This window comes from Bradyrhizobium sp. MI1.7, assembly GCF_055811795.1.
In genome coordinates this window covers 1-54900 of record NZ_JBVVPO010000043.1, presented here as the reverse complement: position 1 = coordinate 54900, position 54900 = coordinate 1, and the positions used below count along the sequence as shown (strand labels likewise).

At 65.4% G+C, this 54900-nt stretch carries 55 protein-coding genes and 1 tRNA gene (1 of these 56 only partly in view); 27 read left to right on the top strand and 29 right to left on the bottom strand.

Annotation, left to right across the window (positions count from 1 at the left end; genetic code table 11):
- The 6 genes from AC0L3X_RS31090 to AC0L3X_RS31065 all read left to right on the top strand — a co-directional run.
- Nucleotides 1-172, top strand: the 3' portion of a protein-coding gene (locus AC0L3X_RS31090; protein WP_028147356.1) for a hypothetical protein. It extends 77 nt beyond the left edge of the window; 172 of the gene's 249 nt are visible here — the last part of the coding sequence; the start codon falls outside the window, past its left edge; the stop codon is at nucleotides 170-172.
- A gap of 130 nt (nucleotides 173-302) precedes the next feature.
- Nucleotides 303-1010 carry a hypothetical protein gene (locus tag AC0L3X_RS31085; protein ID WP_063986734.1) on the top strand — a complete coding sequence of 236 codons (708 nt, stop codon included), beginning with the start codon at nucleotides 303-305 and terminating at the stop codon, nucleotides 1008-1010.
- An 87-nt stretch (nucleotides 1011-1097) separates the two neighbouring features.
- Complete coding sequence (locus AC0L3X_RS31080) at nucleotides 1098-1781, top strand: hypothetical protein (RefSeq protein ID WP_231143671.1); 684 nt, start codon at nucleotides 1098-1100, stop codon at nucleotides 1779-1781.
- Between the two features lie 130 nt (nucleotides 1782-1911).
- Nucleotides 1912-2133, top strand: coding sequence for a hypothetical protein (locus tag AC0L3X_RS31075; protein WP_063985836.1), 222 nt, complete (start codon nucleotides 1912-1914; stop codon nucleotides 2131-2133).
- An 8-nt stretch (nucleotides 2134-2141) separates the two neighbouring features.
- Nucleotides 2142-2609 (top strand): hypothetical protein, encoded by a 468-nt coding sequence (locus AC0L3X_RS31070; RefSeq protein WP_063985835.1) that lies wholly within the window; start codon nucleotides 2142-2144, stop codon nucleotides 2607-2609.
- Between the two features lie 2 nt (nucleotides 2610-2611).
- Nucleotides 2612-4501 carry a PQQ-binding-like beta-propeller repeat protein gene (locus tag AC0L3X_RS31065; protein WP_063985834.1) on the top strand — a complete coding sequence of 630 codons (1890 nt, stop codon included), beginning with the start codon at nucleotides 2612-2614 and terminating at the stop codon, nucleotides 4499-4501.
- Nucleotides 4502-4629: 128 nt separating this feature from the next.
- On the opposite strand, the gene AC0L3X_RS31060 is transcribed toward AC0L3X_RS31065, so the two are convergent.
- Nucleotides 4630-4854, bottom strand: a complete 225-nt coding sequence (locus AC0L3X_RS31060) for a cysteine rich repeat-containing protein (protein WP_063985833.1) — start codon at nucleotides 4852-4854, stop codon at nucleotides 4630-4632.
- 225 nt (nucleotides 4855-5079) lie between these two features.
- On the opposite strand from AC0L3X_RS31060, the gene AC0L3X_RS31055 reads away from it, so the two are divergent.
- On the top strand, nucleotides 5080-5361 hold the full coding sequence (locus AC0L3X_RS31055; protein WP_014491556.1) for a hypothetical protein: 282 nt from the start codon (nucleotides 5080-5082) through the stop codon (nucleotides 5359-5361).
- 137 nt (nucleotides 5362-5498) lie between these two features.
- Here AC0L3X_RS31055 and AC0L3X_RS31050 read toward each other — a convergent pair whose 3' ends face one another.
- The 5 genes from AC0L3X_RS31050 to AC0L3X_RS31030 form a co-directional block, all read right to left on the bottom strand.
- Nucleotides 5499-7436, bottom strand: a complete 1938-nt coding sequence (locus AC0L3X_RS31050) for a sensor histidine kinase (protein ID WP_063985832.1) — start codon at nucleotides 7434-7436, stop codon at nucleotides 5499-5501.
- On the bottom strand, nucleotides 7433-8116 hold the full coding sequence (locus AC0L3X_RS31045) for a response regulator (RefSeq protein WP_063986733.1): 684 nt from the start codon (nucleotides 8114-8116) through the stop codon (nucleotides 7433-7435). Before AC0L3X_RS31045 ends, AC0L3X_RS31050 begins: the two co-directional genes overlap by 4 nt.
- Nucleotides 8117-8237: 121 nt before the next feature.
- Nucleotides 8238-10985, bottom strand: a complete 2748-nt coding sequence (locus AC0L3X_RS31040; protein ID WP_283017753.1) for a DUF2235 domain-containing protein — start codon at nucleotides 10983-10985, stop codon at nucleotides 8238-8240.
- Between the two features lie 272 nt (nucleotides 10986-11257).
- Nucleotides 11258-11509 (bottom strand): GCG_CRPN prefix-to-repeats domain-containing protein, encoded by a 252-nt coding sequence (locus AC0L3X_RS31035; RefSeq protein WP_063985830.1) that lies wholly within the window; start codon nucleotides 11507-11509, stop codon nucleotides 11258-11260.
- Nucleotides 11510-11533: 24 nt separating this feature from the next.
- Nucleotides 11534-11776 (bottom strand): hypothetical protein, encoded by a 243-nt coding sequence (locus AC0L3X_RS31030; RefSeq protein WP_063985829.1) that lies wholly within the window; start codon nucleotides 11774-11776, stop codon nucleotides 11534-11536.
- Between the two features lie 302 nt (nucleotides 11777-12078).
- Between AC0L3X_RS31030 and AC0L3X_RS31025 the strand changes: the two genes are divergently transcribed.
- The gene (locus AC0L3X_RS31025; protein WP_063985828.1) at nucleotides 12079-13038 is read left to right on the top strand and encodes an AraC family transcriptional regulator; all 960 of its coding nucleotides are present in this window, start codon (nucleotides 12079-12081) and stop codon (nucleotides 13036-13038) included.
- Nucleotides 13039-13045: 7 nt separating this feature from the next.
- Here AC0L3X_RS31025 and AC0L3X_RS31020 read toward each other — a convergent pair whose 3' ends face one another.
- On the bottom strand, nucleotides 13046-13276 hold the full coding sequence (locus tag AC0L3X_RS31020; protein ID WP_063985827.1) for a hypothetical protein: 231 nt from the start codon (nucleotides 13274-13276) through the stop codon (nucleotides 13046-13048).
- Nucleotides 13277-13412: 136 nt separating this feature from the next.
- Here AC0L3X_RS31020 and AC0L3X_RS31015 point away from each other — a divergent pair, with 136 nt between their 5' ends.
- Complete coding sequence (locus AC0L3X_RS31015; RefSeq protein WP_231143670.1) at nucleotides 13413-13862, top strand: DUF6314 family protein; 450 nt, start codon at nucleotides 13413-13415, stop codon at nucleotides 13860-13862.
- 35 nt (nucleotides 13863-13897) lie between these two features.
- Here AC0L3X_RS31015 and AC0L3X_RS31010 read toward each other — a convergent pair whose 3' ends face one another.
- Both AC0L3X_RS31010 and AC0L3X_RS31005 read right to left on the bottom strand, forming a co-directional pair.
- A complete protein-coding gene (locus AC0L3X_RS31010; protein WP_028147344.1) occupies nucleotides 13898-14200 on the bottom strand; it encodes a hypothetical protein in 303 nt (100 codons plus the stop codon).
- A 192-nt stretch (nucleotides 14201-14392) separates the two neighbouring features.
- Nucleotides 14393-14477 (bottom strand) — tRNA-Leu (locus AC0L3X_RS31005).
- A gap of 156 nt (nucleotides 14478-14633) precedes the next feature.
- Between AC0L3X_RS31005 and AC0L3X_RS31000 the strand changes: the two genes are divergently transcribed.
- Complete coding sequence (locus tag AC0L3X_RS31000; protein ID WP_063985825.1) at nucleotides 14634-15173, top strand: disulfide bond formation protein B; 540 nt, start codon at nucleotides 14634-14636, stop codon at nucleotides 15171-15173.
- A gap of 168 nt (nucleotides 15174-15341) precedes the next feature.
- Here the strand turns inward: AC0L3X_RS31000 and AC0L3X_RS30995 are convergent, their stop codons facing one another.
- Entirely contained in the window at nucleotides 15342-16427 is a 1086-nt protein-coding gene (locus AC0L3X_RS30995; RefSeq protein ID WP_063985824.1) for an AbrB family transcriptional regulator, read from the bottom strand.
- Between the two features lie 101 nt (nucleotides 16428-16528).
- Complete coding sequence (locus AC0L3X_RS30990; protein ID WP_063985823.1) at nucleotides 16529-16825, bottom strand: PsiF family protein; 297 nt, start codon at nucleotides 16823-16825, stop codon at nucleotides 16529-16531.
- A gap of 198 nt (nucleotides 16826-17023) precedes the next feature.
- Here AC0L3X_RS30990 and AC0L3X_RS30985 point away from each other — a divergent pair, with 198 nt between their 5' ends.
- Nucleotides 17024-17515: a hypothetical protein gene (locus tag AC0L3X_RS30985; RefSeq protein ID WP_063985822.1), complete on the top strand. Its 492-nt coding sequence runs from the start codon at nucleotides 17024-17026 to the stop codon at nucleotides 17513-17515.
- Nucleotides 17516-17560: 45 nt separating this feature from the next.
- Here AC0L3X_RS30985 and AC0L3X_RS30980 read toward each other — a convergent pair whose 3' ends face one another.
- The gene (locus AC0L3X_RS30980; RefSeq protein ID WP_028159202.1) at nucleotides 17561-18109 is read right to left on the bottom strand and encodes a TetR/AcrR family transcriptional regulator; all 549 of its coding nucleotides are present in this window, start codon (nucleotides 18107-18109) and stop codon (nucleotides 17561-17563) included.
- Between the two features lie 111 nt (nucleotides 18110-18220).
- Here AC0L3X_RS30980 and AC0L3X_RS30975 point away from each other — a divergent pair, with 111 nt between their 5' ends.
- The 3 genes from AC0L3X_RS30975 (at nucleotide 18221) to AC0L3X_RS30965 (ending at nucleotide 19884) form a co-directional block, all read left to right on the top strand.
- Nucleotides 18221-18646: an acyl-CoA thioesterase gene (locus AC0L3X_RS30975; RefSeq protein ID WP_014491606.1), complete on the top strand. Its 426-nt coding sequence runs from the start codon at nucleotides 18221-18223 to the stop codon at nucleotides 18644-18646.
- 3 nt (nucleotides 18647-18649) lie between these two features.
- The gene (locus AC0L3X_RS30970) at nucleotides 18650-19126 is read left to right on the top strand and encodes a PaaI family thioesterase (RefSeq protein WP_063985821.1); all 477 of its coding nucleotides are present in this window, start codon (nucleotides 18650-18652) and stop codon (nucleotides 19124-19126) included.
- A gap of 98 nt (nucleotides 19127-19224) precedes the next feature.
- Nucleotides 19225-19884 carry a DsbA family protein gene (locus AC0L3X_RS30965; RefSeq protein WP_063985820.1) on the top strand — a complete coding sequence of 220 codons (660 nt, stop codon included), beginning with the start codon at nucleotides 19225-19227 and terminating at the stop codon, nucleotides 19882-19884.
- Between the two features lie 78 nt (nucleotides 19885-19962).
- Here the strand turns inward: AC0L3X_RS30965 and AC0L3X_RS30960 are convergent, their stop codons facing one another.
- The 3 genes from AC0L3X_RS30960 to AC0L3X_RS30950 all read right to left on the bottom strand — a co-directional run bounded on the left by AC0L3X_RS30960 (nucleotide 19963) and on the right by AC0L3X_RS30950 (nucleotide 22328).
- Nucleotides 19963-20169, bottom strand: a complete 207-nt coding sequence (locus AC0L3X_RS30960) for a hypothetical protein (RefSeq protein ID WP_028159206.1) — start codon at nucleotides 20167-20169, stop codon at nucleotides 19963-19965.
- Between the two features lie 82 nt (nucleotides 20170-20251).
- Nucleotides 20252-21322, bottom strand: coding sequence for a carboxylesterase family protein (locus tag AC0L3X_RS30955; RefSeq protein ID WP_063985819.1), 1071 nt, complete (start codon nucleotides 21320-21322; stop codon nucleotides 20252-20254).
- Between the two features lie 34 nt (nucleotides 21323-21356).
- Nucleotides 21357-22328, bottom strand: coding sequence for a S1C family serine protease (locus AC0L3X_RS30950; RefSeq protein ID WP_473317087.1), 972 nt, complete (start codon nucleotides 22326-22328; stop codon nucleotides 21357-21359).
- Between the two features lie 284 nt (nucleotides 22329-22612).
- Here AC0L3X_RS30950 and AC0L3X_RS30945 point away from each other — a divergent pair, with 284 nt between their 5' ends.
- The 6 genes from AC0L3X_RS30945 (at nucleotide 22613) to AC0L3X_RS30920 (ending at nucleotide 29914) form a co-directional block, all read left to right on the top strand.
- Entirely contained in the window at nucleotides 22613-24031 is a 1419-nt protein-coding gene (locus AC0L3X_RS30945) for a M20 family metallopeptidase (protein ID WP_063986732.1), read from the top strand.
- A gap of 260 nt (nucleotides 24032-24291) precedes the next feature.
- Nucleotides 24292-26082 (top strand): peptide ABC transporter substrate-binding protein, encoded by a 1791-nt coding sequence (locus tag AC0L3X_RS30940; protein WP_063985817.1) that lies wholly within the window; start codon nucleotides 24292-24294, stop codon nucleotides 26080-26082.
- 29 nt (nucleotides 26083-26111) lie between these two features.
- Nucleotides 26112-27071 (top strand): ABC transporter permease, encoded by a 960-nt coding sequence (locus tag AC0L3X_RS30935; RefSeq protein ID WP_063985816.1) that lies wholly within the window; start codon nucleotides 26112-26114, stop codon nucleotides 27069-27071.
- Nucleotides 27037-27954 carry an ABC transporter permease gene (locus AC0L3X_RS30930; RefSeq protein ID WP_014491615.1) on the top strand — a complete coding sequence of 306 codons (918 nt, stop codon included), beginning with the start codon at nucleotides 27037-27039 and terminating at the stop codon, nucleotides 27952-27954. The genes AC0L3X_RS30935 and AC0L3X_RS30930 overlap by 35 nt, the downstream gene beginning before the upstream one ends.
- The gene (locus AC0L3X_RS30925; RefSeq protein WP_014491616.1) at nucleotides 27954-28949 is read left to right on the top strand and encodes an ABC transporter ATP-binding protein; all 996 of its coding nucleotides are present in this window, start codon (nucleotides 27954-27956) and stop codon (nucleotides 28947-28949) included. Before AC0L3X_RS30930 ends, AC0L3X_RS30925 begins: the two co-directional genes overlap by 1 nt.
- On the top strand, nucleotides 28946-29914 hold the full coding sequence (locus tag AC0L3X_RS30920; protein ID WP_063985815.1) for an ABC transporter ATP-binding protein: 969 nt from the start codon (nucleotides 28946-28948) through the stop codon (nucleotides 29912-29914). The genes AC0L3X_RS30925 and AC0L3X_RS30920 overlap by 4 nt, the downstream gene beginning before the upstream one ends.
- 24 nt (nucleotides 29915-29938) lie before the next feature.
- Here the strand turns inward: AC0L3X_RS30920 and AC0L3X_RS30915 are convergent, their stop codons facing one another.
- From AC0L3X_RS30915 to AC0L3X_RS30900, 4 genes are all read right to left on the bottom strand, one after another.
- Nucleotides 29939-30562 carry an HAD family hydrolase gene (locus AC0L3X_RS30915; RefSeq protein ID WP_231143669.1) on the bottom strand — a complete coding sequence of 208 codons (624 nt, stop codon included), beginning with the start codon at nucleotides 30560-30562 and terminating at the stop codon, nucleotides 29939-29941.
- A 129-nt stretch (nucleotides 30563-30691) separates the two neighbouring features.
- Nucleotides 30692-31717, bottom strand: a complete 1026-nt coding sequence (locus AC0L3X_RS30910; protein ID WP_063985813.1) for a helix-turn-helix domain-containing protein — start codon at nucleotides 31715-31717, stop codon at nucleotides 30692-30694.
- 229 nt (nucleotides 31718-31946) lie between these two features.
- On the bottom strand, nucleotides 31947-33851 hold the full coding sequence (locus AC0L3X_RS30905; protein WP_354096121.1) for a sensor domain-containing diguanylate cyclase: 1905 nt from the start codon (nucleotides 33849-33851) through the stop codon (nucleotides 31947-31949).
- Nucleotides 33852-34030: 179 nt separating this feature from the next.
- On the bottom strand, nucleotides 34031-34252 hold the full coding sequence (locus tag AC0L3X_RS30900; RefSeq protein WP_063985811.1) for a dodecin: 222 nt from the start codon (nucleotides 34250-34252) through the stop codon (nucleotides 34031-34033).
- 146 nt (nucleotides 34253-34398) lie between these two features.
- Here AC0L3X_RS30900 and AC0L3X_RS30895 point away from each other — a divergent pair, with 146 nt between their 5' ends.
- Nucleotides 34399-35280 carry a DMT family transporter gene (locus AC0L3X_RS30895; protein WP_354132141.1) on the top strand — a complete coding sequence of 294 codons (882 nt, stop codon included), beginning with the start codon at nucleotides 34399-34401 and terminating at the stop codon, nucleotides 35278-35280.
- Between the two features lie 5 nt (nucleotides 35281-35285).
- Here AC0L3X_RS30895 and AC0L3X_RS30890 read toward each other — a convergent pair whose 3' ends face one another.
- Complete coding sequence (locus AC0L3X_RS30890) at nucleotides 35286-36533, bottom strand: glycosyltransferase family 87 protein (RefSeq protein ID WP_063985809.1); 1248 nt, start codon at nucleotides 36531-36533, stop codon at nucleotides 35286-35288.
- A 334-nt stretch (nucleotides 36534-36867) separates the two neighbouring features.
- Between AC0L3X_RS30890 and AC0L3X_RS30885 the strand changes: the two genes are divergently transcribed.
- The 3 genes from AC0L3X_RS30885 to AC0L3X_RS30875 all read left to right on the top strand — a co-directional run bounded on the left by AC0L3X_RS30885 (nucleotide 36868) and on the right by AC0L3X_RS30875 (nucleotide 40896).
- On the top strand, nucleotides 36868-37869 hold the full coding sequence (locus AC0L3X_RS30885) for a glycoside hydrolase family 16 protein (RefSeq protein ID WP_063985808.1): 1002 nt from the start codon (nucleotides 36868-36870) through the stop codon (nucleotides 37867-37869).
- 2 nt (nucleotides 37870-37871) lie between these two features.
- Nucleotides 37872-39365 (top strand): GH1 family beta-glucosidase, encoded by a 1494-nt coding sequence (locus AC0L3X_RS30880; RefSeq protein ID WP_063985807.1) that lies wholly within the window; start codon nucleotides 37872-37874, stop codon nucleotides 39363-39365.
- Nucleotides 39366-39552: 187 nt separating this feature from the next.
- Entirely contained in the window at nucleotides 39553-40896 is a 1344-nt protein-coding gene (locus AC0L3X_RS30875) for an FAD-dependent oxidoreductase (protein ID WP_084795311.1), read from the top strand.
- 90 nt (nucleotides 40897-40986) lie between these two features.
- Here the strand turns inward: AC0L3X_RS30875 and AC0L3X_RS30870 are convergent, their stop codons facing one another.
- From AC0L3X_RS30870 to AC0L3X_RS30840, 7 genes are all read right to left on the bottom strand, one after another.
- Nucleotides 40987-41544, bottom strand: coding sequence for an HNH endonuclease (locus AC0L3X_RS30870; RefSeq protein WP_063985805.1), 558 nt, complete (start codon nucleotides 41542-41544; stop codon nucleotides 40987-40989).
- A gap of 221 nt (nucleotides 41545-41765) precedes the next feature.
- Nucleotides 41766-42743, bottom strand: coding sequence for a peptidyl-alpha-hydroxyglycine alpha-amidating lyase family protein (locus AC0L3X_RS30865; RefSeq protein WP_063985804.1), 978 nt, complete (start codon nucleotides 42741-42743; stop codon nucleotides 41766-41768).
- Between the two features lie 129 nt (nucleotides 42744-42872).
- Nucleotides 42873-44648, bottom strand: a complete 1776-nt coding sequence (locus AC0L3X_RS30860) for a flavin-containing monooxygenase (protein WP_063985803.1) — start codon at nucleotides 44646-44648, stop codon at nucleotides 42873-42875.
- A gap of 77 nt (nucleotides 44649-44725) precedes the next feature.
- Entirely contained in the window at nucleotides 44726-45811 is a 1086-nt protein-coding gene (locus tag AC0L3X_RS30855) for a DUF2855 family protein (protein WP_231143668.1), read from the bottom strand.
- 98 nt (nucleotides 45812-45909) lie between these two features.
- Nucleotides 45910-47436, bottom strand: coding sequence for an acyl-CoA synthetase (locus AC0L3X_RS30850; RefSeq protein WP_063985801.1), 1527 nt, complete (start codon nucleotides 47434-47436; stop codon nucleotides 45910-45912).
- Between the two features lie 10 nt (nucleotides 47437-47446).
- Entirely contained in the window at nucleotides 47447-48622 is a 1176-nt protein-coding gene (locus AC0L3X_RS30845) for an ABC transporter substrate-binding protein (protein WP_231143667.1), read from the bottom strand.
- 51 nt (nucleotides 48623-48673) lie between these two features.
- Entirely contained in the window at nucleotides 48674-49648 is a 975-nt protein-coding gene (locus AC0L3X_RS30840; RefSeq protein ID WP_063985799.1) for an NAD(P)H-dependent flavin oxidoreductase, read from the bottom strand.
- 178 nt (nucleotides 49649-49826) lie between these two features.
- Here AC0L3X_RS30840 and AC0L3X_RS30835 point away from each other — a divergent pair, with 178 nt between their 5' ends.
- On the top strand, nucleotides 49827-50714 hold the full coding sequence (locus AC0L3X_RS30835; RefSeq protein WP_063985798.1) for a LysR family transcriptional regulator: 888 nt from the start codon (nucleotides 49827-49829) through the stop codon (nucleotides 50712-50714).
- Here AC0L3X_RS30835 and AC0L3X_RS30830 read toward each other — a convergent pair.
- The gene (locus tag AC0L3X_RS30830; protein WP_063985797.1) at nucleotides 50711-51364 is read right to left on the bottom strand and encodes a DNA-3-methyladenine glycosylase family protein; all 654 of its coding nucleotides are present in this window, start codon (nucleotides 51362-51364) and stop codon (nucleotides 50711-50713) included. The two genes, AC0L3X_RS30835 and AC0L3X_RS30830, sit on opposite strands and share 4 nt — an antisense overlap.
- 224 nt (nucleotides 51365-51588) lie before the next feature.
- Between AC0L3X_RS30830 and gluQRS the strand changes: the two genes are divergently transcribed.
- Both gluQRS and AC0L3X_RS30820 read left to right on the top strand, forming a co-directional pair.
- Nucleotides 51589-52461: a tRNA glutamyl-Q(34) synthetase GluQRS gene (gene gluQRS / locus AC0L3X_RS30825; RefSeq protein WP_063986731.1), complete on the top strand. Its 873-nt coding sequence runs from the start codon at nucleotides 51589-51591 to the stop codon at nucleotides 52459-52461.
- A 103-nt stretch (nucleotides 52462-52564) separates the two neighbouring features.
- Nucleotides 52565-53839, top strand: a complete 1275-nt coding sequence (locus tag AC0L3X_RS30820; protein ID WP_063985796.1) for an ATP-binding protein — start codon at nucleotides 52565-52567, stop codon at nucleotides 53837-53839.
- Here the strand turns inward: AC0L3X_RS30820 and AC0L3X_RS30815 are convergent.
- A complete protein-coding gene (locus AC0L3X_RS30815; RefSeq protein ID WP_063985795.1) occupies nucleotides 53766-54659 on the bottom strand; it encodes a YihY/virulence factor BrkB family protein in 894 nt (297 codons plus the stop codon). The genes AC0L3X_RS30820 and AC0L3X_RS30815 overlap by 74 nt on opposite strands.
- Between the last annotated feature and the right edge of the window lie 241 nt (nucleotides 54660-54900).

The following is a 54900-nucleotide window of genomic DNA, read 5'->3' as shown; positions in this document are numbered from 1 at the left end:
CCGTCATCCGCTGTGCCGCAACGTGCGCTTCGACATCCTCAGCGTCCCCCGCACCCGCCGGGGCGGCAACTGGACGGTGACGCTGCAATCGGTCGAGCCGCGCGCGGTCTGGGAGGCCTCCGAGATCGTCGCCGACATCCAGGATGCCTACGACCTGGCGCTAGCTGCCTGATTTTCTTGAGATTTCGGGCATGTCGCCGCAGTCCGCGCGATTGCCGTTACGATGGCACGGTTAAGCCTTATTTACCGCCCAGTTTCCGGGCACCCATCACGTGGACTTGAAGCTGGGCCTGGAGAGACGTTTGTCCAAAGCCATCACCATCGTCGTGCTGACCTGTTTCCTCGTCCTCGGCGCCGCCACCACCGCCATCCTTGGCCGTGACAGCGTGCCCAGCGTCAGCGCAGAGATGATCACGCAGGCTCCGCCGCCCAAGCAGCTTTCGACAAATCGCGCCGCCAAGGCCGACCGCCTGGTCCCGACGCTGGCATTGGCCTCGGCCGCGATCGATCCGGTCCAGGTCCCCGCCGACAAGCTTTCGCAGGCGCCGGTGCTGACCGAGCCGCTGCGCCAGGCGTTTGCCGCCGCAACGCCCGCCGATTTCCCGATGCCCAAGGCGAGTGTGCATGAAGCGCCTGCTGCCGCAGAGGCTCCGGTCGAAGCTCCGGCCAAGCCGAAGGTCGCCGCCAAGCCGCAGCCGCAGAAAAGCTATTCGCTGCTGTCCGACGTACAGATCGCGGGCATCAGGGATCGCCTGAAACTGTCGTCGTCGCAGGAATATTACTGGCCCTCGGTCGAGACCGCGCTGCGCAATGTCGTCCGCAAGATCTCTGCGAACAAGCTCTCCAATCCGAACGCGCCGGGCGTGCCGATCGATCCGAACTGCGACGAGGTCCAGCAGTTGAAGTCGGCCGCAATGCCGCTGCTGTTCCAGTTGCGCGAGGATCAGAAGGAAGAAGTGCGCAAGCTCGCCCGCATCATCGGGCTTGAAAAAGTCGCGCAGCAGATCTGACGCGCAAGTTCCTCCGGGAACTGCGCCCCGCATCGGGAACATCCGGCAATCGGCAAGCGTTGCCCGCTCCAAAGAGGGAGTGGATCAATGCGCGCCTCGACAGCTTATTTCGTCGGTGCCGGAACGATCGTTGCCGCCATCGCCATTGGTCTCGGTGGCGGCATCGTCGCCGGCAATATCATGAATCCGGTCGCGCCCAAGCAGGGGCCGGACACGAGCAAGATGTCGCAGCGCGCTGAAGCCGCCAAACCAGCGACGACGGACGCTCCGTCCGAGCGCTTGCAATATCTCACCGGCTCGCAAGCCTTCGGCGCCATGATCGCCGCGCCGGCACAGGCCGAAGCCAAATCCGAACCCGCAAAGCCCGACAGGCAGGCAAGTCAAGCGAACGCCGAGCCGCCAGCGCCGCAGCCTTCCCAGGCGGCCGCGGCCGAGCCGCCCAAGCCGGCACCGGCATCGCCTCCGCAAGTCGCAAAGCCTGCCGAGCAGCAGGCATCGACAGAGCAGCCATCCTCACCCGACAACGCCTATGCCAAGGCCAGGGATTCCGATGTGAAGCGCGCCGCGTCCGAACGGCGCCGCACGGAGCGCCGCGAGCGCTGGGCCGAGCGCCGGCACTACGATCCCCGCGAGCCGCGCGGCATGCGCGACCGCACCGATTGGGATGACGTCGCGCGCAACATCCGCGAAGATTCCGACGCGCGCGATGTCGCGAGCCGGCCGCGCGGCGGCTTGCCGCAGATCAGGCTGTTCGGGTCTGACGACGATTAGCGCCCATCCTCGCCGTCGTGCACGCGATCGTGAGCGACGGTTCGTTCTGCGGACGTGCTTGTCTCGAATTTCAACTTCCAGACGATCTCCGTTCAATGCATGATTGGCGTCGCTAGCCAAAGGCCGCGTCATGGGCGTAGCGCTGTTAGCTTGGGGTCGCTTCTTCGCGCCGTACCGCGAAGGCGTCACCGTGCCGACGCCGGTTGATAGAGCCGGCATTGCCTGGCTGCTCCACTTTCTCGCGCGACACGCGCGGAATCGCGGCTTCACCGCGCTGCAATGGCCCTCGAAGGCGGACGACGGGGCGGCCTTCTCGACTGACCTCACTTATTTCGCATTGCAAACCTTTTAGAGGTTTCCATGTCGATACATCTGTTGTGGACGTCCGCGGACAGTCTCATCGTGGCCTTTGCGCTCGCACTCATCGTTCCGCAACCGCATGTGCTGCCGCTCATTCTGATGTTCGGCGCTTGCGATGCGCTGGGTTCCGCGCTCGGCGTCACGATGCCGGTCGCGGGCGGGCTCGCAGCGATCCTGTTGATCGCGTGCGGCGCATCGCTGGTCGTGCGCCACCCCATCGCGCAACGTCTTTTGAATGCGCCGGGCTGGTTCTATGTGCTGCCACCGCTGCTGGCGATCGACAATCTCGTGTCGCGCACGCCTGATGCGCCGGCCGTTGCCGCACTGTCGAGCGCGATCATGGCCGGGCTCGGCTTTGCCTGCGGAGCCGCCGTGTCGAGCGGGTGGCGCGCAGGCTTGCGCGACGTACGACCGCTTGCGGCGGCTTGCCTGATTGCGGCCGGAAGCCTCCTCGCCTACGGAGCCTGACCATGGTCGCCTCCGTCACGACCCGCAGCTACGACCGTGCCCGTACCGGTGCGAACAATTCCGAGACGGTGCTGACGGCGACCGCCGTCCGCAGCAGGGGCATCGTCAAACTCTTCAGCCTTCCGATTCCCGACGATCCCAGGCTCGAGGCGCAGCCGCTGGCGGTCGGCGGCGTGCACACGGCCGACGGCAAGACCCGCGACCTGATCTTGCAGGCCAGCATGGGCAATTGGGTTTATGCATTCGACGCTGTGACCGGTGAGAAGATCTGGGCGACCAACTTGGGGCGTCCCATCGTCGGAACGAGGGTGATCGACGGCCACATGACCAACGTCCATTGGGGCATTCTCTCGACCCCGGTGATCGACGAGGGGGCGAGCATTCTCTATGCCTGCGCCTGGATCAGCGACGACGGCAGCGTCGCCAAGGGGCAGCATTTCCTCGCGGCGCTGCGGATCCGCGACGGCTCGAAGGTGCACGGGCTGCTGAACCTGGAGGGCGCGGTCTACACGCCGCCGAACGGCCTGCCGGTGCAGAAATTCGTCTCGGCCCAGCGCAAGCAGCGCAGCGCCCTGACGCTGACGCGGAACCACGTGCTGATTCCCTTCGGCACGATCGCCGAGACGTCGAAGACGGCGCGCGGCTGGCTGCTCGCGGTCGACGTCCATGCCTGGCGGCTCGCTGCGTCGTGGTGCTCCACCGTCACCGGCTCCGGCGGCGGGCTGTGGCAGAGCGGGGCCGGCCCGGCCCTCGCTCCCGACGGTTCAATCTACGTCATCACCGGCAACGGAGCGTTCTCGCCGCAGCATGGCGATTTCGGCGAGAGCATCGTGCGGCTCGCCTTGCACACCGGAAGCCATGCGCATTTCGAGGTCATGTCGTGGTGGGCGCCATGGACCGACGCCAACCGGGTCGGCGCGGCCGCGGACGCAGCAGCCGCCGACGACGACAATGACGAACTGGCGTTGCCGTCGAATGTTTCCCTGCCCTCTGTGATCGCGCATGCAAGGCGCATGGGAATGACGCTGAAGCCTCGGTATGCGCGCGAGATGCCGCATGTCGCGGTCACCTCGGGTCGCAGTGCAACCGATGCGCAGATCGCGCCGGTCGTGGCGCATCACATGGAGGCGATGAACGAGTCGATGTGGGGCGACCAGGATTTCGGTTCCGGCGGTCCGGTCTACGTCGCCTCCGCCCATGCCATTCTGGCCGCGGGCAAGGACGGCATCCTCTACACCGGCAATGCCAATGCGCTCGGCAAGACGCAGCCGGGCGAACTTGCGGCCGGCCATTTCGCGGCGAACTACAACAGGCTTCTCATGCCACCGATCCTGTACACGTATTTCGATCCCGCCGTGCCGCCGGCACCGGCGTCACCGATGGAGCTGAACGTGTTTCCCGGCGGCGCGACGCGGCATCTGCATGGCACGCCGCTGCTGTTCCAGTCCGCCACCCACGGCACCATGCATTTCGTCGGCGGCGAGAACAGCGCCTTGCGGGCCTGGTCGATTGCGGCCGACGGGAGAACGACCTATCTCGCCGGGGGCAACGAGATCGCCTCGCCGCAATCGCCGCGTCCGCCGGGCGGCATGCCTGGCTGGAGCATCACGCTTGCCGCCAACAACGGCACCGATGGCATCATCGTGGCGATGGTGCCCTATCAGGACAGCAACATGATTCTCAGTCCGGGCCGCTTCCTGGTCTACGACGCGCAGAATTTCGCCACCAATCCGGATGGCTCCAAACGGCTCCAGGTGATCTGGGACAGCGAGGACTGGGGCCCGGAGCACGCCTTCATGCATCCCAAGTTCAACCGTCCGATCGTCTGGAAAGGCCGCATCTATCGCCCGACCTATGACGGCCGCATCGACGTCTATGGCCTGACGAATTAGCTGCTGTCCCCCTCCCTTCTTCGCGGGAGAGGGTGGCTCGCGGTAGAGAGTCTCTGCTCTGGGTGCGTCGAGGCAGCTCTCATCCGCCTTGCCATTGGCAAGGCACCTTCTCCACAGGGGGAAGAAGATCACCCGCCGTGCGACTCCACCACCTTGCGGCAGGCGTCCGAGAGCTTTGTCTTGTTCTCGCGCAGGCAGGCATTCATCTGCGGCGGCTTGCCGACATGTTCGGCGCAGAATTTGCCGGCGTCGCCGCGGCAGGCCATCTGCTCCTGCGGCGTCGGACCGGATTGCGCAGCGGCGGGCAGGATGGCGGCAGCGAGCAGCAGCGCGGCAAGAACTGAAGTCTTCATGAAACACCTCTTTGGGATTGTGACGGGTCCCGCTGGGATCGGGTGAGCCGGACCATCTCGCGGAGGGCGTTGCCGGTCCATGCCATGTTCATGGCATCGGCTCGCCCGCCACACCCCCATCTTCATGGCATGTATCCGCGCGCCGTCTTTTGCCATTCAGGCTGCACGTCGGCTGCGAAACCCGGTGATTGCATCGGGGCGCCGAACGGGAAGCAGGAGAGCAAGATGTCGAAAAACGTGGGAGCGCTGAGCGCCGGCCTGACGGTCATGATGCTCGCGGGTGCGGCGATGGTGTCGCTGGGCACGAGCCCGGCGCAGGCGGTGGTCTATTGCAAGACGGTCGGCGTGCCCAAGGGCTGCGTGGTGCGGCCGACCGGGGCGGTGGTGGTTGCGCCGGCCGCCGCGGTCGCGGTGGCGACGCCCGGGGTCGGCGCGCCCGGCGTCGGCGTTCGTGCGGGAACGCCGATGAATCGCGGAGGCCCGGTCAATCGCGTCGGCGTGCGCTGACGATCTCGTTTGATTGAGTTGATTGCATCGCTTCGGGCGAAAGGATGACTTGCGGACGAACCCCCCGTCCTCCGCATGACGATAATCCGGCCCGTTCCCTCTCTCCGTGCGTCCCACACGTTCGGGGAGGGGGCTTTTCAGCCCGTGGCGGCGGCGTCGCTATCGGGAAAGATTTTCGGTAGTTGCAGCCGTACGCGCGTCCCCGAGGAATCCGAGGCCAGATCCAGCACCGCGCCGCAGCGCGCGGCGCGGCTTCGCATGTTGCGCAGACCCCGCGCGGTCTGGCCTGCACTCCCGGCTTCGCCGTTGCCGGACAGGGCAAAGCCCATGCCGTCGTCCGCAACGCTGATCACGCCACACGGCCGGTCACCATCTCCTTGGCCATCGTCGCGCGTCTCGATGGTAACAACGATATGGCGCGCCTGCGCGTGCTTGACCGCGTTGGTCACGGCCTCGTCGAGAATGCGCACGATCTGGATGACGTGCCATGGCCGCAGTTCGGGATGGAGCGGCAGGCCCTGCGGCGTCGCCACGTGCCATTCGAGTGCGACGTCGTGTGGCCGCAATTGTGCCGCCGCACGCTCGCGCCAGGAGCCGAGCGCAAGCATCAGGTCGCCGCCGATGTCGTCCATGGAATCGATGACCAGGCGCAGATCCTTCAGCGCGGCGCGCGCAGCGTCCGTGATGGTCGCGCCCTCGTGTCCACGCTCGGAGAGCGCGACGATGCTGACGAGCTGGCCGCCGAGGCCGTCATGCAGGTCGCGCATCAGCCGCGTGCGCTCGTTGGCGAGTGCGGCGGCCCGCGCCCGCTCTTCTTCGCGGGCGAAGCTTGCCTTCAGCCGCTCCTCGGCCTCGCGCACGCGTGCGATGAGCTGGCCGGCGAAGCTGTCGACCTCGTTGAGCGCGCGGGCGAAGCGCCAGGTCAGTCCGGCGCCTATCGCCACCAGCATCGCGGAATAGGACAGCCGCGTGACGAAGGTGCGATCGTCCGGCACGAATTCGAACGCCGAGAGCATGTCGTGAAACCAGCAGGTCAGCACGATGGTCACGGCGCAGCCGAAGGTAAAGCTCGCCGCGTCCTGCCGCCTGATCACCGCCCACGTCAGGATGACGACCAGCAGCATCAGGCACAGGCCCACGGTCGGCACGCCGAGGAACAGGAAGGTGATGCGCGGGATCGGCTGGCCCGCAAAGAGCCCGACCAGCAGGATGACGAGCCCCGGCGCGAACAACAGCAGCCCGTAGCGCGGCCAGCGCCAGCCGAAGAACAGCACCGCGAACGTCACGACCAGCGCGCTCTCGATCGGCGCGGACGCCAGCAGGATGGCGGCCAGCCGCGGATAAGGCGCGGGCGGCAGCGGCGCCGGCGCGAAGGCCTGCATCGCGCCGACGAGCATTCCTGCCGCCAGCACGCCATAGACCGGCTCGCGGCGTCGCATCAGCCACATGATGGCGAGGATCACCGCCAGCAACGATTGCCAGGCCGAGAACACCACGGGCAGCGTCACGAACAGCAGCGTGCGCGTCTCGTAGGCTCCCCGCAGGCTTTCGTCCGGCCCGACATAGACGGTGTCGAGGAAGCCTCGCAGCGGACCCCACACCAACAGCCGCACGGTGATCTCGTTGCTGCCGTCGCGCAGCAGCGACGACGGGATCAGTGCGATCTCCGGCGTGTTGCGGTCGGGCCGGTTGGCGGTGGGATCGCGCCGGGAGTCCAGGATCGCGACGCCGTTGACCGCGACCTCCACGCCGTTGCTGAAGCGCGGCAGAAAGACCGACCAGGCCGTGTTTGCCGCATCGGGCTTGAAGACGAACGTGCCCGAATAGAGCGGCGGGTCCTGGAGCGCGTAGCGCGACGACGTGAAATGCGGCAACGTCACCGCCCGGGTCGTGCCGTCCTCCCGCAGCGAAAATTCGCTCACGGCATAATCGTCGGGGTCGCTGGGCTGGAGCAGCCGCAGCCCCTGGATGGTGACGATCACGATCAGCGCCTGTAGCAGCAGATAGGGCACGAGGCGCGCCGCGATCAGCCGGCGCCGCGGTCGCGCAGGTGCTTTCACCGCGATCTCGCTCACAGCTTGATCAGGCCCTGCTGCACCGCCTCGAACACGGCTTCACTGCGCGTGTGCACTTCGAGCTTGCGATAGATGTTCTTGATGTGGCCGGGCACGGTCTGCCTGGAGAGGCCGAGATGGCTCGCGATCTCGGCGTAGCTGAAACCCTTTGCGATGCCCCAGAGGATATCGATCTCGCGCGGGGTGAGTCGTGCGGTGTTGAGTACGGGACCCCGCGGCGGCTCGACCGAACTCGGCGCGACGCCTTGCGTTCTGCGCACGATGAAACGGGCGATCGAGGCCGAGATCGGCGAATGGCCGGCGACCAGATCGCGCACGGTGGTGGCGATATCGGTCGGGAAGGCGTCCTTCAGGAGATAGCCGGTGGCGCCGACGGTGATCGCCGAGATCACGCTCTCCTCGTCGCCGAGCGCCGAGATCACCATGATCTCGGTGTCGGGAAAGCGCTGCCGGGTCTCGCGGATTAGCTCGATGCCATGGCCGTCGGGCAGCCGCAGATCGGTCAGCAGCACGCGCGGCGCGCCGCCGTTCAGGGCCTGGCGCGCCTCGCCGAGCGTGCCTGCGCTGCGCACCTTGTAGCCGGCCTTGACCAGCGCATCCTGGAGCCGCCAGCAGGTCGGCGCGTCGTCCTCGACGAGGAGGATGGTGATGGCCTCACCCGTCTCGCCCTGTTCGCTCATGTTCATCGTCCCGCACCGCGTGTCCCCCGCGGCGCGAGGCCAAGTTTAGCCGCGGCGCGGACGCCGCGACACCCATAATCATGGGGGCGTTGTCACTCTTCCGCTCCGTTGTGGCCGGCGCCTACTGCTTTGCCGCAGCCGATGGCGTCGGCGGCGCGGGCAGACGCTGTACCGTGATCCGCGCCGTGCCGCTGTTGTTCTTGTAGTATTGTTCGTCCGGCCCGAAATAGTCGGCGTATTTTGCCGGAGCCAGCCATCGCAGGAAGCCCGGGACGATCTGCACGGCGTCGTTGACGTAGAAGAACAGCTCGCCGGAATCAGGTGCGGTGAATTCGGCCACCATCCGGTCTGCAAGTTTCTGCGTGTCCCAGACCTTGCGTGCCGACTCGTCTGGCGGAAGCGCATCGAATGTGCCCATCTTCGCGATATCGGCCTTGAGTTTCGTCAGCTTCGCCGCATCGTCCGTGCTCGATTCCTCAGCGCTTTCGATGCGGACGGGATATCTGTTTTTTGGCTCATCCTGAGCATTTTCCTCGGGAAGGGTCGGGTCAATGCGGCGCGGCAGTTCATCTGCCGACATCACGTTCATGGCCTGCAGCGGCCGATCGTTCAGGCCCTTCTCGCCGACGCGTACGACCGGCTGGAACCAGTCCGCGCCGAACAGTCGCCGGGTCGGGAGAGCGAGGTAATGGTGGTTTTCGTAGGTCTGGAATCCGTTGACGCCGGTCATGATCGTACGGTCAAACCAGCGTTGGTCGATATCGATCCAGACCCGGTATTTGCGGCCCTTCTCCACGGCGAGCCTGCTTGCCCAGCAGAACTGGTTGACGTTGAAAAGCTCGGTCGCAGGAAGCGCGTTGTCGCCCACCGGCTTGGCTGGCGGAATGTCTATCGCGACGTTCGCTCCCTTTTTCTGCGCCTCTGCGGCTTTTGTTTCCGGGGCTTCACAAACCTGTCCGGTCGCGACGCGCCAGGTGAAGAAGCTGCTCGAGGCGATCAGCAAGGCCGCGGCGTAGATGACGACGATGGAGACGACGGGAAAGATGATCTTGGTGAACGGAAAGCTCATCCACCGCGCATTTCGCTGCATCAAACCGCCAAACCTGAACAACCAACTCATCCGGCTGAGGTTTTTTGCGCTCGCCTTCCGTTCCGGCCGGTACCAGGCGAGCCGCGCCCGCTCCTGGATGCCATCACGCAGCGAGGCGTTGATGCTCCAGACCCACCACGTGACCAGCACGACGAGTGAGGTCGCGACAGGATAATAGAGTGCGATATTGAGCCATGGCCCCGCATAGGAGGGCAACACGTTCTTGAGCAGGTTCGCGACGGAGCCGAGTATGGCGCTGAAACCCCAGTCGATGTTGCTGACAAAATCGCGCAGGCTCTTGCCGGATGTATCTATGATCTTGTGGGCGATCCACGGCCAGGCGGCAATGATGCCCGTCATGATCAGGAGCGCGAAATAGGCCACGCGTCGCCACCACACGGCGCCGCGCGCCAGATTCGCCATGTCCGCGTCTGGCGCTTTCATTCCAGTGAAGGCGTCGGATTCCTCCTTGCTTATCGGACGCCTCGCTTTCTTCGCGTAGGCGTCATGCATGGCCTGGTGCGCGCCGTCGTTGGTGAGCTCCTTGATGCTTCCGTCGGGCATCAGCACCCGCGCGTTCGCCGGCAGCATGATCGGCGCATAATCGTCGCATCCGAACAGCATTCGTTCGACCACGGCGAAGTGAACGACCGGTTTGCCGCCGTTCACATCGCCTTCGAGGATCGGCCGCGGACCGTAGCGGTAAAGCACGGCGGCGCCGCTGCGTGAATCGTGCTTTGGCCCGATCGCCGATTGATACTCGCGGAAACGCTCGATCGTGCCGTTCTGAAAGCGCAATTGGCCACCGAGCTGCTCGGTCATCCAGACCAGCGGAACGAAGGAGAGGGTGGATTCCGGGTAACCGCCGCCAATGTCGGAATGGACGCCCGCGAACCACACCTCCTTGACAGTCTGGTCATTCGCTAGACGGCTCTGGTCGATCCGCAGCGGATGAAAGGTGGTGCGCTCGTCGTCGAGCGCGAGCGCGTGACAGATGTGCTTCGCCTTGCGCGAGGGCCGGTGATTGCGGAACGAAATCGGCCAAATTGCCCAGTCGATCGCGACGCGCAGCTCCTCGATCGGTACGCCGAAAGCCTCGACCGTGTCGAACAGCCCAAGGAATTCGATCTTGACGTTCTTGCGGCCGGCCATGGCCTTGCGGACCGTGCAATAGGAGCGGTGCCCGCAGACGAAATGGTAGATGATGAGCAGCAGGTCGCGAATCCAGCGCGTAATCCAGATCGTCGGCAGGCTGCGATAGCCCACCGATTCCTTGCGGTATTCCCGCCATGCGGACATGGCGTTGCGCTCCATCTCGGCATGCGAGACCGGCTCGCCCTTGATTTCCGCCGGCACCAACCCTTGGCTCGCGATCAGCGCCGCCAGCGTGCGCGCGGTGAAGGCGCCGCGGCTGAAGCCGAAGATGTAGATCTCGTCGCCCTCGCGCCAGTTCCAGCACAGGAAGCGGTAGAGCTTGCGGACGTTGGAGGGAACGCCGATGCCGGTGGCGCCGTCGATGGCTGCGAGCGGCGCCCAGCCGGCGGTGCCGACACCCTTGATGTAGTGGGCGATCTGGTCCGGCTGGGTGTGGTCGAGCGCTTCATAGAGCCGCCAGACGCTGGATTCCTGGGCGGTGAACGCGTTGCCCGTGCCGTCGGCGAACAGCACCAGCTTGCGCTTCGACAGGGTGGTGGCGGTCGGCCCGCCGGCGCTTGCATCGTCATGCGTGTGCTTGGGTCTGGCAGAATCGCCATTCTGCGCGCCATCATGGTGGGTCATGGGGCCCCTCTGGCAATCGACGGTGAAGCACTTCAGGCCGGAGCCGTTCAGTACTCCACGATTTCAATCAATGGTTGCGTTATGAAAACAGGTGCATTCTGTGCATAGTCCCGTTGAGGTAGCAAGCGGGATCGCGCCGCCGCCCTGCCGCGGTCGGACGCCGCGGCATGACGGTTACGAAAACGTTTGGTCTTGCTGGTGCCGGTGGCGAGAGGCGCGATGTCGGCGGACGCCTCTCCCCTGCGAGCGGGGAGAGGCGGAATGTTCAGCTCCTACCTGCCATTGCCGCGGCAAGCGCCGCCGGGGCCGATATGGTAGCCGCGCGGGCAGGCATGCGCGGCGGGGTTGGCGTAGTTCCTGAGGCAGCCGCCATAGGGGCCGCGGTGCCAGCCGGGGCCGCAGCCGCCGGCGACCGCGATGACGTCGCCGTTCGCGGCTGCGTTGAGCAGGGTGAGCGGCATGGCCTGGGCAACGCCCGTGATCGCGCCGAGCGTGAGAGCCGTGGCAAACAGGGTGCGTATCATGTCTTCCTCCCGAATGCCGTTGCTTCAATGGCCGGCGGCGAACGCGATGCCGGCGCGTACTTCGGCGATCGCCTGGTCGATCATCCCGATCGCCTTCTCGCGATGACCGCCCTTGTTCGGCTCTGCCTTGCCGAGCTCGGCGCGGGCCGATTGCAGGATCGCGATGGCTTCGTCCATGTGCGGCTGCGCGCCAAGCGCGTAACCGATGCAGAGGCTGGTCGCGATGGCGCCGCCGAGCACGAGGCTGCGGGGTAGAGAGGTTCGCATGTCGTTGTCTCCTCCAGCGGGCGTCAGGCTGGGGCCGCCCGTTTGCCCGGATGCAGTCCCGTCTGTGCCGGGATGCCGCATCCGCGGCCTGAATAGGGCCCGCCTGTGCGGGGCGTCTTGGACTGACCGGCGCCAGCGCCGTCGCAGCTTGGACTGACCGGCGCAGCTTGATTCACGTTGGCGTGCTGATAGCTTGCGGTATGCTGGTCTTCTGCGGGCGTCCGTTTGGCGTGCGAGGTTCAGCGAGCGCCAAGTCTTTTTTTGAAGAACTTAGAAAAGCCATTCTCGAAAAGTCGTTCTCGATGTCCGTCATCAGGAAGTCGCTCTCGACCGAGATGCTGCCGCAGGACTTGTCCGACCGGCAGCGCTTCATCCGCTTCGCGGAGCTGTTCGAGCATTTCTCCAACACCGGCGAGCTCGATCCGGCGTCCGACGTGCCGTTTCGCGCCACGATGAACTCGATCCATATCGGCACCACCATGCTCGGCCGTTGCGACGGCAGCTTCGTCACGGTCCGGCGCGAGAAGCGCCAGGTGATCGAGACCGGCGACGACCGCTTTTGCCTCGCGCGCAACACCGGAGATCTTCCGTCTCAGGTGATCCATCGTGGCCGCGAATTCACCATGCGGCCGGGAGCGATGGTGCTGCTCAAGCTGGACGAGCCGTTCTTCGCGGCCGACGGCGCGAGCCAAAAGCGTTTCACCAACGTGCATCTGCCGGTCGATACGCTGCGCGCGATGGTCGCCGACATCGACGATCTCGTCGGCTGCGAGCTCGAGCCCGGCGGCGCGCTGTCGCTGGCGATGGATTACAGCGATCTCCTCCTCCGCAATCCCACGGCCGCCGACGAGGCCGGCATGGCGATCGCCGGCCATCTGCTCGACCTTGCCGCGATCGGTCTCGGTGCCCGCAGCGATATCGCCACTGCCGCGCGACGCGGGGGCCTGCGCGTCGTGCGGCTCAAGGCCGTGCTGTCGATTCTTGAGGCGCGCTTCCACGAGCCGGGTTTTTCCGCCCAGAAGCTTGCCGCCGCCGCCGGCCTTTCCGAGCGCTACGTCAACGAACTGCTGTTCGAGGCCGGCGCCAGCTTCACCACCCGCCTCACTGAGCTGCGTCTGCGCAAGGCCGCCGACCTCCTGGCGCACCGCGAGGGCCGCATCAGCGACATCGCCTTTGCCTGCGGCTTCAACGATCTCTCTTATTTTAACCGCTGCTTCCGCAGGCGGTTTGGGTTGACGCCGACCGCGGCGAGGGGGAAGTGAGAGAGCGCTAGGTCTCCACCCGCGGCGGCGGATAGCGGCGCGCCAGCGCCGACAGCGGCAGGTGCCGTTCGCCTTCCGGCAGCTCCAGAAAGGCCAGCACTTGCGGCCGCTTCCAGTCACCGATGCCGAAATCCATCGCCATCCATTTCTGCGGCTCGGGGCCCTCGAGGCCCCGGACCCAGACGAAATAGCGGGGGAGGTCGTCGGCGTCCGCTTCCGTCGTGCGTCTCCTGGCCATCAAAGCTGCTCACTGCATCACCATTTCGTTGCGGTAGGATATAGGTATCGGCTCGCCGAAGTCGAACTCCCGGCTGCGGGTCCTGTGAGGCTGGACCGGTTGGTTGATGTGCAGGTCTGAAGATATGAACGAAGTCATGATCGATTTTTGGGGTGACGCCTCGGACGTCACGAAAAAGCTGATCGGCTCGTGGTCCTTCGACCGTGTCATCGAAGGCCAGGCTACGATGCAGGGTATCGCGATCTTCACGCCACTGGACGGGGGGCGGTTGGCCTATCGTGAGCAGGGACATCTGAAGCTCGCGAACGGCACCATTGTGCAGGCCGAACGCGAATACGTCTTCAGCAACAGCGACGGAGGATTCAAGGTCTTCTTCAGGGAAGATCCGCCGCGGCTGTTTCACGAGATTTCACTGTCCGCATCTTCCGGGGGAGTGCTGAGCGGACGTGCGAGCCATCTTTGCAAGCACGACGACTATCAGTCGGCCTACATGTTTCGGCCGGATGGAACGTTCGTCGTCCGTCATGTCGTATCGGGTCCACGCAAGGACTACACGATGAACACGACCTACACGCGTCTCTCGTGATCAAGCCGGGGCGATGGCGACGGCCGTGCCGCCTCTCACCGCCAGAGCTCACTCTCCGCCACGCGGTTGATGTCGGCGAGCCGGCGGTCGGCGTCGCCGTGAAGATCGATGCTCTCGACCAGCGTTAGCAGACGCTGATATGCGCCATCGGCGATTTCGACCGGCAGCGGCTCCTCGTCAAAGGCCTCGACATAGCTGCCGACGAGGCCGCTCAACAGGCGGCAAAGACCGCGCTGGGCGGGATCGTCCCGGCCGAGCGTCTCGAGCTTTTGCTGAAATGTCCGGAAGGTGCGCAGGCCGTGGTGCTGTTGCGAAAGCCACGTATGCAGGTCGTTCATGTGAGCTCCTTCGAGTTACAGAAGAAGCTACCGGTTTATACAGGCGGGATGTGACGATTGGAAGGGGAGGGAAATACCGGATTCGTTGATCTAGTCCGCCTTCGCCAAGGCTTCGGCGGGACAGCCTTCCCTGCTTCGCATGGATAGACTGGAGCCTGGCTCGCCCAGCCGTAGCTGCGAAGCAGCGAAGGCTGGTGCCCCTGGCCGGAATCGAACCAGCACTCCTTGCGGAACTCGATTTTGAGTCGAGCGCGTCTACCAATTCCGCCACAGGGGCTCCCGGTCGGCCCTGGAAAGGGCCTCGCAAAGCGGGCGGACTATAGCCATGGACAGGGCAGGGTCAACCCGCGCCAAAGTGATCCCGGCCGTTCTCGACAGCCGCCTGGGCCGGGGTTAGAGCCTTAAGAAAGCGACCCCATCGGAAGAGGCTGCCGTGACGACCCAGAGTGCCGCAATACCTGCATTCAGGCCGGCTGGGACCGGTCCCGCGCTGACTGCCTCGGTGCTCGTCACGCTGATTGCCGCCGCGACCATCGCCGGCGCCTGGTTCTTCCAGCTCGTGCTGGAGATCCTGCCCTGTCCGCTGTGCCTGGAGCAGCGCTACGCCTATTATTTCGCGATCCCGGTCGGTGTGCTCACGGCGCTTGCGGCGCGGAGCGGGGCGCCGCGGCCGCTGCTGCTCGCGGGCCTTGCGATCCTCGCGCTGGCGACACTCGCCAATGCCGGCCTCGGCACCTACCATTCCGGCGTCGAATGGGGGTTCTGGAAGGGCCCGACCGATTGCTCCGGTCCCGTCATCAATCTCGGCAATGCCGCCGACCTGCTGTCCAAGCTCGATACCGTCAAGGTGGTGCGCTGCGACGAGGTGCAGTGGCGTTTCCTCGGTCTCTCGCTCGCCGGCTACAATGTGCTGATCTCGCTGTTGATGGCCGCGATCGCGGCGTGGGGATTTTTGCGGACGGCGAAGCGCTAGGCAAGCGCCGTAGGGTGGGCAAAGCGACTTGTCCGCCGTAGCTCGAAGAGCGATGGCGGAAGCGTGCCCACCATTTTTAGCGATAGTGCGGGAGCATGGTGGGCACGGCGCTAGCGCGCCTTTGCCCATCCTACGAGACCGGAGCTCCGCTACGACTGCGGCGCTTCGCTAATCATCCACATCGTCCTGCGTGCGGCCGAACAGGTGCACGATGCCCGGGGTCGCGATCGTCACGAACACGAAGCGCGACAAATGATGGGCGCCGACGAAGATCGGGTCGATGTGCAGCGTGAGCGCGAGCGCCAGCATCGCATCCATCGCGCCCGGCGCGAAGGCGACGACGACATCCGATAATTTCACCTGCGCGGTGAGCGCGATGATGCCGACGAAGATGGCGGAGACGGCGATGGCCACGGCAAACGAGCCCAGCGCCGCATGGATGTGGCCGGCGAGCGTCTTGATCCGCATCCGCGCGAAACGGCTGCCGATCAATGCGCCGATGCCGATCAACGCCACGCCGCGCACCCAGTTCGGCAGGCCGCCCTCGACCCAGTCTGCGCCATGCAGCACGCTGGAGGCGATCATCGCGCCGAACATCCAGCTCGCCGGAAACCTGATCAGCCGCAGCAGGAGCGCCGCGGCCAGCGAGGCCGCGACCAGCTCCACGAGCTCGAGCGGTGAGGCGATCGTCGTCGTCAGCGACGGTGCGACGGAGGGCGCCACGCCCGCGAACGCGAGCACCATCGGTAGCGCCGCGGTGAGGATGATGACGCGCATGGTCTGCACCACCGCGATGCCGGGCAGGTCGGCGCCGCGCTCGACCGCCAGGATCGTGATCTGCGACAGCGCCCCGGGGCTGCCGGCGAGGAAGGCCGAGGTGCGGTCCCAGCCATGAATGCGCTGGAGGTAATAGCTCGAGCCGAAGGTCGAGCAGAAGGTCGCGAGCGCAAGCAGGCCGATGGTGAGGGGATAGGCGCTGACCTGTTGCAGCAGGTGGCGCGAGACGACCGAGCCCAGTGAAATGCCGAGCAGCACCAGCACGGTCTGGGTCAGGATCGGCGGCAGCGCCAGCTGGCGGCCGGCGATCGCGGCGATCCCGACCGCGATCATCGAGCCCGAGATCAGTCCCCCGGGAAGTCCGGCGACCAGAAACACGAGGCCGCCGACGGTGCCGATGACGAGCGTCTCCACCGTGCTCAAGATCTTGGCACGGCTTGGCCATTCGAACGGCAGGGAGGCGGTGATTTGCTTCACGCCACCTTATCGCAAATCAGCGAGAGGCACACAATTGCAGCTTCGTCATGCCGCAATGCGCGCGCCTCTCACGGATGCTCGCGAGCCGTAGTGTGACGGATTTACTTCTTGTCGGCGGCGGGGGCGGCGGGGGCGGCGGTGCCGGCCTTCGCTTCCTTCATGCACTCACGGCGAAATTTTTTGCGCTCCTTGCCCTTCAGCGCCTTGGCGTCCGCTTGCTTGGAGCATTCGAGCGACTCCGCCGAGCGCTCCTTCGACGCCTTCTTGTCGGCGGGGGCGGCGGCAGTTGTGGTCTTGGCGTCGGTCTTGGCAGCCGGCGCGGCGGTCTGCGCGAAGGCGGTGCCGGTGGCGAGCAGGGAGGTCAGGGCGACGATGGCGAGGCGAGACGTGAAGGTCATGGTGGTGCACTCTTGCGAGATTGCGGAGGGTTGGGAACGTCGGCTCGCCTTGCTGAACGCGACATGAATAATCCGAGCCGGGGGATCACTATATTTTGGCGGCAGGAGCCATCGCTTCCTTGTCGCGGCCGGGCGGCACGCTAGGATAGCAATCCTCGTTTCGCTTCCGTCGGGGAAGACCAAGGAGGAGGACCAAGGATGACCATTCAATCAAAATTGCTGTGTGCGGTTGCATTGACGGGCTTTGCCGCGCTGGTCGCGAGCGCGCCGGCGCAGGCGCTGACCTCGCAGGAGTGCAGCGCGAAATACCAGGCCGCCAAGAAGGACGGCTCGCTTGGCACAACGAAGTGGAATGACTTCCGCAAGGCCCAGTGCGGAGCGGATGCGACGCCTGCCGCCGCGCCGGCCGCCGCTGCTCCGGCTGCGCCCGCCGCTCCTGCCGAGCCGAAGCAGGCGAAGAAGGAGGCGGCCCCCGCTGCCGCGCCAACCCTGCCGGCCGGACCCGCAATCTATCCGAATGCGGTCGACCCGAAATACGCCAAGGAGACCGCCGGCAAGGCCCGCCTCCACACCTGCGTCGACCAGTACAACGCCAACAAGACCACCAACGGCAATGGCGGCATGAAGTGGATCGAGAAGGGCGGCGGCTATTACAGCGAGTGCAACAAGAAGCTGAAGGGCGCCGCCTGAGCTTCGACATGATGCGATGGCCGGAGCAAAGCTCCGGCCATTTCGCTAGTCGAGCAGCTTCTCGGCCGACTTCGCCACGAGCTGCGAGCGTTTGCGTGGACCGCGCTCGACGAACAGCAAGCTCTGGCCGAAGATGAAGCAATAGAACAGGAAGGCCTGCGCCTCGGCCGCCTCGGCCTCGAGGCCGGTCGCGCGATAAAGCTCGGCGACGTGCTTGAGCCGCGCCGCGTCCACGCTCGCGACCGCCGCGGCGGCGTTTTCGTCCGAGCGGGCCCATTGCCGGATCGCGAGCTCGATCGCCATGCCCTCCGGATTGAGCCGCTCGGAATAGAGCTGGATCACCGCCTTCAGCCGCTCGCGGGGCTCTTGCCCATCGAGGCTTGTCTGCTGCGCGATTGACGCCGCACGTCCCTCGCGCCAGCGTTCCAGCATGGCATCGAGCAGCGCGGCACGGTCGGCGAAGCGGCGGTAGAAGCCGCCCTTGGTGACGCCGAGGTTCTTGGCGAGCACCTCGACCCTGACACCCTCGACCCCCGAGCGGGCGAGCTCGGTAAACCCTGCCTCGACCCAGACATCGCCCTTGCCGTCGTTCATGAAGGAAGCCTCACCGGTTCTTGATACGGTACCGTATTGCTAACGCGCGGAGGCGTTGATACGCTACCGTATCAATGATCAGAGGGCGGAAAAACGGCAGGAGGAATTGCGATGCAGGAGGCGACCTATCGCGGCACGGTCTATCCGTGGCAGTGCGATCATGTCGGCCACATGAACATCATGTGGTATGTCGGAAAATTCGACGAGGCCAACTGGAATCTGTTCGCCCGCCTCGGGCTGACGCCGAGCTATCTGCGCTCTTCCGGCCGCGGCATGGCCGCCGTCCAGCAGAACATCACCTACAGGCGGGAGCTGCTCGCCGGCGACATCGTCGAGATCCGCAGCCATTTGCTGGAGGTCCGCGACAAGTCGATCCGCTTCCGGCACGACATGACCAATGCCGAGACTGGCGAGATCGCCGCGTTCTGCGACATCACCGGCGTGCATATGGACCGCAGCCAGCGGAAGTCGGCGCCGTTCACGGATGCGATCCGCGCGGTCGCTCTGCAACATCTTGCCGAGCCGGCCGAGGCCTGAGCCATGGCCGCGTTCGAGCCGAAAAATCCGGGCTATCGCGCTGCCGCCATTGCCATGTTCGACGGCCAGCCGGCGATGCGCACGCTCGGCATCGTGATCGTCCGCCTCGCGCCGGGCGAGGTCGAATTGGCAATGCTGCATTCGGCGGCCTTCACGCAGCAGAACGGTTTTATCCATGCCGGCATCATCACGGCAGGCCTCGATAATGCCTGCGGTGTCGCCGCCTTCACCCTGATGCCGCGCGAGGCCGACATCCTGACCGTCGAGTTCAAGACCACGCTGCTGGCACCCGCCCGCGGCACTCGCTTCGTCTTCAAGGCCGAGGTGGTCAAGCCCGGCCGGACGCTGACCTTCTGCGAGGCGAGGGCCTTTGCCGAGCACGAGGGCAACACCACGCTGATCGCCACCATGACCGGGACGCTGATGGCGATGCTGCCCCGCGCGGCGGCTTCGCCAGCGCCGGCGGCGATCCGCGCATAGCATGGCGATGACATCGCGCCCGCAACGCTCTATATGACGCGTAACAGTTCCCGGTCGCGAACCGTATTTGCAGCGATGGGACCGAAACGGGACGAGATATGGCTGGATTCAGGAACAAGGGCCTCGTGGCGACGCGGCGTGCGGCGCTGACGCTGATCGGGGCGGGTGCCCTTGCGGCAGGTCGGATCACCTCTGCGCGCGCGGCCGCCGCCGATGACGAGGTGCTGACCGAAGCCAAGGTGCTGCGCGACCCCGATGTTCCCGTCGCCGGTAATCCCGACGGCAACATCAGCATCATCGAATGGTCCGACTACAACTGTCCCTATTGCCGCAAGCTCGAGCCGGAGCTGCGCCAGGTGGTCCAGGACGATGGCAAGGTCAGGCTGGTGATGAAGGATTGGCCGATCCTCGGGCCGGTCTCGGTCACCGCGGCGCGGATCGCGCTCGCGGCAAAATTCCAAGACAAGTACCATCAGGCGCATGACGCCATGATGGGTGTCAGCTCGCGCCTGACAGAGCCGCGCATCAACGAGCTGCTCGCGGCCGCCGACGTCGACATGGACCGCCTGAAGCGCGATCTCACCGACCGCGCCAATGACATCGACGCCGTCCTCAAGCGCAACAACGAGCAGGCCGAAGCCTTCGGCTTCAGCGGTACCCCCTCCTTCATCGTCGGCAAGTATCGCGTGCCGGGCGTGCTCAGCATGACCGAGTTCGAGCAGGTCATCGCCGATGCCCGCAAGGCCAAGATGAACTGACGCGACCGGATCGATCGCCGTCAACACAAAGGCGCCGCCGCGGACCCGCGACGGCGCCTTGTTCGTGATACGGCGTCGTTACTTCGACGAGATGCGGACCCAGTCCTTGTGCGCGCGATCGCGCAGCGCATCCCAGTCGGCCTTGGCGACGTCCCAGTTCACGATGGTGCGATTGGTCGTCGCGACCTCGCCATTGGCGACCGACGACGTCTGCATGGAGTCATAGACGTATACGCCGCAACCGAGCAGTAGCGCGCCCAAAATCATTCCGAAAAACGTCTGCATCTGCGAACCTCCGGTGACGGGCGATAACGTCGGCCCGGAGTGATGGTTCCGCGGCAGTACGGCGCAGATAAGGACGACCCGTTCATCCGCGGTTCAGCCACTCCAGCAGCTCTGCGTTGATCTCGCGCGGATAGGTGTGGCTGAGGTCGTCGATCTCGCGATAGGTGACATCGGCGCCGGCGGCGGAGAGGGCCGCCTGCGTCTGGCGCGCGGTCTGTACCGGAAACATCCAGTCGAGCTTGCCGTGGGTGATGAAGATTGGCAGTCCCTGCAGGCGCACGGCGTCCGCCATCTCCGCCATCAGCGGATGGAAGGTCGCCGACACCGGCGCGAGATGCGTGAAGGGCGAGGCGCCGTCGAGCCCGGTGACGTAGCAGAAGGTGCCGCCGTCACTCATGCCGGTCAGCAGCAGGCGCGAGCCGTCGATGGTCCAGCGGCTGCGCACCGTATCGAGAATGCGCATGAGGTTCGGCGTGTCGCTATCGTCGCCCATCAGCGCCCATGTCGGGCCGGTCGCGGTTGGCGCCACCAGGATCGCGCCAAGGCAGCGAGCATCGCGCAGCCAGCTCCAGAGAAAGCCGCGGCCGTTGCCGCTGCCGCCATGCAGCGCCATCACCAGCGGCATGGCGCGCTCCGGCGAGTAATATTCTGGCACATAGACCGAGAAGCCGCCGCGGCTGCCGGGCTCGTTGTGGTCGTGGAAGATGCCGGCGTGTTCGCCCGCGCCGGCTTCCAGCCGCGCCAGCAGATCGTCATTCTCGCGATTGGCGGCGTTGAGGAAGAAGCTGCTCACCGGCGGGAACTGGGTCGACAGCGGATACAGCGCCTCCTGTGCACGAGGCAGATGGCGCAGCGCGCGGAAGACCGCGACGAGATCGCCATTGCCGCGCTCGACCTCGCGTATGGCGGCAAAGGCGGCGATCGTCTCGTTGCAGGCGCGGTCGAGCCGCTCGCGCAGCCCCGTGAACTGCTCGGGCCAGGCACCAATCGCAGCGTGCGCCGCCTGCAGCGCCGCGTCGGGCGCGCCGATCGCATTCATCACCGAGGCAAAGGCCGGCGGATGCAGATTCCGGGTGAAGAAGCCGAGTGCTTCCAGCGCGTTGAGCAACGGCGGCAGCACGGTCACGATGTCGTCAACGACGGCCTCGGTCATCGCCGCTTCCTTGCCTGATGTCGGTTCGATCTCGTCAGTGGAGCTTCGGCGCCTTCAAGAGCTTGAAGCGGTCGGTCGACGTCACCGTGACGTCGAAGGTGACACCTTCATGATGCACGGTGAGCGGCACGTCGACGCCGGCGGCGCCGAGCGCCCACATCTTTTTGTAGAAGGCGGTCTGGCTCGTCACCTCCTCGCCGTCCACTGCAAGGATGACATCGCCGGTCTTCAGCTCCGCGCGCGCGGCCGGGCCGTTGGTGGAGATCCCGATCACCACCAGGCGGTTGTCGATTTCGGTCGAATAGAGCCCGAGCCAGGGGCGCGACGGCTTATTGACGCGGCCGAATTTGCGCAGATCGTCGAGCACCGGCTTCAACAGGTCGATCGGCACGATCATGTTGACGTGCTCGGCCTTGCCTTCGCGTTCGCGCTCGAGCTGCAGCGAGCCGATGCCGATCAGCTCCCCGCGCTCGTTGAGCAGCGCCGTGCCGCCCCAGTTCGGATGCGCGGGATAGGTGAACACGGCCTCGTCCAGCAGATATTCCCAGTAGCCGGCGAATTCCTGCTTGGCCACGATCTGGCTCGCGACCGAGCGCGTGCGCCCGCCGGCGCCGCCGACCACGACGCGGTCGCCGACCCTTGTTTTCGCCGAGTTGCCGAGCGGCAAGGGTTCGACGTCGAGCTGACCGAGCGCCTGCACGAGGCCGAAGCCGGTGACGGAATCGAAACCGAGCGCATGCCCCTCGACGACGCGCCCGTCGGCGAGATGCAGCCACACCGATTCCGCCTCGGTAATGAGATAGCCGATGGTCAGCACCAGCCCGTTGTCGATCACGACGCCGTTGCCGGCGCGTTCGGTGCCCAGCGTTTCGGCACTGAAGGCATCGGGCGGGATGATGGCGTGCAGGCCGACGACGGACGCGAGCGAACGGTCCAGATCGAAACCGTAATCGCTCGCGCGCGGCTGATTGGCCGGCGGCACGCTCCATTCGGTCAGGGCGGGCATGGAGTTCTCCTGGCTGAGAGCATTGCTCCGCCTTGGCCGGCGGAACGACGCGCGAAGCACTCATAATTTAGGCTGGAGGAGGCCGTCTTGAAAGCCTCGTTCCCAACTATTCCGGAGATCGCCGCGTGAAATCTTCGACAGGCACAGGACGCCCGCACAGGTGGCAAGCGGCCGCGCGATCCAGCACCGGCCGCATGGCTGCTGTCCCGCGACGTGCTAGGCGGGGTGCAATGAAGCTGCTAACCATTGCCGCTTCGTTTGACCAAGAGATCACGGACCGAAGCATGGATAATCGCAGCGACATCTGGCGTGGCGTCGACACGATCAAGGCGCGTTTCATCGACCTCAGCGACAGGGTCTGGGGCATGCCCGAGGTGTGCTACACCGAGGCGCGGTCCGCCGCCGAGCATCTCGCCGAGCTGCGCCACCAGGGTTTCCGTATCACCGAGAACGTCGCGGGCATCCCGACCGCGGTAATGGGCGAGTGGGGTGAGGGCGGTCCGGTCATTGCCTTCATGGGTGAATATGACGCGTTGCCGGGCCTCAGCCAGGAGGCCGGCGTCGCCGAGCACCGTCCGGTCGAGACCGGCGGCCACGGCCACGGTTGCGGCCACAATCTGCTTGGTTCCGCGGCGCTGCTCGCCGCGACCGCGATGAAGGACTGGCTCGCCGAGAACAAGGTGCCCGGCCGCGTGCGCTATTACGGCTGCCCGGCGGAAGAGGGCGGCGCAGCCAAGGCCTTCATGGTGCGCTCGGGCGCGTTTGAAGACGCCGACATCGCCATCACCTGGCATCCGCACAGCTTCTGGGAAGTCGCGGTGACGCCGTCGCTTGCCAACACGCGCGCGGATTTCATCTTCACCGGCCGCACCTCGCATGCGGCGGCCTCGCCGCATCTCGGCCGCTCTGCGCTCGACGCAGTAGAGCTGATGAATGTCGGCGTGAACTACATGCGCGAGCACATGCCGAGCGACGCGCGCGTGCATTACGCCCTGCTCGACACCGGCGGCATCGCCCCCAACGTGGTGCAGGCGCATGCGCGCGTGCGCTATTCGATCCGCGCCCGCGATCTGCCCGGCATGAACGAGCTGGTCGGACGCGTCAGCAAGATCGCGGAAGGCGCGGCATTGATGACCGAGACCAAGGTCGAGATGAAGATCATCTCCGCGGTCTCCAACATCCTGCCGAACACGCCGCTGGAGCAGGCGCTGCACCGGGTGATGGAAGAGCTGGGGCCGCCGCATTTCGACGACGCCGACAAGGGCTTTGCCAGCCAGATCCGCGCCACGCTGACCGACAAGGACATCGCGTCGGTCTATTACGCGATCGGCATGGAGCCGACTGATCGGCCGCTGGCCGACTTCCTGGTGCCGCTCGATGCCAAGCGCAACCCGCTGGTCGGCTCGACCGACGTCGGCGACGTGAGCTGGGTGGTGCCGACCGTGCAGGTTCACGCACCCACGGTTGCAATCGGCACGCCGTTCCACACCTGGCAGGTGGTGGCGCAGGGCAAGAGCGGACACGCTCATAAGGCAATGGTGCAGGCGGCGAAGGCGATGGCCGGGATCGGCATCAAGGCGTTGACGGATCCGGAGCTGATTAAGGCCGCGAAAGCGGACTTGCAGAAGCGGACCGCCAAGACACCTTATGTCTGCCCGCTGCCGGACCACGTCGCGCCGCCGCTGACCATGTCCGTGGCGTAGAATTTCGCCTCGATACTTCGTCTGATGCCGCGAACAAATTTTCCGCAGTGCAACGTGGATTCCGGCGCGATTTAGCGCCGGATTGCCGAACGCTTGGGCTGCGGAACAGAGTTTTGCCCAACAGACAGCCAGAACACCGTTTGCATACACATGGTCGCAGTTGACGCGCGGCCTATTCGGTGTGCCATCTACCGCCAGCAAAACCCGGCGGCCGCGGTGCGGCTGCCTGCATCCATACGGGAACCAGACGGGGGACAACCATGCTGGATAAAGAACTGCGTTCGATGATCGGTGACGTGAAGGACGGCCGGATGGACCGCCGTGCCTTCATCATGCGTATGGCCGCGGTCGGCCTCACCGCACCCCTCGCCAACCAGATCCTCGCGCTCGGCGGCGTCGCCATGGCGGAAGGTGCCCAGACCTACAAGCCGACCAAGCGCGGCGGCGGCGGTGCGCTGAAGCTGCTGTGGTGGCAGGGGCCGACCCTGCTCAATCCGCATTTCGCCACCGGCACCAAGGACCAGGACGGCGCGCGCCTGTTCTACGAGCCCCTCGCTTGTTGGGATCCCGACGGCAACATGAAGCTGGTTCTGGCGGCCGAAATTCCCTCGATCGAGAACGGCGGCCTCGCCGCCGACGGCAAGTCGGTGACCTGGAAGCTCAAACCAGGCGTCAAATGGCATGACGGCAAGCCGTTCACCGCCGATGACGTCGTGTTCAACTGGGAATACGCCAGGGATCCCGCGACCTCCGCCCTGACCATCGCGACGCTCCGCGACATCACGGTCGAGAAGGTGAATGACCTCACGGTTCGCATCCTCTTTAACAAGCCGACGCCGTTCTGGGCCGACGCCTTTGTCGGGGCTCCCAACACCATCATCCCCAAACATTTGTTCGCCGACTACAAGGGGTCCAAATCGCGGGAAGCGCCCACCAACCTCTCGCCGGTCGGCACTGGCCCCTACAAGTTCGTCGAGTTCAAGCCGGGCGATCTCGTCCGCGGCCAGCTCAATCCCGATTACCACATGCCGAACCGGCCTTATTTCGACACGGTCGAGATGAAGGGCGGCGGCGACGCCGTCTCTGCGGCGCGCGCGGTGATCCAGACCGGCGAATATGATTTCGGATGGAACATCCAGGTCGAGGACGACGTGCTGCTGCGCCTCGAAAAGGGCGGCAAGGGCAAGACCGTTTATGCCGTGGGCGGGGACACCGAATTCATCGCGCTCAACTTCACCGATCCGAACACCGAGGTCGATGGCGAGCGCTCCTCGATGAAGACCAAGCATCCGCTGTTCTCCGATCCGGCGGTACGCAAGGCGCTGTCGATGCTGGTCGACCGCGAGTCCATCAAGAAGGCGATCTACGGCCGCGCCGGCCGCACCACCGCCAACTTCCTCAACGGTCCCGAGAAGTTCGTCTCCAAGAACACGACCTGGGAATTCAGCATCGAGAAGGCCTCGAAGCTGCTCGACGACGCCGGCTGGAAGCCCGGCGCGGATGGCATCCGCGAGAAGGACGGCAAGAAGCTGAAGCTTCTGTACCAGACCTCGATCAACGGACCGCGTCAGAAGACCCAGGCGATCGTCAAGCAGGCCTGTCAGAAGGCCGGCATCGACGTCGAGCTGAAGTCGGTGGTGGCGTCCGTGTTCTTCTCCTCCGATGTCGCCAACCCCGACACCTACGCGCATTTCTACGCCGATCTCCAGATGTTCCAGATCCCGCTGAGCCAGCCGGATCCGTCTCAGCATATGCGCCGCTATCTGTCGACCAACGTCGCCACGAAGGAGAACAAGTGGCAGGGCACGAACTTCCCGCGCTGGGTCAACAAGGACTATGACGCAGCGATCGAAGCAGCCGAAGGCGAAATGGATCCGGTCAAGCGCGCGGCGCATTATATCAAGGCCAACGATCTCATGTTCCAGGACACCGTGTTCATCCCGGCGCAGCATCGCCTAAAGGTGGAAGCGGCGGCCAACAATCTGCGTCCTATCATCAGCGGCTGGGCCAACGAAACCGACAATCTGCACGATTGGTATCGCGAGGAATGATCCCCCAGCTCTAGACGGGGTCTTTCCCTATGAGTCAGTACGTCCTGCGTCGCCTCCTGATCGCGATTCCGAGTCTTCTCGGAATCTCGGTCGTGCTGTTCGTCGTGCTGGCGCTTGCGCCAGGCGATCCGTTCTCGGAACTGGCGACGAACCCGAACGTCCCGCCCGAGGTGCAGGCCGCACTTCGGGCCAAGTTCGGCCTCGACGATCCGATCCACCTCCGTTACCTGCACTGGCTCAACGCCATGCTGCACGGTGACTGGGGTTTCTCCTTCGTCAGCCGGATGAACGTCGACACGCTGATCCTCCAGCGTTTGCCGGCGACGCTCTACGTGATCGGTTCGGCGCAGATCCTGGCGCTCCTGATCGCGATCCCGGTCGGGGTCTATGCGGCGACAAAGCCCTATTCGCTGTTCGACCAGATCGCCAATACGCTCGCCTTCGTCGGCTTCTCGCTGCCGACCTTCTTCACCGGCATCCTGTTCATCCTGATCTTCTCGGTCACGCTGGACTGGCTGCCTTTCGTCTATACGACCGACATCAAGGGCACCGGCATCCATTGGGTGCTGGAGATGATCCGGCAGGCGATCATGCCGGTGGCGGTGCTCGGTCTGTTTCAGGCGGCGTCGATGACGCGTTTCGTTCGCTCGGCGATGCTCGACGTGATCCGGCTCGACTATGTCACCACGGCGCGCGCCAAGGGGCTTGGGCAGGCCACGGTCATCGTCAAGCACGTCATGCGCAACGCCATGATCCCGGTCGTCACCCTGATTGCGTTGCAGATGCCGGCCGTGTTCGGCGGCGCCATCGTCACCGAGCAGATCTTCCGCATCCCCGGCATCGGCTCGCTGCTGATCTCCTCCATCCTTTCCAACGACACGCCGGTGGTGATGGCCGTTACCTTCGTCTTCGCGTGCCTCGTCGTGCTGTTCAATCTCATCGCGGACGTCCTTTATGGCTGGCTTGACCCTCGCATCTCCCTCCGCTGAGCGGCGCGTCTACTCGCCCTGGCGCGAGATGTGGCGGCGCTACAGCCGCCACAAGCTCGCCGTGGTCAGTGCGTTTCTGCTCCTCATTCTGATCCTGGCGGTGGTGGCCGGCCCCTTCGTCTGGCGGGTCAAGATCGACGACATCGATATCGTGGCGGGCATGCAGGGGCCGTCGCTTGCCCATCCGTTCGGCACCGACGATCTCGGGCAGGACATCCTGGCCCGCATGATCTATGGCGGCCGCATCTCGCTCGCGGTCGGCCTTGCCGCGATGCTGGTGTCCGTCTTTATCGGTGTCCTGATCGGCGCGCTCGCCGGCATGTCGCGCGGCGCGCTCGGTCACGGCCTGATGTGGCTCACCGATCTCTTCCTGTCCCTGCCGCAACTGCCGCTGCTGCTGCTGCTGATCTATCTCTTCCGCGACGGGCTGAAGCAGATGTTTGGTCCCGAGGGCGGCATCTTCATCCTGATCGTGCTCGTGATCGGCGGCTTGCGCTGGATGCCGGTCGCGCGGCTGGTGCGCGCGCAGTTCCTGTCGATCCGCGAGAAGGAGTTCGTCGAGGCCGCCCGTGCGCTCGGCGCAAGTCCGGTGCGCCAGGTGGTGCGGCACATCCTGCCCAATGCGCTCGGTCCCGTGATCATCGCCGGCACCATCGACGTGGCTGCCGCCATCATCGCGGAATCGACGCTGTCCTTCCTCGGCCTCGGCTTTCCGCCGGATACGCCAACCTGGGGCCGGCTCTTGTACGACGCCAAGGATTTCCTCGACATCGGCCCGCACTGGGCGCTGTTTCCGGGCGGCGCGATCTTCATCGCGGTGGTCGCCATCAACTTCATCGGCGACGGCCTGCGTGACGCGCTCGATGCGCGACGGGTGATCTGATGGCGCCGCTGCTGGAAATCAAAGGGCTGAAAACCCACTTCTCGACCGACGACGGCATCCTGCAGGCCGTCGACGGTGTCGACATCTCCATCAACAAGGGCGAGACGCTCTGTGTCGTCGGCGAATCCGGCTGCGGCAAGACCGTGACCGCGATGTCGATCCTGAAGCTGATCGCCATGCCGCCGGGCCGCATCGCGGCGGGCCAGATCATCTTCGAGGGCCGCGATCTCGTGCCGCTGACGAGCCGTCAACTCGACGAGATCAGGGCCAAGGAGATCGGCTTCATCTTCCAGGAGCCGATGACCTCGCTCAATCCGGTGCTAACCATCGGCGAGCAGATCGCCGAGAGCCTGCGCCGCCATGAAGCGGTGACGAAGAAGCAGGCGCTCGAGCGCACCATCGAGATGCTGAAGCTGGTGCAGATCCCCAACGCCGAGGGACGCGTGCACAATTATCCGCACCAGTTCTCAGGCGGCATGCGCCAGCGCGTGATGATCGCGATGGCGCTTGCCTGCAGGCCGAAGCTGATCATCGCCGACGAGCCCACCACCGCGCTCGACGTCACCATCCAGGCGCAGATCCTCGACCTCTTGCAGGACATGAAGGAGCGCTTCGGCATGGCGGTGATGCTGATCACCCACGCCATGGGCGTCGTCGCCGAGACCGCGCAGCGCGTCGTCGTGATGTATGCCGGCAAGGTGGTGGAGGAAGCGCTCGTCGACGACCTCTTCGGCAATCCCGGCCATCCCTACACCCAGGGGCTGATCCGCTCGATCCCGCGCATCGATCTCGACAGCGAGCACAAGACAAGGCTCGAAGCGATCGGCGGCTCGGTGCCGATCCTGATCAATCCGCCGGTCGGTTGCCGCTTCGCCCCGCGCTGCAAGTTTGCCATGAACGTCTGCACCGAGAAGGAGCCGCTGCTGCGCGAGATCGCGCCCGGCCATCGCATGGCCTGTCACCTCGGAGATACGCAGTTGGGAGGCACGGCATGACCGAGCCCTTGCTCCGCGTCAGCGGCCTGAAGAAATATTTCCCCGTGCACGGCGGCCTGTTGTCGCGCCAGGTCGGCAGCGTCTATGCGGTCGACGGGGTCTCGTTCTCGGTCAACCGCGGCGAGACGCTCGGCCTCGTCGGCGAATCCGGCTGCGGCAAGTCCACCACCGGCCGCTGCGTGCTGCGCCTGATCGAGCCGACCGACGGCGAGGTCGTGTTCGACGGCCAGGACGTGCGCCAGCTCAGCGGCAATGATTTGCGCGCGATGCGGCGGAACATGCAGCTGGTGTTCCAGGATCCGTTCGCCTCGCTCAATCCGCGCATGACGGTCGGCGCCATCCTCGGTGAGGCCCTGATCATCCATAAGCTCGGGTCGTCGGCCAAGGAGCGCGAGGAGCGCGTCGCCAGCCTGCTCGTGAAGGTCGGCCTCAAGGCCGAGCACATGCGCCGCTACCCGCACGAATTCTCGGGCGGCCAACGCCAGCGCATCGTGATCGCGCGGGCGCTCGCGGTCGAGCCGAAGCTGATCGTCTGCGACGAGCCGGTGTCCGCGCTCGACGTCTCGATCCAGGCGCAGGTGATCAATCTGCTGGAGGATCTCCAGGCCGAGCTGAACCTCACCTATCTGTTCGTCGCGCACGACCTGTCGGTGGTCGAGCACATCTCCGACCGCGTCGCCGTGATGTATCTCGGCCGGATCGTCGAGCTGGCGAAAGCGAGCGATCTCTACCGCAATCCGCAGCATCCCTACACCAGGGCGCTGTTGTCGGCGGTGCCGGTGCCCGATCCCAAGCTCAAGCGTGAACGCATTCGCCTCAAGGGCGACGTGCCAAGCCCGATGAAGCCGCCATCCGGCTGCCACTTCCACACCCGCTGCCCGATCGCCCAGCCGCGCTGCGCGGAAAGCGCGCCCGTACTGAGGGAAGGGGCGGGCGGCCATTTTGTGGCGTGCCATCTCGCCTGACGTCGCGCGAGGCGGTGCGCCCGTTCATCCGTCCCTGAGCAGGCCGTGGGCCGAAAGGGCCTGCCGGAAAGCCTCCACCGACGTGTGATGATGCGCGAAGAGGCCCGCTTCCCGCGCGCCGGCGACATTTGCCGCGAGGTCGTCGACGAACAGAACGGTCTGCGGCGTCGTCTGTAGCTCCGACAGGCAGAGGCGATAGCAGCGCGGGTCCGGCTTGGCGGCCTTGAACCGGGCCGACGTGTAGATGCGGGAGCCGAACAGCGGACGCAATTCCGGCAGCAGCGCGTCGATATGGTCGGCGACCAGCGTGGTATTGTTGGTCAGGACGGCAACATCGATGGTCTCATGCAGGCGGCGCGCAATCTCCAGCATCGCGCGATCGGCCTTCATCGAACGGCGGCGCGCCTCCACCCACTCATCGAGCGAGAGGGGATAGCCGATGCGCTCGCCAAATCCCCGCAAATAGTCGGCGGCATCGAGCGTGCCGGAGTCGCCGAGAAGCTCGAATCCGCTCTCCCAGATCGCCTTGTAGACGAACTCACTGGTGGTCCCCGCAAGCTCCGCCAGAAACGCGACGCGCCTTCCTCTGTCGTATTCGCAGAGGACATTGTCCATATCAAAGAGGACAAGCTTGATCTCGTCAGGCACGGGAACGCTCCCGGCCGGACCGAAACATCCGGCCGTGCTCAAAGTCATATCCCACTGGAGCGCGGGCGACAAATCCGGGCGCCAAGGCCGAACGTTGCGATACTGGTGTCGAGCGTCGCAGCTTCATGGCTACGAGGTGCGGCGGCGGGCCAGTTGATGCAGCACCGTGTCGATGGTCGGGACCGCACCAGTCTCGCGGAGCCAATTGTCGGCCAGCTCCCTCAGTTCGCCCGGCGTCAAGCCGAACTTGCGGCGGAATGCGCGAATGAAGGTGGAATCGCTGCTGAAGCGCATGCCGACGGCGAGGTCGATCAGCCGCGTGTCCTCCGCGGACGGCGATATCAGCTGGCGGAAAGCGAGATTGAGCCGCTGCTCCCTCACATAGTGCGAGAGCCCGCCATCCGCCTCAAACAGCCGATAGAGGGTCGCGCGCGAGATCTGGAAGTGGCGGCACAACTCGTCTGCGGTGAGCGCGTCGGTCTCGAGATTGTCCGCGATGCGGCGCTTGATCATCGCAAGATAAAGATGCCGCTCGGCGCGTTCGACTCCGGCTGCAATGTCGGCGGTCCCGCCGGCGGCCGCGGCAACGATGTCGGCGATCGCTTCGATCGTGGCCTCGGCGCTGCCGGCCTCAGGCTCGGGTGGCAGCGTAAGCGCCGCGTAATGGCTGGCAAGCAGGCGCGTATGAGGATGGTTTGACGGCAGCAAGGTTGCCGTGGCCGAATCCGGATGAGCAAGCCGTGGTGCCAGCATGGCGCGTTGCAGGATGATCGCCATCAGACGGGTACGACTGCCGCCGCCGCGCAACACCGTCCGGTTCGGCTGCGCCATGTCGATCAGGCAGATGGCGCCAGGCCCCATCGTCACCTCGCGCCGGCCGGAGCTGAACCGCATCTCGCCTTCGACACACAAGGTGATCTGAAAGTGATCCATCGCACCGCGGGCGACGTGTGCAGGCGTCCGGTCGTATTCCTGATCGGTCGCGCGCGTATCGACCAGCAACGCATTGCGGGTCATCATCGTCACGGTGGTGACATGGAAGTTGTCCTCCGTGGTGAGCGGAACGACATCGCAGATGTCGGCCGTCATGGCGCGCAACTGTCTCAGCGCGTCCACCCCGCGCCCCGGGATGTCCGCCGGCATGGTCTCGTTCACGGCCGTCTCGTCTGCATTGCCCCACGATGAGGCCGTACCGCATGGACCCGATCGAAGAAGTCCGGCGGCCCCCCAACATCGCCTCGGGATGTAGCCATTCAGAAATCGGTGCGCAAGCGATGGTGGGCAGGAATTGGCGCGCGCCGATGTGCCGCATGTGCACGCCGCGCTAGCCTCGCTTGCCTGCTACGCAGGAAAGGGCGGCGTTCGCTACGCCTGGCAGAATTCGTCACGCGCTCTTCGCGGGCCAGGGCACGACCTGTCCCGACATCACCATACGGTCACGGCCGCTGTCCTTGGCGGCGTAGAGCGCGCGGTCGGCGCCGGCGACCAGCGTGTTGCAGTCCAGCGCGGTCTGAGATGGAAGGCTTGTCGCAGCGCCGATGCTTGCCGTAACCAGCCGGGAGGGCGGATTCTGCGCATGCAGCATGGCGAGGTCGTGCAGTGCCTCGCGAATCCCTTCGCCGACTTCGGCGCAACCATCCGGGCCGGTGTTCGGCAACAGAACGGCGAATTCCTCGCCGCCGTAGCGCGCCGCGAGGTCAGCCGGGCGCCTGGCCTGAGCGGACAGGATCCGGCCGAGTGCGCGCAGGCATCCGTCGCCCGCCTGATGTCCGTAATGATCGTTGAATTTCTTGAACTGATCGACGTCGATCAACAGGAGCGAGATCTGCGTGCCGTCGCGCCGGGCGCGTGCCCATTCCTCCGCGAGGCGTTCGTCGAACGCGCGGCGGTTGGCAAGGCCGGTCAGGCCATCGGTGGTCGCGAGCGATGCCAGTTTGTCCTGCAAGTCCTTCTGCTCGGTCATGTCGCGCACGACCGCGACGACACCGTCGACTTCGCCGCTGTCGGAGGCTCGGGTCACGTGCAAGGCCGCCTCGGCCCAGATATCGCCCTTGTCGCGATGGCGCTGGCGATAGACGAACCGCGCTTCCTCGGCCTCGCCGTTCTTCAGCGCTGCGATGGCCTGCTCGACCCGCTCCATGTCGTCCGCGTGGATACCGGCCACCGCTGACGTGCCGAGCAGCTCCTCGGGAGACCAGCCGATGATGCGCACGCACGAGGGCGAGACGTAGAGCAGCCGGTTATCCAGCCCGATCCGGGATACCATGTCGCTGGATTGCTCGGCGAGCAGGCGGAAATGGGCTTCATTCGCGACCAGGGCCTGCGCCATTCGCTGCCGCTGCCAGAGCTGGCGGACCAGGTAGAAGCCGATCACCGCGATCAGCGCGACGAGGCCGAGCACGAAGACCGTGCGTACGGCTGCCGCGCGCCGCCAGGGCGCCAGCACGTCGTCCTGCGACTTGCTCGCCAGCACCATCAGCGGATAGCGGTTGCTGCGCTGATAGTAGCTCAGCCGCTGCACGCCATCGAGCGGCGACTTGAAATAGTAGACCGCAGCCGCCGGGCGACTTTTCCATTCCCTGAACAGCGGCGCATTGGAGAGGTCGCGCCCGATGAAGGCGCCGCTCTCGTCGTGGCTCCGCGCCAGCATGATACCGGCGTCGTTGAGCAGCGATGCCGAGCCGTTCGACCCGACGTCGAAGCGCTCGTAGAATTTCGCGAAATAGGCGACGTCGATCGTTAGCAGCGCGACGCCGGCAAAGCTGCCGTCGGGGTGGTTGATCCGGCGTGACGCGGTGATGATCCACTGGCCGCCGGCGCGGCTCTTGATGGGCCGGCCGATCAGCGTGTCCTTCGCCCGGGAATCACGGTGCTGCCGGAAATATTCGCGATCGCTGTTGTTGAGCTTGGCGAAGTCGAGATGCTCGGTCGTAGCAAGCCATCGGCCGGTCTCGTCATAGACGAAGATGCCGCGGATGCGGTCCGATGATTTGCGGGTCGGCAGGTAAGTCTGGAGCTTCGCGATCGTGTCCGGGCCGGTTCCGTCGAGTTCGAGGCGATGGACCAGTCCGACCAGGATCGTATCGGCAAGCTCGAACGTGTCGTCCGCGTGCTGGACCAGGGAATGCGCGAGGTTGGCGACGTCGATCTCGGCGTTCCTGAGATCGGCGTTGTGCGTTTCCCATTCGCGCCAGACGCTCAAGCCGAGGATCGCCACGCAGATCAGCACGACGAATCCCGCCGCCCAGAGCGGAAGGCGCGTCTTGCCGAGCTCGCGGGCCGTGACCATCGGCTTGCTCCAAATCGGAGCAAACCTCTCACTTTGGTCTTAACGGCCTGTTGCAACTTCCGCGATGATTTTGCGCGTCCGTAGTCAGCCAGAGGAGATCGTCGATATTTTGATCGACTCTCATCGTCGGATGTTAACCACGCCGCCGCGGCAGGATGTTTCGCGCGGCGTCTGTCGCGTCAGTCCATCAGCGTGAAGCCGACGCGCAGCGTCACCTGGTAGTGGCGGACGGCGCCATTCTCGATGTGACCGCGTGTCTGCACCACCTCGAACCATTTCATTTCGCGAACGGTCTTGGCGGCGCGGCTGATCGCATTCTTGATCGCATCCTCGATGGAGGTTTCGGATGATCCGACCAGCTCCAGGATCTTGTAGACGTGATCCGTCTCGGCTGTGGGCATGGTACGTCTCCCTCGTTTGCGCTGCGGCACCACCGCCACCCGCTCCCATTTGAACGGGTACCGGCGTTCCCGGTTCCATCGTCCGCCATGGCCCGCATGCGCCAGCCGAGGTGGAGTGCGCCGCACCCGCCTGCTAAGCGCTGTCCATGGATTCGGCGCGGCGCGACAGGACGATCGGCTCTCTCTGCCTCGGTGTGACCGCGTTCGGCTGGGCGCTGAACTGGCCATTGATGAAGCTGCTGCGCCAGCAATGGCCGCCGCTGTTCGCGCGCGGGCTGGCCGGCGTCTGCGCCTCGCTCATTCTCGGTGTGCTGGTACTGAGCCGGAAGGAATCCTTCGCCGTTCCGCGCGAGGCGATTCCGCGGCTGTTGTTTGCGACCCTCACCAACGTCCTTGCCTGGATGGGGCTCGGCACGGTCGCGATGAAATATGTGACCGTGAGCGAGGGGGCTCTGCTCGCCTATACGATGCCGATCTGGGCCATGCTGTTCGCCTGGCCGGTGCTGGGTACGCGGCCGACCATGCGGGATATTTTGGGTCTCGTCCTCGGCGTCGCCGGCGTCGCGCTGCTCCTCGGCGGCCATGGCTTTGCGTTCGGCGCCGACAAGCTGCTCGGCATCGCGCTCGCACTGCTCTGCGCCATCCTGTTCGCGCTCGGCAATGTCCTCAACCGGAAACCGCTGCCGATGCCGCCGCTCGTGGTCGTCGCCTGGCAGGTTGGGCTCGGCTGCGCCACGATGCTGATCCTCGGCATCCTGTTCGAGCATCCCGACATCACCGCGATCACCCCGCTGGGACTCGGCTGCTTCGTCTATATGACGCTGGTGCCGATGGGCGTCTGTTACGTCACCTGGTTCGAGACGCTGCGCCGCCTGCCGCCGACCTCGGCTTCGACCGGCATGCTGATCGTTCCCGTGATCGGCGTCGTCTCCGCCGCGATCATCCTGGGCGAGCCGCTGGGCCTGCGCGAATGGGCGGCGATGGCGCTCACGCTCGGCGGCGTGACGCTGGCATTGCAGCGGACGTAGAGGCTTTATTCCGCGGCCTGCGACAGGATGGGCGCCGGCTGCGTCCCGCGCCACAGCAGCCGCAGCAGCAGGACCAGGAGCGCCATCAGGGCGAAGCCACCCAGAGCGGGCGCGAAATGTTGGTCGGGATCGGCCTTCTGCCCGAATTGCACCGCGAGCCGCCCCGACTGCAACAGCCCATAGGCTCCGGCGAACAGGATCAGCCCGTATATGACGCTCCGCTCGCGCGGGCTTGCCATCCTGGCGAGATCGGGCAGCATCAGGGCCAGACCGATCCCGACCATCGGCAGATCGTAATCATACGCATAGGGGCTGATCATCACGGATACCATCACGGCGGCACCGAGCGTGAAGGCCGGTGAAGCGCCCCGCGCCGCACCGAGAAGGACGGCGAACAAGGCCAGCCCGGCAACTGCCGTCTGTCCCCAGAAGGCGGCGCTTGCGGGAAGGCCGGCCTTGTACAGCGCCGCATAGGTCGAGATCATGCGGAAGAGTGGGTAGAAGCCCTGCTCGAGATAGCCCGCCGATTCCCTGATCGCTCCGAGCCACGCGAGCCAGATCTGCCACCCGAAGAGGAGCGTGCAGAGCAGTGAGCTCGCCAATACGACGGCCGCGGCCGTTCCGAGCGCAATCCAGCGCCGCGTCACCAGCAGATAGACGCCGGCGGCAATCGCCAGGTGCGGCTTGATTACCATGGCGCCGAGCGCGAGGCCGGCCAACAGCTGCCGCCGCTCCACGTTGAGGCAGACCAGCCCGATCAGCGCCCCCGTCAGAAAGCCGTTCTGCCCGCAGCCGATGGTGATCGCCATCGCCGGAAACAGGATCACCAGCACCTGCGCGAAATTCCGGCCGGCGATCGCCCGGAGCGTCACGAGATAGAGTGCAAGCGTCGCGGCGGTGAAGAGGAGATAGCCGACGCCGACCGGCAGGAATGCGAACGGCGCGAGCAAGAGGTCGTATTGCGGCGGATAGGTCCAGGGCATGAAGCCGGTGGCGCCGCCGGCTGCCTCCATCTGCATCTTCAGCAGGGCATCGAAATGATAGACCTGGTCGAGATCGCCGCGCCAGACATGCTGCGCTACGATGTGGAAGGCATCGAAGTCGGAGAGCTCGCGATCCGTCCAGCCGCCGAAGCGTGCGAACCAGAAGGCCTTGAAGACGGCGATCGACGCTAGCGCCGCCAGCACGAAGCGGACATAGGTAGTCCGCTTCGATGGCGAGGACTGAACCGCTTCCAGCGTCTCGGCAAACATGAGCGACGACCTTGGACCTGATGGATCGGCGGTTGGACGGGCAGGGCCGCGGATCCCGGCCAAACTGCCATCGGAGGCTTAAGGGACGGTAACGAATGCGGAAGGATTTGGCGCCGGCGCCTCTCTGGCGGAGCCGGGGCGCGCGGAACTGGCCCGGTTAACCGCCGATCTTGCGCCCGGGATGACGCGATTTCCGGGCGAACCTGGATGCGATGTCGAGATGACCTTTTCGAAATCGCCCGCCCGCACAGATGGCCGTGCTTGCCCGCTCGAAGACAGGCGAGCTAACCTGCGCATATCCTGCCAAATTTTCTGCCAAGTTCGATGTGCGGTGATGATCGACAGTTGGACGAAGGGCGCTCTGGTTGCGATCGGCCTGTCTGCCGTGCCCGCGCCGGGCGTCGCGCAGGACGATCTCGATGCTGCGCCCGGCACGATGACGCTGCAAGTGACCACCGATCCCTCCATGATCGAGTGCCGCAAGCTTGAGACGGCCAATCCCGCCTTGCGCGCCTTCCTGCCGCTGCGCCGGACTTTCAACGATGACTTTGACGAGCATCCGCTTGCGACCGGTCGCTGGGTGCCGCATTACGCCGGCGGTGCGGCGTGGCCGGAAGCGCGCTATTGGGGCGGTGACGGCTCCGACTTCAAGCGCAAGACCAGCGCCAATGGCGAGCAGCAGATCTATGTCGATCCGCGCTATTCGGGGCGTGCGGGGACGCCGCTTGGGTTAGATCCGTTCAAGGTGAAGGACGGCGTGCTCTCGATCGTCGCCAGCCGCACGCCGCCGGAACTGAAGTCCGTTCTGTTCAACAACGAGTACATCTCGGGAATCCTGACCACGCAGGGCACGTTCGCGCAGAAGCACGGCTATTTCGAAATCCGCGCCAAGGTGCCGGTCGGCCATGCGGTCTGGCCGGCGTTCTGGATGCTGGCGGACGACGGCGGCTGGCCGCCGGAGGTCGACGTGCTGGAAGGCCGCGGCGAGCGGCCCGGCGATCTCGTGATGACGACGCATTGGCGGATTCCGTCGACCCAGAAGATCCAGTCCTGCGGCTTCGACTATGCGGTCGGCGATGCCTCCAGCATGTTCCACAATTACGGTGTGCTGTGGGAGGAGGATCGCCTGGTCTATTTCATCGACCGCAAGCCGGTCTCCGACATCAAGGTGCCGATCGGCTTCGATGATCCCATGTACATGATCGTCAATCTTGCGATCGGATCGAAATTCTTTCTCGGCGTCGGTCCGGTTGATGCGGAATCGCCGCCCACGGTCGCATTCGAGATCGACCGGATCTCCGCCTATCAGATCGACATGGAGCAAGCTCGGAGATAGCGATGTCAGCTGATGTCTCGCGGCGCGATCTTGCGAAGCTCGCGGGGCTCGCCGCGCTTGGTGCAGCGGCGGGTGCCAGGGCTGCGGATAACAAGGTTGCAGATAACAAGGCTGCAGATAATGAGGCGCCCGCATCGGCCGATCGCCACGCGCCCTTTCCCAAGGATTTTTTGTGGGGCACGGCGACCTCGTCCTACCAGATCGAGGGCGCCGTCGACGAGGACGGCCGCGGCCAATCGATCTGGGACATTTTCAGCCACACGCCCGGCAAGATCGAGGACGGCTCGACCGGCGACCGCGCCAACGAGCACTATCACCGCTACAAGGACGACGTCGCGCTGATTAAGGCGCTCGGCGTCAAGGCCTACCGCTTCTCGATTGCGTGGCCGCGGGTGTTTCCGGATGGATCGGGCCAGCCCAATCCGAAGGGGCTCGATTTCTACAACCGGCTCGTCGACGAGCTGCTCGCGAACGGCATCGAGCCCTATGCGACGCTCTATCATTGGGACCTGCCGCAGGCGCTCCAGGATCGCGTCGGCGGCTGGCAGTCGAGCGACACGTCGAAGGCTTTTGCAGATTACTCCGCCTATGTCGCCGCGCGCCTGACCGATCGGGTCAAAACCATCTTCACCGTGAACGAGGTCGGGCGCTTCGTGAACTTCGGCTATGGCTGGGGCATCGACGCGCCCGGCCTCAAGCTGCCGACCGCGCAGCTCAACCAGGCGCGCCATCACGTCGCGCTGGCGCATGGGCTTGCCGTGCAGGCGATCCGCGCGTCGGGCCGCGCCGGCACCCGCGTCGGTGCCGCCGAAAACATCGCGGCCTGCGTGCCGGCCATCGCGACGCCGGAAAATATCCGCGCTGCCGAGATCGCAACGCGTGAGCTCAACGCCGGCTTTCTTGGCGTGGTGCTGGAGGGCAAGTACACCGACGGCTTCCTCGCCTATGCCGGGGCGGATGCGCCGAAATTCACCCCTGACGAGTTGAAGATCATCGGCACGCCGAACGATTTCGTCGGGCTCAACATCTACGCGCCGCAATACTACGTCACGGCCTCCGAGCGCGCGTCGGGCTTCCGCGTGCTGCCGTTCCCAGCCTCGTTCCCGCACATGAACTCGGAATGGCTGCGGGTCGGCCCTGAGGTGATCTACTGGGCCCCGCGTCTCGCCGCAAAAATCTGGAACATCGAGACCATCTATATCAGCGAGAACGGCACCTCGTCCGAGGACAAGATCGCTACTGACGGCCAGGTCTACGATCTCGACCGCATCATGTTCCTGCGCAATTACCTGACCCAGATGCAGCGTGCGATCGCCGAGGGCGTGCCGATTCGCGGCTATTTCCTGTGGAGCCTGATGGACAATTTCGAGTGGATCTACGGCTACGGCAAGCGCTTCGGCCTCTACCGGGTCGACTTCGAGACCCAAGCGCGCCTGCCGAAGCTGAGCGCGGCGTTCTATCGGGACGTGGTGATGCGGAATGCGATCGGGGTGTGAGCTGGACGCCTAGCCCCCGCTACTCTCCTGGCCCACAATAGACCCGCGCCACGGCGCCGTTCGTTTCTCCTTGAAGCGCGCATCGCGGCCGCTCCGTTGCAATCGAAACAAAGATCTCGCGATTGGAAACATTCCCGTAGTGCGGTCCACGCACAGAAAGGTGGTGAATCGAACCAAAGGAATAAGTATGAGCCGTCATTTTGGGCAACGCGCGGTTGTCATCGGAGCGGGGATTGGAGGATTGTCTGCCGCCGGTGCGCTTTCTTCCGCCTTCCAGGAAGTCGTCATTCTCGAACGCGATGTCCTGCCGGCTTCGATCATGTCCCGCGCCGGCGTTCCCCAGGATCGGCATCCGCATCTTCTTCTGGCCGGTGGGCTGCAGGCCCTCGACTCCCTTTTCCCGGGTTTCGCGCAGGATCTTGCCGCCGCCGGTGCAGTTCCCGTGAATGTCTTCAAGGACGTCCAGTACGAGCGGCCAGATGTCGGCGCGCTGCCAAGGCGCGACTGCGGGACGTCGCTGCTGTGTGGCTCGCGGCCGCTGATCGAGCATACGCTGCGCCGAAAGGTGACTGCGATCGCCAATGTCAAAGTGCAATCGCAGAGCCGCGTGACGGAGATTGTGCCGGCTGCAACCCGGCCGATGGTGAAGTTCGAGAACGACGCAGGCGTTGGTGCGGCGATCGAGGCGGATCTCGTGGTAGATGCATCCGGCCGCGGTGCGCCGACGCTCGGCCTGTTCGATGCCCTCGGCTGGGAACGGCCGCAGGAGACCGCCGTGGGCGTCGACATCAGCTACACCACCGCGGTTCTCCGTCCGGGGCGCACCTCGTTCGACTGGCTCAATCTGGTCACGTTGCCCGATCCCGCCACGTCGGCGACGGCCGGGTTGATCATCCCTCTCGAAGGCGGGCGCTGGTTTACATCGATCTCCCATCACGGCGCGACGAATCGCCCCGGCACGTGGGAGGACTATCTTGCGGCTGCGCGCCAATTGAAGACGCCGGCGATTTACAACGCAGTCTACAAGCTCTTGCCACCCGGAGGCCTCCGGCATTTCGTGTTTGACGCGAGCCGCTGGCGGCATTTTGAACGGCTCAAGCGGCTGCCGCGCGGGATTCTCCCCGTGGCGGACTCGCTGTGCCGGTTCAATCCGGTCTACGGGCAGGGCATGACGGTCGCCGCGCGAGAGGCAAAGTTGCTGCGCGAGATCCTGGATCGCGTCGCCGGGGAGGCGGACCCGATCGAGGCCCTCCAGGCTGGGTTCATGTCCGAAGTGGGCGCGCTGCTTCAGGCACCCTGGAACATGGGCGTGAACGCTGACTTCGCCTATCCAACCACACGGGGCCAGCGCCCGGAGCGGTACGAGGAAAGCCGGCAGTTCGAGGCGGCTCTATTCCGGGCCGTCGTGGCCGATCCGGTGGTTCAGCGCGCGTTCTCTGATGTCGTGCAACTCGTCGAGCCGTTCGACCTGATCAATTCGCCCGATATCCGCCAACGAATCGAGGCTCATTCGCTGGCGCAGAATGCGTGACGTTCGATGAAACGAACCGAGGACCCGACGGGTCCTCGATCTTTCGATTTCAGCAGGTCGCACGAACGGCCGAGCGCGAACAGCGTCGCCCTACGGATCCAGCTCCGTATCCCAGTAGAGATAGTCCAGCCAGCTATCGTGCAGATAATTCGGCGGGAACAGGCGGCCGTTGCGGTGGAGCTGGTGCACGGTCGGCGCGAACGCGCTCTGGCGCGGAAACATCTTTGCCTGCGCCGGCGTGAGATTGCCCTTGCGCAGATTACAGGGCGAGCATGCCGCGACCACGTTCTCCCAGGTGGTCTGGCCGCCTTTGCTGCGCGGGACGATGTGGTCGAAGGTGAGGTCTTCGGGCGAGCCGCAATATTGGCAGGCAAAACGATCGCGCAGGAAGACGTTGAACCGGGTGAACGCGGGATGCGTGGTCGGCTTGACGAAGGATTTGAGCGAGACGACGCTCGGCAGCTGCATTTGCAGCGTGGGACTGTGGACCGCCTGATCGTAATGCGCGACGATGTTGACGCGGTCGAGGAACACCGCCTTGATCGCGTCCTGCCACGACCAGAGAGACAGCGGGTAGTAACTCAGCGGCCGGAAGTCCGCATTCAGCACCAACACCGGCCAACTGCCTTGCGAGACATGTGCGTTCAAGTAACGCTCCTGGCCTCCAATATACGCTGCGAAGCAGCATGTACTGACATACTACATGCAGCGTGACGGGATTGTGAAGCCCGCTGAGCGACTTATTCAGATGCAAGCAATGCGGCGGCGGGGTGGCAAAGCGCTCAAAACCGCCGTGATTTGGGGGGCGAGGACGACGCCGGGGGGAGGCAGGGTCGACCCGACAGCGCATCGCGGCCTCGCCCGCCCAGCTATTCCCGCACCCGCTCCAGCTTCTGCAAGCATCGCGTGGCGCGCACCACGGCCGGCATCTCCTGGTCCGGAAAACTCGTCTTCCAGTCGGTGACGCCGACCTCGCCGACATAGATGTCGCCCTTCGAATCCAGCGCGATGCCGTGCGGAGCCAGGAATTTTCCGCTGGCGACACCCGGCCCTTCCTCGCCGCCGAGCCGCGCGATGCGTTTGCCTTGCGCGTCCACGATCGACAGCCGCGGGCCGAGATTGGGCACCTTGCGGTTGACGGCGAGGCCCGGGCCGAGCTCGCCGATCACGAATGTCGGGCTCTTGCCGCCACCGCAGCAGCACAGCGCGCAGGGCCGGTGAAGGTTGTTCCACTGCGTCTCGTACTTGCCCTCGCCATCGAACACCTGCACGCGGTGGTTCTCGCGGTCGGCGACATAGACAAAACCGTCGGCGTCGGCGGCGATGTTGTGCACGATGTTGAACTGGCCGGGGTCGGTGCCGGGCTCGCCCCAGCTCTTGAGCAGCTTGCCGTCCGGCGTGAACTTGTGCACGCGCGCATTGCCATAGCCGTCGGAGACGTAGATATCGCCCTTCGGCGACAGCGCGGTGTGGGTGCAGCGATGGAACGGCTCGCCGCTCATGAACGGCGACGGCTTCTCGGGGATGCCGATCGTCAGCAGCACCTTGCCGTCGGTGGTGCATTTGCGCACGGTGTGGTCGCCGTCATCGGTGCAATAAAGATGGTCGTCGGCATCGATGTGCAGGCCGTGCGCGCGGGAGAACAGGCCTTCACCCCAGCTCCGGAGGAAATTGCCCTCGCGATCCAGCACCACCATCGGATGGGCTCCGCGGTTGAAGACGTAGACGCGGTCCTTGCTGTCGACGGCGACCGAGGCGACGTCGGTCAGTGTCCAGCCGTCGGGCAGCTTTGCGAAATTTTCGACGACGCGGTAGCGGTGCTCGCCGGTGCCGAGAATGGCTGGCATTTGTTTTTCCTCTTCTTCGTTTCAGCGGCGCGATCGTCTCTACACTGTCATTGCGAGCGCAGCGAAGCAGTCCAGACTGTCTTCGCGGAAAGATCCTGGATTGCTTCGCTGCGCTCGCAATGACGAGGCTTAAGCGGCGCCCGCCTCACGCCCCAAAATCCCTTCCTCGACCGCCTTGATCTGGAGCGCGAGATATTTCGAGTTGATCCGGCATTGCGCGAGGCTGCCGGCGATGAACCAGAGGCCGGACTGCCCGGTGCGGGCATACATGTTGCGCAGCTCGAGGCCGTCGCCAAAGCCCCAGACCGGGCCGACGCGGTCGGCGACGCCGTCGCCGAACAGTTTTCGCACCAGATATTCCTGCGGCTTGTAACCGGTGGAGAGCACGATGAGGTCGGCCGCGATCATCGAGCCGTCCTTCATCCGAGCGCCTTCGGCCGTGAAGCTCTCGATGTCCCCAAACTGCCTGAGCCCGATCGCGCCCTCGACGATCAGGTTGGAGCAGCCGACATTGAAATAATAGCCACCGCCGCGGGTGAGGTATTTGAACTGCCAGCCGGTGCCGGCCTCGCCGAAGTCGAGCTTGAATCCGACGTTGCGCAGGCCGTCGAGCAGCTCCTTGTCGAGCTCCTTCGACTGCTCGGTCAGCATCACATGGGTTTTCTTCGCGAGCGGCGTCGGCATCGAGGTCGCGATCAGGTCGTTGTCCTCGAGGGTGCCTTCGTTGTAGGTCGCATAGGCGAGCTGCGCCGACGGCTCGATATTGGTGACGAGCGTCGGCGAGCGCTGCACCAGAATCACCTCGGCGCCGCTGGAGCAGAGATCCTGCGCGATGTCGTGGCCGCTGTTGCCGGTGCCGATCACGATGGCGCGCTTGCCGGTCCAGTTCTCGCCGTCCTCGTAGCGGCTCGAATGCAGCAGCGTGCCTTTGAAATTGGCGAGGGTCGGAATATCAGGCACGTTCGCGATGCCGCTGACGCCGGTTGCCATCACAACATGGCGCGGCTGCATGGTGCGCTTGCTGCCGTCGGTGCGCCGCAGCGTGACGGTCCAGCAGCCCTTCGCGTCGTCGTAGCTACCGCCCTCGAACTCGGTGCCGGTCCAGAAATCCAGCTCCATCGCGTCGACATAGGCTTCGAACCAGTTGGCGAGCTTGTCCTTCGGGATGTAGGTCGGCCAGCTGGGCGGGAACGGCATGTAGGGCATGTGATTGACCTGCACCTGGTTGTGCAGGGTGAGCGCGTGATAGCGCTTGCGCCAATTGTCGCCGATCCGCGTCTCGCGATCGACGATCAGTGTGTCGATCTTCAATTGCTTCAGCCGTGCTGCAATCGCAAGGCCGGCCTGGCCGCCGCCGACCACCAGCACGGCAGGATCGCGATCGGCGTAGTCGCGGGCTGCGTTACGCAAATCGAGCCAGTTCGGCCCGCGGAAATCGCGTGAATAGGCCTGCCCTCGCGGCCGCGACGTGCCGAGCTGTTCCTCGAACCCTTTGAGCTCGTCGAGCGCGGTGAGCAGTGTCCACGCCTTCAGCCGGTCGCCATCGGCGGTATCGGGCACGAGCCGAACGATGCCGCTGCCGCGACCGATCACGGTCTCGAAATTGAAGATGACCTCGATATTGCTGGTGCCGGCGCGCGTGACCCAGCGCGGCGCCGCGCGGTCGGGCGCGATCGTGAAGTTGGTCGGCGCCGCCTGTGGCGCGAGCGCCCTCAGCGCTTGAGCAATCCGGTCGTGGCCCGCGATCGTCTGCAGGTTCCAGCTCAGCGCCAGCACATCGCGCCAAAAACTGTCGGCGAGGAAGAGATGGTCGAGTGCGGCCGGATCGGGCTTGCCGAGCGTGCGCTCGAACTCATCGAGCCAGGCTTGCGCCGAGACGGAAATATCCTTCGTCTTGTCCAGCATGCGCGACCTCGTGGCCGTCTTCGCGGCGTTTCCTCTGAGGTTGACGCTATACCGGTTCGACGGGCCTCGAAAGCGGTTTACCCGAGCAGCGAGAGCATGTGGCCCTGCTCAGGCGGAATACGCCCTTTCAGCGTATCGAGAAACACCTGCCGCACCGCGTCGGGGCCGCGGCTCTCGACCACGGTCAGGCTTCTCTCCAGTAGCGGCACAAAGCCGGACCATGCCGCGCCAAAGCGCTGCTCGATGCCGCCCGGGCCCCATTCCTTGGCGCGCTTGCGGATCTGGTCGGGCGCGAAGAACCAGCGCGGCTTTGCACCGGGCAGCTCGCCTTCGTCGGGCTCGGTGGCGCGATGCGTCAATCCGACGCGTACGGAGCATTTCATCCGGTCGCCGAAGTGCTGATGCAATCCGGCGCGCAGCGCGCTGTTGCCGGCCATGTCAACGAAGGCGACTGGCGCATCCGATGGCAGCGACGCAATGCGGTCATAGGTGACGACCTCGTCATAGCAACCGAGCGACGAGACAAAGCCGCTGTTGCCGGCGGACGTCAGCCCGATCACCTTGCGGCCGCGCACATGCAGCATATGGGCGAGGCCGAACGCGGTCTTGCTCGAGGCGCTGGAGAGCAGCACGGTGCGTGCGCCGAAGTCGTTGTTCTCGGCCAGAAAGTCGTCGACCAGGAACGACAGCATGAACAGCGGCCGCAGCAGCGCCTGGTAGTCGCCCTTCCGGCCGGCGTAAGCGGGATCGCCGCTGACGCGGGCATAGGCGTTGTAGACCGGCGCCACGCCCTGCCGGTGTGCGGCACCGTCGCGAAGGCCGCGCTTGCTGACGTCCGTCGCCTCGATGACGAGATGCGTCGCCATCGGGAAATAGCCGAACAGGCGCTCGCCCACGGCGATGTTCGGATGACTGGACGCGACCACCTCGCCAAAGCCCCATACCGGAATGTTGCCAAAACCGTTCGGCGCGGGAAAGAGCTGCCAGTATTTCAACTCGTCGCCCATCACCGCATAGGTGATGTTGTTGGCGGTGAAGGCGAAGCGGTCGACCTTCACGAGCAGGGCGTCAGGCGGCAGCGCATCCGCGCCGGGAAGCTCGGTCGTGACCACCTTGCACTGGTCGAGGTCATTTTTCGCAACGACGAAGTCGATCGATGTCATGGCTTTGATCCCGGCTTTGTCCGCGCCGGCATTTCATCGTTCACCCATGATCCTTTTGCAACAGCAACATAGTTTAAAACGCCGTTCGCAGCCGTTCGTTACGCGCCGGCGCGCGCGTGGCCCGCCCAATAGGGCTCCCGCAGCTTGCGCTTGAAGATCTTTCCCGTCGCCTCGCGCGGCAGCGCGTCGCGGAATTCGACGTCCTTCGGCACCTTGAAATTGGCGAGCCGCTCGCGCAGGAACGACTGGACCGCGGCGGACGAGAGCGCTGCGCCCGGCTCCGGCTCGACATAGGCGCAGAGCCGCTCGCCAAATTCGGCGTCGGGAATGCCGAACACCGCGCAATCGCGCACGCCGGGCATTCCGATCAGCGCATTCTCGATCTCGGCGGGATAGATGTTGACGCCGCCGGAGATCACCATGTCGCGCTTGCGGTCGCACAGGAACAGATAGCCGTCCTCGTCGAGATAGCCGACGTCGCCGACGCTGACGAGCCCGTCGCGGCCGGCCTCGGCGCGCGCTTCGGCCTTGCCGTGATAGTCGAAATCCGGCACCGAGGCCTGCCGCATGTAGATTTCGCCGGGTTCGTTGACGTCGCACAGGCTGCCGTCGGCGCGGAAGATCTTGACGACGCCGCCCTCGATGGCGCGGCCGACGGTGCCGGGCTTCTTCAGCGCCTCCGCCGCGGAGTGCCACACCGGAATCCCGGTCTCGGTCGAGCCGAAATATTCGTTGATGACGCCTCCCCACCAATCGATCATCGCCTTCTTCACGTCGGGCGGGCAGGGCGCCGCGCCATGAACGACAAAGCGCAGCGAGGACAAGTCGTAACGCCGCTTCATGTCGTCGGGCAGCCGCAGCAGGCGCACGAACATCGTCGGAACCATGTGCATGTGCGTGACGCGATGGCGCTCAATCAGTTGCAGCAGGTCTTCGGGATCGAAGCGCGGTTCCAGCACGATGGTGCAGCCGCTGCGATAGGCCAGCATGCCGTAGGAGTGCGGAGCGGAATGGTACATCGGGCCGTTCATCAGCACGACCTGATCCTCGTTCGGCTTGACGCCATAGGCGATCGCCCCGACGCGCTCGGACGCCGCGATCTGCTCGGGGCGCATCGGCATGCGCCGCACGCCTTTCGGCATGCCGGTGGTGCCCGACGTGTAGAACATCGGCGCGCTGCGACGAGGCGGCTGGGTGAGTTCCGCCTGGCTGTCGCGCCATTTGTCCCAATCGGTCAATCCGTCCGGCACCTTTGTGAGCGCGGCGGGGATGTCGAACGCGCCGGCAATCTCCGGCGGCGTCGGCACGACCATGAGCGCCAGTTCCTCCGGCAGGCCGTCGCGAATCTGCGGCAGCAGGTCGGCATGGCAGATCAAAATGTTGGCGCCGCTGTCGGCCAGGATATAGCGGACTTCGGCGGCCTTCAGGTGCCAGTTGATCGGCACCACCGGTCGGCCGAGCGCGGCGGAAGCCGCGACGACCTCGAACAGGGCGAAGTCATTGCGCAGCATCATGGCGACCGGCGTGCCCTCGCGCCCGCCGAGCGTGCTGATCCCGCCTGCGGCCCGTCTGATCCGCGCATGGAGGTCTGGATAATCGATCCGGCGCTCGCCGCTGATGATCATGGGATGTTCTCTACCGGTCATCGAGAATGCCGCCGAACGGCACCCAGCTCTTGCCGCTGAAGCGGCGGAGCTGAAGCTGCTGGAACGGCAGATAGTCGTCCGGACCAGTCGACACGCTCATTCCGGGCAACAGCAGCGGCAGCTTCACCTCTTTCAGCGACGCGGCCTGCTTCAAGATGTTGTCGCGGCTGACATCGTCCTTGCAGGCGCTCAGCACCGTCATCAGCAGCGTGGCATAGTGATAGCCCGCGGCGTAGTTGGAGTTCGAGAGATCCGCGGTCGGCATGTATTGCTTCATGAAGGCGAAATAGGACTTCACGCCGGGATCGTCGGCCCATTGCGGGTCCATCGTGTCCTTCTGGTTGCTCGACGAGATCAGCCCGACCGCATTGTCCAGCCCCGCCGGCTCCAGGAACGAGATCGAGGAGGCCGAGGTCGGCACGAAGAACAGCTCCGGCTTCCAGCCGATCTCGGCTACGCCCTTGACCATCTGCGAGGTGAACTTGCCGAGCACGACGCCGAACAGCACGTTGGCGCCTGACGCCTTCAGCGTCGAGAGCTGCGAGCTGATCGTCGGCGCGCTGGTCTCGTAGCTCGCCTCCGCGATGATCATGCTTGCGGCCTTGGGCCCGAGCGCGCGCTTGAAGCCGGCGACATAGTCGCGGCCGAAATCGTCGTTCTGGGACAGGATCGCGATCTTCGCGTCGGGCTTGGACTGCAAGATATACTTGGCATAGACGACGCCCTCGGATTCGTAGGCCGCCATGCCCGGCATCGTCCAGGGATTCTTCTGCGGATCGGCCCATTTGGTGGCGCCCGAGAGCACGAACAGCTGCGGCACCTTCTTGGCGTTGAGGTAACGCTGCACGGCGCTGTTGGTGGCGGTGCCGAGCGAGCCGAACATCATCAGCACCTCGTCCTGCTCCACCAGCTTTCTCGTCTGCTCGACCGTCTTCGGCGGCGAGTAGGCGTCGTCCAGCGTGATGAACTTGACCTTGCGGCCGTTGATGCCGCCCTCCGCGTTGACCTTCTCGAAGAACGCCTCCTGCGTCCGTCCGATCGCGCCGAAGCCGGAGGCAGGGCCACTATAGGGCAGGGTCTGCCCGATCCGGATCTCGTCCGCACCGGCGCTGCCGGCGGCAAGCGTCAGCAACGACAGGCCTGTCAGCGCGGCTGTCAGCTTCATGATGTCCTCCCGTTTGTCTTGTCAGTCCAATTTTCCTGTCGGACCAAGCCGTCAGGCGCTGGCGCGCATCAGGAAATCCTGCCGGGCCTGATCGAATTCGCCCTTCATCCGGTCGACCAGCTCGGCGACCGGAGGCGCATCCAGGATCTGGCCGATGCCCTGGCCCGAGCCCCAGATGTCGCGCCACGCCTTGGATTTCATGTTGCCGCCGGAGCCGAAATTCATCTTCGTCTTGTCGGCAACCGGGAGATTGTCCGGATCGAGCCCGGCGGCGGCGATCGAGGGGCCGAGATAGTTGCCGTGCACGCCGGTGAATAGGTTGGTGTAGACGATGTCGTGCGCGGCGTGCTGCGTCAGCGCGGACTTGTAGGCTTCGTCGGCATTGGCTTCCTTCGTCGCGATGAAGCGCGTGCCCATATAGGCGAGGTCGGCGCCCAGCGTCAGCGCGGAGGCGATGCCAAAACCGTCACTGATCGCGCCCGACAGCAGGATCGCGCCGTCGAACCATTGCTTGACCTCGCGCACCAGCGCGAACGGCGACAGCATGCCGGCATGTCCGCCGGCGCCGGCGCACACCAGGATCAGTCCGTCGACGCCTTGCTCCGCGGCCTTGCGCGCATGCTTGACGTTGATGACGTCGTGGAACACCAGCCCGCCATAGGAGTGCGCGGCCTCGACGATCTCGGCGGGCGGCCGCAGTGAGGTGATGATGATGGGCGCCCTGTGCTTCACACAGGTTTCCATGTCCTTCATCAAGCGGTCGTTGGAGGCATGGCAGATCTGGTTGACGGCGTAGGGCGCGACCTTCTTGCCGGGATTGCGCGATTTGTATTCGCCGAGCTCGTCCTCGATGCGGCTCAGCCATTCGTCGAGCTTTTCCACCGGACGGGCGTTGAGCGCCGGAAACGAGCCGACGACACCGGCCTTGCATTGGGCGATCACCAGCTCCGGCCCGGAGACGATGAAGAGGGGCGAGCCGACGACGGGCAGCTCCAGATTGTTCTTGAGCAGAGCGGGCAGTGCCATCCGATCCTCCTGACAAAGCACTTCGCCAGCCTGCCGGCCGGGGTGAGCGCTTCCATGTCGATTGTCGCGTCGGCGGGGTGTCCGCCGCTGGCGTGTTTGACCCCACTATAGGGTTGGACGGCGGGCGGGGATCGTTCAATATTGAACAAGCGGATATTCAGATTTGTACGGAGCCGACGTGGATTGGGATCTCTGCAAGACCTTCGTTGCGGTCGCCGACACCGGCAGCTTCACTGCGGCGGCAAAGCGTCTGCACGCCAGCCATCCGACCGTCAGCCGCAAGATCGCGGCGCTGGAGGCGCAGCTCGGCACCAAGCTGCTGGCGCGCGCCGCTGACGGCTTCGTGCTCACCGCCGACGGCCGTACGCTGCGTGAGCATGCCGAGGCGATGGCCGCTGCCGCGCTCCGCGCCGAAGCCGCCGTTGGCGCCGGCGGTCGCAAGGCGCGTGGCACGGTCAAGCTGTCGATCGGCGCGACGCTGGCCTCGCACTGGCTGATGCCGCGGCTGCGATCGTTTCTCGGCGCACATGATCACATTCGGCTCGAGATCATCACCCATCCGTTTCCGGCCAGCGTGCGGCGGCGGGAGGCCGACGTCGTGCTGCGACCGGTCGACAGCGGCGAGGAAAATCTGGTCGGCCGCAAGATCGGCCGTCTCGGCACCGGCTTCTATGCCTCGCGCGACTATGCCACGGGCCGGTCCTTGCCGGAGCGGAGCGGCGAGTGGAAGGGGCACAGCGTCATCGGCTTCGCCGACCAGGATTCGAACGCACAGCTGGCGCGCTGGAGCGATGCGATCACCCGGCAAGGCACCATGGTGATGCGTTGCTCGTCGCAGGGCGACATGCTGGCGGCGGTGCGTGCTGGAATCGGAATCTCCGCGCTGTCCTGCTTCGTCGCGGAGAGCTATCCAGACTTGGTGCGCGTCGCGCCGCAAAAACTGGTCAGCGTCGCCGATCTCTGGCTGCTCGCCCATCCCGATCTGGTCGAGTTGTCTGCGGTGCGCGCCGTCGTCGACTTCGTGGCCGAATGCGCCCGTGCCGATCGCGAACGGCTGCGAGGCTAGGGCTGGTTGCTGATGACACCTTCGCGCTTCTTGATCACGCGATAATAGCTCCACCACAGATGCGCGGCTGCTCCGCGCAGGGGACGCCAGGGTTCGGCAAGCGGCGCCATCTGCTTCTCCGTCGGCCGCGCCTGAAGGCCCAGGCCAACTTTGATCCCCTCCTGCACGGCGATGTCGCCGGCCGGCCAGGCATCGCCGTGCCCGAGGCAGAACAGCAGATAGACGTCGGCCGTCCATGGCCCGATGCCGGGCAGCGCGATCAGCGTATGGTGCGCGGCCTCGGCGTCTTCCTCGGCAAGCACATCGAGGTTCAGCCGCTGCGCATTGATCTCGCGCGCGAGATGTTTCAGCGTCTTGATCTTGGCGGCGGACAGGCCGAGCCGTCCCAGCCGGTCGGTGCGGGCGCGGCTCACGGCCTCATGGTCGAACGGATCGAACGCGGCCGACAGCCGCCCCCAGATCGCTGCGGCGCTCGCGGTCGAAAGCTGCTGCCCGCAAACGATGTGGGCGAGCCCCGTAAAACCCGGCTCACGCCGCCGCAAGGCGGGCATGCCGGCGATCTCGAGCACGGGCTTGAGGCGCGGGTCGCGCTTGATCAGCGCGTGGACGGCGTCTTCGAGATCGGACTGGGTTTCGAGGTGGATGGTCATTTGGGTCGGCAAACTCTCTCCGGCGTCATGGCCGGGTTTGACCCGGCCATCCACGTCTCTCTAACCACACGACATGTCTAGCATGGGTGACAGTGTTCGTATCTGTCCACGACTTGACACGATCGCTGTATCGCACCGAAGAACGTGGATGGCCGGGACATAGGCGAGCGGAAGCGACGCCGTCCCTTCGGACGGCTATGCCCGGCCATGACGAGTTTCACCGCATGGCGCCACCCGTTTTCCGTTTTGCCCCCAGTCCGAATGGCCTCTTGCATCTCGGCCACGCCTATTCGGCGCTGCTCAATTTCGACCGCGCGCGCGAGACCGGCGGGCGGCTGTTGCTGCGGATCGAGGACATCGACGCGACGCGCTGCCGGCCGGAATATGAGACGGCGATCTACGACGACCTCGCCTGGCTCGGCATCGCCTGGGAAACGCCGGTGCGGCGGCAGTCGGAGCATCTCGCGGTTTATCGCGCCGCGCTCGAAAAACTCTCTGCACTTGGTCTCGTCTATCCCGCGTTCGAAAGCCGCGCGGAGATCGCCAGGCTCGTGACCGCGCGCGAGGCCGCCGGGCCATGGCCGCGCGATCCCGATGGCGCGCCGCTTTATCCGGGTGACGCCAGATCGCTGTCGGCCGGCGAGCGCGACCGGCTCATTGCATCTGGCGTGCCTTACGCGCTCCGGCTCGACATGGCGGCCGCCTGCCGACGCGTTGCCGGCCTGAGGTGGACTGAGCTGGGCGTGGGCCCCGACGGCGAGCATGGTACCGTCCCCGCGCGGCCCGAGGCCTGGGGCGACGTCATCCTGGCCCGCAAGGAGACGCCGACCAGCTACCATTTGTCCGTCGTCGTCGACGACGCGCTTCAGGGCATCAGCGAGGTCGTGCGGGGGCAGGACCTGTTTCACGCCACCTCGGTTCACCGCCTGCTCCAGGTCCTGCTCGATCTGCCGGAACCCGCCTATCGCCACCACGCCCTGATTCTGGACGAGGCGGGCCGGAAGTTGTCGAAATCGGACCGCTCGACCGGCCTGCGCGAGCTGCGCGCTGACGGCGCCACGCCCGCCGGCATCCGCCGGTTGGTGGGATTAGGTTAAGTTTCTCTGGGGGTTAGCAAAACGCCGCCGTGACTCCAGGGGTTCCGCCGTGCGATGCTTGCTTGAGAGCCTGGGGATCGAAGGGGACCCTTCGAAGGGATTCATGGCGGCGAAAACGCGCTCAGCGCGCACCACGCGAACGTCCAGGCGACCGCCTCGGAAGCGGTCCGGGGCGACCGGCCGGTTGCGCAAGCGCAGCGCCAAGGCCGTGGCGCCGGACGTGGTCCAGGCCGCGCTCGCCGCCTTCGCCCATGAGGTCCGTACCCCCCTGACCGGGATTCTTGCGATCAGCGACCTGCTCGCCACTTCCGATCTCGGCGAGCGCGAGCGGCGCTGGGCCGACACCATCAAGGCCGGTGCCGAGCATCTGGCGAGCCTTGCCACCCTGTTCGTCGATGCCGCCAGGACCGGCAAGGGGGCGGGCAAGGGTGGAAGTGCCTTGCGGCAGGATTTGTTCGATCTGCGCGCGCTCGCCCGCAGCGCCGGCGATTCGCTCGCCGGACGCGCCGCGGCCAAGGGCCTCCAGGCCCAGGTCGATATCTCCGAGAAGCTGCCGGGGCTGGTGGTCGGCGATTCCGTCCGCCTGCGCGCCGCGCTCGAGAACCTGATCGACAATGCCGTCAAATTTACCGAGCAGGGCGGTGTCGCGCTCGCGGTCGCGCCTTGGCGTCCCGCCAAAGGCAAGGCCAGAGACAAGGCGAAGGGCAAGGTCGGCGTCGCCTTCGCGGTGTCCGACAGCGGCATCGGCCTGACCATGGCCGAGATCAAGCGGCTGTTCCGCCCCTTCACCCAGGCAAATGTCACCATCGCCTCGCGCTTCGGCGGCGCCGGCTTGGGCCTTTCCTCGGTCAAGCAACTGGCGCGCGCGATGGGCGGCGACATCACGGTCGCCCCGCGGCGCGGCGGCGGCGCCACCTTCACGTTGACGATGTCGCTCGACGCGACGGAATCGCGCAAGTCCCGCAAGTCGAAGGGCGAAGCCGAGGCGGATGCGATGGCCGCGCTGCGCGTGCTCAGCGTCGAGGACAATCCGTTCGGCCGCGTCGTGCTCAACACCATCCTGACCGAGCTCGGCCACCATGCCGAGTTCATCGGGCGCGGCGAGGATGCGGTGAACCGGCTCGCGCAGGGCGCGTTCGATGCGGTGCTGATGGACATGGTGCTGCCTGGCATCGACGGCGTCGAGGCCATCAGGCGGATCCGGACCATGCCGGCGCCGCTGGCTCAGATACCCATCATCGGCGTGTCCGGCCGTGGCGAGGACGAGGCGGCCTCGCGCGAGGCCGGCGCCGACGCCTTCCTGGTCAAGCCTGTTTCTCCGCGCGCTTTAGCGACTGCGCTGCTTGAAGCGAAACGCCGTGAGGAAGCCGCGACTTGATGATCGCGGCGTTGAGCTCGCCGCCGTAGACGAAGATCGCGGCGATGAAATACAGGAACACCAGCGCGATGATCACCGAGGCGAGCCCCGCATACATCGTCACGTAGTTGTTGGCGAAGCGCGCCAGATATTGGCCGAACACGATGCCCGAGATCAGCGACGCCACGATGGTGAAGACGATGCCGGGCAGGATCTGGAGGAAGGCGCGCCGTCCCGCCGGCAGCCAGGCATGCAGGATGATCAGCGCCACCACCAGCGCACCCACGGTGATGCCGTAGCGCAGCCAGGTGAGGATGCTCTCGTTGGACTCGACGAACAGCGGGATATGGCGCCGCGCCGCCTCGATGAAGAGCGGCCCGAGCACGATCAGGAACGCCATCGCGAGCGCGGTGAAGGCCGCGACCAGCGTGTAGCCGATCGATTCAAGGCGCAGCCAGTACCAGCGCCGCATCTCCACCACCGCATAGGCGCGGTTCAGCGCGACGCGGAGCGCCTCGACGCCGTTGGAGGCGAAATACACCGACAGCGCTGCGCCGATCGTCAGCACGCCGGTGCGGGTCGTGGTCAAAACGTCGTGGACTTCTCCCGAGATCGAATCGGCGACCTGCTTGGGCCAGACCTGAAGCATCAGGCTTGCGGCCTGATCGGCAAGTTCCTTGGAGCCGAAGAAGCCGGCGAGCGAGGTCAGCACGATCAGGAACGGGAACAGTGCCATCAGCGTCGACAGCGCGATATGGCTCGCGATCGCCCAGCCGTCGTCGGCGAGGAAGGTGTAGAAGGCATCTTCCACGACGACGTAGATGGTGCGGATTGCCCTCACGCGCCCACCTACACGACAGATGCCGCTCGCTCGCCCCGTGCGCGGGGAGAGGCGAAAAAGCCGGGCAATTGGCGCAGACCAGAAATCATCGCACTACCATCTGATATTATTGACCTAAAAGCCAGATCGCGAAGCGCCCCCGTCGGGGGGGGGGGGGGGGGGGGGGGGGGCGGGCCCCGGCGGGGGGGGGGGGGGGGGGGGGGGGGGGGGGGGGGGGGGGGCGGGGGCGGCGGCGGGGGGG

Bases quoted from the DNA above. Each gene is read 5' to 3' on its own strand.
- AC0L3X_RS31080 (WP_231143671.1), top strand. From the start codon at position 1,098: ATGCGCGCCTCGACAGCTTATTTCGTCGGTGCCGGAACGATCGTTGCC.
- AC0L3X_RS31075 (WP_063985836.1), top strand. From the start codon at position 1,912: ATGGGCGTAGCGCTGTTAGCTTGGGGTCGCTTCTTCGCGCCGTACCGC.
- AC0L3X_RS31070 (WP_063985835.1), top strand. From the start codon at position 2,142: ATGTCGATACATCTGTTGTGGACGTCCGCGGACAGTCTCATCGTGGCC.
- AC0L3X_RS31065 (WP_063985834.1), top strand. From the start codon at position 2,612: ATGGTCGCCTCCGTCACGACCCGCAGCTACGACCGTGCCCGTACCGGT.
- AC0L3X_RS31060 (WP_063985833.1), bottom strand. From the start codon at position 4,854: ATGAAGACTTCAGTTCTTGCCGCGCTGCTGCTCGCTGCCGCCATCCTG.
- AC0L3X_RS31055 (WP_014491556.1), top strand. From the start codon at position 5,080: ATGTCGAAAAACGTGGGAGCGCTGAGCGCCGGCCTGACGGTCATGATG.
- AC0L3X_RS31045 (WP_063986733.1), bottom strand. From the start codon at position 8,116: ATGAGCGAACAGGGCGAGACGGGTGAGGCCATCACCATCCTCCTCGTC.
- AC0L3X_RS31040 (WP_283017753.1), bottom strand. From the start codon at position 10,985: ATGACCCACCATGATGGCGCGCAGAATGGCGATTCTGCCAGACCCAAG.
- AC0L3X_RS31035 (WP_063985830.1), bottom strand. From the start codon at position 11,509: ATGATACGCACCCTGTTTGCCACGGCTCTCACGCTCGGCGCGATCACG.
- AC0L3X_RS31030 (WP_063985829.1), bottom strand. From the start codon at position 11,776: ATGCGAACCTCTCTACCCCGCAGCCTCGTGCTCGGCGGCGCCATCGCG.
- AC0L3X_RS31025 (WP_063985828.1), top strand. From the start codon at position 12,079: ATGTCCGTCATCAGGAAGTCGCTCTCGACCGAGATGCTGCCGCAGGAC.
- AC0L3X_RS31020 (WP_063985827.1), bottom strand. From the start codon at position 13,276: ATGGCCAGGAGACGCACGACGGAAGCGGACGCCGACGACCTCCCCCGC.
- AC0L3X_RS31015 (WP_231143670.1), top strand. From the start codon at position 13,413: ATGATCGATTTTTGGGGTGACGCCTCGGACGTCACGAAAAAGCTGATC.
- AC0L3X_RS31010 (WP_028147344.1), bottom strand. From the start codon at position 14,200: ATGAACGACCTGCATACGTGGCTTTCGCAACAGCACCACGGCCTGCGC.
- AC0L3X_RS30990 (WP_063985823.1), bottom strand. From the start codon at position 16,825: ATGACCTTCACGTCTCGCCTCGCCATCGTCGCCCTGACCTCCCTGCTC.
- AC0L3X_RS30985 (WP_063985822.1), top strand. From the start codon at position 17,024: ATGACCATTCAATCAAAATTGCTGTGTGCGGTTGCATTGACGGGCTTT.
- AC0L3X_RS30980 (WP_028159202.1), bottom strand. From the start codon at position 18,109: ATGAACGACGGCAAGGGCGATGTCTGGGTCGAGGCAGGGTTTACCGAG.
- AC0L3X_RS30975 (WP_014491606.1), top strand. From the start codon at position 18,221: ATGCAGGAGGCGACCTATCGCGGCACGGTCTATCCGTGGCAGTGCGAT.
- AC0L3X_RS30970 (WP_063985821.1), top strand. From the start codon at position 18,650: ATGGCCGCGTTCGAGCCGAAAAATCCGGGCTATCGCGCTGCCGCCATT.
- AC0L3X_RS30965 (WP_063985820.1), top strand. From the start codon at position 19,225: ATGGCTGGATTCAGGAACAAGGGCCTCGTGGCGACGCGGCGTGCGGCG.
- AC0L3X_RS30960 (WP_028159206.1), bottom strand. From the start codon at position 20,169: ATGCAGACGTTTTTCGGAATGATTTTGGGCGCGCTACTGCTCGGTTGC.
- AC0L3X_RS30955 (WP_063985819.1), bottom strand. From the start codon at position 21,322: ATGACCGAGGCCGTCGTTGACGACATCGTGACCGTGCTGCCGCCGTTG.
- AC0L3X_RS30950 (WP_473317087.1), bottom strand. From the start codon at position 22,328: ATGCCCGCCCTGACCGAATGGAGCGTGCCGCCGGCCAATCAGCCGCGC.
- AC0L3X_RS30945 (WP_063986732.1), top strand. From the start codon at position 22,613: ATGGATAATCGCAGCGACATCTGGCGTGGCGTCGACACGATCAAGGCG.
- AC0L3X_RS30940 (WP_063985817.1), top strand. From the start codon at position 24,292: ATGCTGGATAAAGAACTGCGTTCGATGATCGGTGACGTGAAGGACGGC.
- AC0L3X_RS30935 (WP_063985816.1), top strand. From the start codon at position 26,112: ATGAGTCAGTACGTCCTGCGTCGCCTCCTGATCGCGATTCCGAGTCTT.
- AC0L3X_RS30930 (WP_014491615.1), top strand. From the start codon at position 27,037: ATGGCTGGCTTGACCCTCGCATCTCCCTCCGCTGAGCGGCGCGTCTAC.
- AC0L3X_RS30925 (WP_014491616.1), top strand. From the start codon at position 27,954: ATGGCGCCGCTGCTGGAAATCAAAGGGCTGAAAACCCACTTCTCGACC.
- AC0L3X_RS30920 (WP_063985815.1), top strand. From the start codon at position 28,946: ATGACCGAGCCCTTGCTCCGCGTCAGCGGCCTGAAGAAATATTTCCCC.
- AC0L3X_RS30905 (WP_354096121.1), bottom strand. From the start codon at position 33,851: ATGGTCACGGCCCGCGAGCTCGGCAAGACGCGCCTTCCGCTCTGGGCG.
- AC0L3X_RS30900 (WP_063985811.1), bottom strand. From the start codon at position 34,252: ATGCCCACAGCCGAGACGGATCACGTCTACAAGATCCTGGAGCTGGTC.
- AC0L3X_RS30895 (WP_354132141.1), top strand. From the start codon at position 34,399: ATGGATTCGGCGCGGCGCGACAGGACGATCGGCTCTCTCTGCCTCGGT.
- AC0L3X_RS30890 (WP_063985809.1), bottom strand. From the start codon at position 36,533: ATGTTTGCCGAGACGCTGGAAGCGGTTCAGTCCTCGCCATCGAAGCGG.
- AC0L3X_RS30885 (WP_063985808.1), top strand. From the start codon at position 36,868: ATGATCGACAGTTGGACGAAGGGCGCTCTGGTTGCGATCGGCCTGTCT.
- AC0L3X_RS30880 (WP_063985807.1), top strand. From the start codon at position 37,872: ATGTCAGCTGATGTCTCGCGGCGCGATCTTGCGAAGCTCGCGGGGCTC.
- AC0L3X_RS30875 (WP_084795311.1), top strand. From the start codon at position 39,553: ATGAGCCGTCATTTTGGGCAACGCGCGGTTGTCATCGGAGCGGGGATT.
- AC0L3X_RS30865 (WP_063985804.1), bottom strand. From the start codon at position 42,743: ATGCCAGCCATTCTCGGCACCGGCGAGCACCGCTACCGCGTCGTCGAA.
- AC0L3X_RS30860 (WP_063985803.1), bottom strand. From the start codon at position 44,648: ATGCTGGACAAGACGAAGGATATTTCCGTCTCGGCGCAAGCCTGGCTC.
- AC0L3X_RS30855 (WP_231143668.1), bottom strand. From the start codon at position 45,811: ATGACATCGATCGACTTCGTCGTTGCGAAAAATGACCTCGACCAGTGC.
- AC0L3X_RS30850 (WP_063985801.1), bottom strand. From the start codon at position 47,436: ATGATCATCAGCGGCGAGCGCCGGATCGATTATCCAGACCTCCATGCG.
- AC0L3X_RS30845 (WP_231143667.1), bottom strand. From the start codon at position 48,622: ATGAAGCTGACAGCCGCGCTGACAGGCCTGTCGTTGCTGACGCTTGCC.
- AC0L3X_RS30840 (WP_063985799.1), bottom strand. From the start codon at position 49,648: ATGGCACTGCCCGCTCTGCTCAAGAACAATCTGGAGCTGCCCGTCGTC.
- AC0L3X_RS30830 (WP_063985797.1), bottom strand. From the start codon at position 51,364: ATGACCATCCACCTCGAAACCCAGTCCGATCTCGAAGACGCCGTCCAC.
- gluQRS (WP_063986731.1), top strand. From the start codon at position 51,589: ATGGCGCCACCCGTTTTCCGTTTTGCCCCCAGTCCGAATGGCCTCTTG.
- AC0L3X_RS30820 (WP_063985796.1), top strand. From the start codon at position 52,565: ATGGCGGCGAAAACGCGCTCAGCGCGCACCACGCGAACGTCCAGGCGA.